Raw genomic sequence first — 57516 nt, 5'->3', positions numbered from 1 at the left:
CGGACCGCCCCGAGAGGTCGATTTCATGGCACGCGTCACCATCGAAGACTGCCTTCCCAACGTCCCCAGCCGCTTCGCGCTCACCATCCTGGCCGCCAAGCGCACCCGCCAGCTGATGGCCGGGGCCCGGGAGCTGGTCGATGCGAAGAACAAGCCGCCGGTCCTCTCCCTGCGGGAGATCGCCGCGGCGAAGGTGAGCTTCGAGAAGAACCCCGAGGCCTCCGGCCGCACCGGGATCCTCTAGGCTCAGCCCGCGCCGAGCGCCTCGATCGCCTCGAACGCCACCGCCGCGGTGAGCGGCAGCCGGTGCGAGACGACCCCCGAGATCATCGTCCTCGTCGGATTCACCTCGACGGTGGGCCGGCCAGCCCGCGCCGCCTGCATCACCGGCCCGGCGATGTAGGGGAAGACGGCGCTGGTCCCGACCGAGAGGATCAGATCGAAGCCCCGGGCCAGCTCGGTCTGGAGGGCATCGACCGCGTCGAGGGGGAGCATCTCCTCGAAGAGGACGACATCGGGCCGGAGGACCGCGCCGCAGGCCTCGCAGTGGGGGAAGGGGGAGAGGTGGGCGTAATCCTCCACCCGCTCCCGCCAGTCGCAGGCGGTGCAGCGCAGCGCGCGCAGATCGCCGTGGATGGCGATCACCCGGCTCGAGCCCGCGGCGTGGTGGAGGCCGTCGACGTTCTGGGTGAGGATCACGACCTCGTGGGTCGCCTCGAGGCGGGCCAGGTACTCGTGGCCGAAGGCGGGCCGCGCGCCGCGGCAGGCCTGCTCGATCTCGTGGATGTAGCGCCAGGTCAGCTCGGGATCGCGGCGGAAGGTCGGCCCGGAGAGGGCGACCTCGATGGGGATCCCGTGATCGGTGTTCTTCGAGTCGTAGATGCCGCCCACCCCCCGGTAGGTCGGCAGGCCCGCGTCGGCGGAGAGGCCGGCGCCGGTGATGAAGAGCAGGCGGCGGCTCTCGTCGAGGAGGCGGCGCACCTCGGCGACGCGCAGGGCGGTCTCGGTGTCGAGGCTCATCGGGGCAAGGTGGCAGCCCGGGGTGCCCGCGCGCAAGCCACCCGCAGCCAGGCTCGCCGGGCCCATGGCCCGTGGGGGGAACCCCCCCGGCAGCCCTCGGGGCCTCCCTCCTCCCGAGAGCTGTGCGGATCGAAAAGAAGCTGCTACAAGGGGTGTCCTGTCTCCACCGGATGCAAGGGGAGACACGGCCCGGCATGTTGCAGGGTCTGAAGTCGGTCGGCCGACCCGGAAGTTGCCGGGGCTCCGTCCTGACTTCGAGGTGCAGGAAATCCGGCACCAGGAAAGATGACTCGATGAAGAAAGTGTATGTGGGCAACCTGCCCTTCTCGGCGACCGAAGACCAAGTCCGTGACCTCTTCTCCGCGCACTGCACGGTGCAGTCGGTCGCGCTGATCACCGATCGGGAGACCGGTCGGCCTCGCGGCTTCGGCTTCGTGGAGATGGACGACGACGGCCTCGAGGAGGCCATCGCGGCCCTCGACGGCCACGAGATGGACGGCCGGGACCTCCGCGTGAACGAGGCTCAGAACAAGCCCCGTCCCGGCCGGCTCTAGTCGTTTCGGTCCCACCGGGATCCCCGCGAGCCCCGCCCTCCTCACTGGAAGGCGGGGCTCTCTCGTTCTGGCTTCCGGCGGTCCCCTCAGTCCTCCGAGGGCAGAGGCGCGCCCGGCTCGGTGATGGGCTCGGGGGTCTCTTCCTCGGCCGCGTCCGCGGGATCTCCCGGGCGCTTGGCCGCCGCCGTCAGCTTCTGGCGCCGCTCTCGCTTGTCGGCGGCCTTCTGCATCTTCTTCAGCTCACGTTGACGCTTGGCGAAGGTGTGTTTGTTCTTGGCCACGAGCAGCTCCAGTTGGGTGGGTTCTACGGGGTGAGAGGCGAGAGCATCGCGCGCGACCGGGAGAGCCTCCCGTGCGAAGTCCCGCAACGTCTTCGGACCTCGTGGGTGCCTCGACCCGTCGTCGAGGCCACCGTTCGACGCAGGTGGTCAGACATCGGCCCCTTCGTCAACCGGCGGAGACGCTGGCTCTCCCCGCCTGGGGGTCAACGCCCACCGAACTCGCGCACCTGCTTCAGGAGGAAGCGCCCGTCGGCGTAGAGCTTGAGCTCGAGATCGAGCGCGGTGGGCTTCTCGTCGTCGTAGATCACGTTCGGGCAGCCCTCGGAGGCCGGATAGTAGGCGGGATCCGCCAGGCAATAGGCGACCTCCACCCGCTTCACGATCTCCAGCAGGACCAGCATCTCGTTCTTGCTCATCACGGTCCGGCGCAGCTCGGGGCCTCCGGGGTCGGGCCGGGCGAAGCGGACCACCGAGAAGGTGGCCTCCTCGTAGGGCAGCAGGCCGACGGCGATCGACTCGGCGTGGGTCCCCGGTTCGGGGTTCGTCACCAGGCTGTTCCCCCGCTGGCTGGAGAGGGTGTAGCCGAAGACGCCGCTCGCGTTGATCGGCCGGGTGATGACCACCACGTTCGCCACGATGTCGCCCAGCTGCCGGTAGCGAGGGACGATGGCGAGCCCCATCCCCGCGGTGGCATGATCCACCCGGGCGTAGCTGCGCTCCTCGACCGCCCGCCTGTTCCAGAGGCTGGCGTAGACGCCCTTGATCACGCACTCCAGGGTGCGCGGCCGGATGCTCACCTCGCGGGTGCGCGGGTCGACGACCCGCCGGCAGGGACCGGGCGTGGCCGAGAGGCTCGCCCGGAAGCTGTCGTAGAGGCCGGCCCCGTCGAAGCCCGGGAGATCCTCGGCGTTGGCCGAGGAGCGGACCTTCAGGTCGCGGGTCCCCTCCGGGAAGACGGAGATCGCCATGTCCCGGATCTCCTGCACCACGCCGGGAGGGAAGCGCCCCCCCATGAAGAGCGCCTGGAGCTTCGCGATGGCCTCTCGCCGCTCGCGAGGGGAGCTGGTGCCGGCCTTCTCCCGGGCGATGAAGGTGGCGAGCGCCGAGGCGAGGTCGGGGTTCGCGGCCACGAAGTCGTGGTAGGTCACCACCGGCACCCCGACGCCGCGGGGGGTCGGCTCGTAGCCGAGCATCTCCGCGAGCCCGAAGAGCCCGATCTCGCCCACCACCGACCCGTGCCGGAGGAAGCCGAGCTTAGCGGCCTTGCCGCCCCACTTGCCCGTCGCCTTCAGGCAGGCCGACGCCTCTTCGCCGCACATCGAGTCGAAGGAGGCCAGGCCCGCCTCGCGATCGAGCTGCAGGGGCTGCCAGGGGAGCGAGCTGCGCTCAGCGCGCCGGGCCCGGACCTCCGCCAGGGTGGAGGGCTCCAGGGTGTAGCCCCCGGCCTCCACCCGGAGGTGGACCGGCCGGTCCGCGAGCGAGGCGAGGCGCGGGTGCCGGGGGCCGGCGGAGCGCAGGACCATGTTCGGGGTCCCCCGCTCCTTGGCCTTGAGGTTGATGTGCGAGCCGTTGTCCTGCACCGCGCGGGTGATCGTCGCCGCGACGACCGAGAGGTCGAGGGGCAGCTCGTCGAAGACCGGGATGTCCTCGGCGGTGAGGTCCTCGAGGTCCTCCGGGAAGACCCGCAGGATTCCCCAGGCCTCTCCCGGGTTCATCGGCAGGTACTCGACCGCGCCGAGGACCTGGTCGAGGGCCAGCACCTTCACTCCCTTCGCCTCGAGCTGCGCCCCCACGGTCTCGGTCGTCTGGTGCAGGCCGGTCGACACGAAGACGACACGCGCGTCCGGCAGGGAGAGGTGCTCGGCGGTCTGGAGCACCGCCCGGCCGAGCTCGGCCTCCGAGATCGGATCCTGGGGAGTGAACTGGATGGCGTAGGTGGGCGTGTCCTCACCGACGAGCCGGTACTCCTGCACCGTGCCCGCGACGAAGGTCTTCTCTTCCGCGCGGTAGGTGACGTCGTCGAAGTCGAGGCGGGGCATCGAGATGCCCAGCACCTCCACCGCGAAGAAGTAGTGCAGGGTGGGCGCCCTCCGGTTGAGGACCGCGCCCTCGAAGCGCCCGTTGATGAAGTGCACGGTGCGCGCCTCCGGATCCCGGGCGTCGATGAGGAACTTCACCGATCGGCCGAGCACCACCCCGGAGGGCCCCTCGGTCGCCATGGCCTCGAAGTCTCGGGTGGAGGTGATCCGGGGGACGTCGAGGCCGAGGGAGGGCCGCTCCTCCGGTGGCGCCGCGCCGGTCCTCGCCTCCGCGATCGGCGCGGGCTCCCGGCGCGCGGCCGAGGGCTCCCCTCGCTCGAGCCACACCGCGGCGAGGACCAGGGCGACCGCGGCCAGCGAGGTCAGGGCCCCGAGCCCGAAGGCGACGCTCTTCCTCACGCGCGCGAGCGGCGCAGGTGGGCGCGCTTCTGGGCACCCCCGAGGCGGTAGAGGCGGCGCACCTCCCGCAGCAGGCCCTCGGGGCTGCCCTCGGCGAGGAAGCGGGCCTCGAGGAGGCGGCAGTAGCCCCGGGCCAGATCGTTGGCGGTGCGGTAGCGATCCGACTCTCCCTCGCTCAGGGACTCGCGGAAGCGCACCCGCTCGAAGAGCCGCTCGCGCAGGGCCGCCGAGGCCCCCTTCTGGCCTCGACGCCAGAGGTGGAGGAGCGAGGCCACGAACTTGTCGATCTCGGCCTGGATCTCCAGCTCCAGCAGGCTCACCTCCTCGTCGCGCAGGGCCCGCCAGGCCAGGTAGACGAAGTGGCTGACCCCCTCCAGCACCGTCGTGAAGTCCGGCAGGCCCTCGGTGATCATCGAGGGCAGCGGATCGTCGGGATCGTGGAGCGCGAGCCGCGCGAGGAGGGCGGGCTCCAGGTAGAGCCCCAGGGAGAGCTCCTCCCCCTCCTGGGAGATGAGCAGCGCCTCGCTGGCCCCTCCCCCGCCGCCGGGCCGCGGGCCCGCCGGCAGGAGGAAGTCGCTCACCCGCAGGGGAAGCTGCAGGCCGTAGATGGCCTCCAGCTCCCGCTGCATCCGCTCGAGGGCGACGATCACGCGAGGCCCGACTCGCCGGCCCCCGCCGGGAGGATGCCCGCCGCGGCCAGGCGCCGGGCCAGGCGCTCGCTGCCGGTCGCCCGCCAGCGCTCGTAGAGCCGCACCAGGTCGTCGGGGGCGGTGGTGCGGGCCCGCTCGCTGACCTCCATCAGGCAGTCGACCACCCGGGCGAAGGTGCGGGCCAGCTCGGCGAAGATCTCCCGCAGGGCGGCGGTGGCCCGGTGGGCCCCGGCCAGGTCGGCGGCCCCGTCGTAGGCCCGCTCGCCCATGGCGATGTAGTAGTCGACATCGACCAGGCGCCGGGCCAGCCGGTCGGAGAAGAAGCCGCTCACCACCAGAGAGGTGTCGCCGAGCTTCTTGAGGCTGCTCACCCGCATCCTCCCCTCCGCCTCCAGCGCGCGCTGAAGGAGGAAGGCCAGGGGCACCTCGTCGTGGCGGCCGTTCGACTGCAGCTCGTAGAGGTGCTCGGTCCGGACGAAGTCCCCCAGGAGGTTGACCAGGTAGAACTCCGTATCGGGGGTGAGCGTCAGCCGCTGGTGCTTCAGGACGGTGCTCATCTCGTCCCGGAAGAAGGCCCGGACATCTGCTGCTGCCAGGATCTCGTGGGTAGGCACGCTCTACCTCCTTGTTTGGCCTATCCGGCCCCGTCCCCACGGGGCCCAGGTCGATCCTAGCGGGAAGAAGTCAATGATTCCAAATAGTTGGACTCCTACACCCACCTACATCGGGGAGATTGTTCCGTCCGGGGCCCCGGAACCCCCTTTCACCCGGGCGGGCGGCCTCCGGCGAGCGGCTCTTGTAAGTAATTGTTTTTACTTATGAAGAAAGTTGGAGAGCGGCGCCTTGACGTGCTCGACAGGGGCCTTATAGATCCCCCCGACCTGGCACTCGGGGCCTGGGAGTGCCAAGCCGGCACCGCGAGGCCCCACAACCTCCAAAGGAGAAGAACCATGAAGATCCGTCCCCTGCACGACCGCGTGGTGCTCAAGCGCATCGAGGGCGAGGAGAAGACCAAGTCCGGCATCATCATCCCCGACTCCGCCAAGGAGAAGCCCCTCGAGGGCGAGATCGTCGCGGCGGGCAACGGCAAGATCCTCGAGGACGGCACCGTCCGCAACCTCGACGTGAAGGTCGGCGACCGGGTGCTCTTCAGCAAGTACGCCGGCACCGAGATCAAGCTCGACGGCGAGGAGCTGCTCATGATGCGCGAGGACGACATCCTCGGGATCATCGAGAAGTAGCGCGCGCCTCATCGAAAACAACGTTTCAACCGACTCAATAGATAGGAGCCAATCATGGCCAAGGAAATCATCTTCGACACGAAGGCCCGCGAGCTCATCCTCAACGGCGTGAACACCCTCGCCAACGCGGTGAAGGTCACCCTCGGGCCCCGCGGCCGCAACGTCGTCATCGACAAGAGCTTCGGCCCGCCGGTCATCACCAAGGACGGCGTCACCGTCGCCAAGGAGATCGAGCTGAAGAACCGGTTCGAGAACATGGGCGCCCAGATGGTGAAGGAGGTCGCCTCCAAGACCTCGGACGTCGCCGGCGACGGCACCACCACCGCCACCGTCCTCTCCCAGGCGATCTTCCGCGAGGGCTCCAAGCTCGTCGCCGCCGGCCACGACCCCATGAGCATCAGGCGGGGCATCGACAAGGCCGTCGAGATCGCCACCGGTCAGCTCGCCAAGCTCTCCAAGGACACCAAGGACAAGAAGGAGATCGCTCAGGTCGGCACCATCTCCGCCAACGGCGACTCCACCATCGGCGAGATCATCGCCGAGGCGATGGAGAAGGTCGGCAAGGAGGGCGTGATCACGGTCGAGGAGGCCAAGAGCCTCGAGACCACCCTGGACGTCGTCGAGGGCATGCAGTTCGACCGCGGCTACCTCTCCCCCTACTTCGTGACCGACGCCGAGCGCATGGAGGTCGCCCTCGAGGATCCCTTCATCCTCATCCACGAGAAGAAGATCTCCTCGATGAAGGACCTCCTCCCGGCCCTCGAGCTGGTGGCCCGCGCTGGCCGTCCGCTCCTCATCATCGCCGAGGACATCGAGGGTGAGGCCCTCGCCACCCTCGTCGTGAACAAGCTGCGTGGCACGCTGAACGCCGCCGCCGTGAAGGCCCCGGGCTTCGGCGACCGCCGCAAGGCCATGCTGCAGGACATCGCGATCCTCACCGGCGGCAAGATGATCGCCGAGGATCTGGGCATCAAGCTCGACTCCATCACCCTCGACGACCTCGGCACCGCCAAGCGCGTCACCATCGACAAGGACAACACCACCATCGTCGATGGCGCCGGCGCCGGCGAGGACATCGAGGGTCGGGTCAAGCAGATCCGCGCCCAGATCGAGGAGACCTCCTCCGACTACGACCGCGAGAAGCTGCAGGAGCGCCTCGCCAAGCTGGTCGGCGGCGTGGCCGTCATCAACGTCGGCGCCGCCACCGAGGTCGAGATGAAGGAGAAGAAGGCCCGCGTCGAGGACGCCCTCAACGCGACCCGCGCTGCCGTCGAGGAGGGCATCGTCCCTGGCGGTGGTGTGGCCCTCATCCGCTGCCTCGACGCGATCGAGAGCATGAAGGTCTCCGAGGAGGAGGCCTGGGGCGTGAAGATCATCCTTCGCGCGCTCGAGGAGCCGCTGCGCCAGATCGCCGCCAACGCGGGCCTCGAGGGCTCCATCGTGGTGAACAACGTGCGCGAGCACAAGGACGCCTACGGCTACAACGCCGCCACCGCGACCTACGAGGACCTGGTCGAGGCCGGCGTCATCGACCCCACCAAGGTGACCCGCTCTGCCCTGCAGAACGCCGCCTCGGTGGCCTCCCTCATGCTGACCACCGAGGCCATGATCGCCGAGCTCCCCGAGGAGAAGAGCGGCGGCGCCCCCGACATGGGCGGCATGGGCGGCATGGGTGGCATGGGCGGCATGGGCATGATGTAGGCCCGCCTCCCGGTCCCTGACCGACCTGGGCCCACGGCTCGCCTCGCGCGGCCGTGGGCCCTTGCTTTTCTGCTCGTTCGCGCCAAGGTACCCCCGTGAGCCAGGTCACCATCTACACCACCCCGATCTGCCCCTACTGCGTCATGGCCAAGCGGCTCCTCCAGAAGAAGTCGATCGACTTCGAGGAGATCGACCTCTCGCGCAACCCCGCGCTGCGCGCCGAGCTCTCGGCCAGGACCGGCATGCGCACCGTGCCGATGATCTTCATCGGCGAGGAGTGCATCGGCGGCAGCGACGATCTCCACGCCCTGGATCGCGAGGGAGAGCTCGATCGCAAGCTCGCCGCCCTCGCCGACTGAGTTGCGAGCCGCTGGCCGGGCGGGTAGACCCGCTCGCATGCTGCGCTCGCTCCTCGGCCTCGCCCTGCTCACCGGCCTGCTCGCGGCCTGCCCGGGCACCCAGGTGCGCTGGAAGGCCGCCGAGCCGCTCGAGACCCTCGAGCCGAAGGTGGTGGTGATCTACCCCTTCCGCTTCCGCTGGGCCGAGCCCGAGTGGCGCACGCACCAGAAGAGCCGGGACCTGGTCTCGGCCGCCCTCGCCGAGGGCCGCTTCCTGGTGGTGGGCCCCGAGGAGCTGACCGTCTACCGGCCCGACGATCCCAACGTCCTGGCCGGCTCCACCCTCCTGCCCCGGCTGATGGAGCTGGGGCTGACCCCGGGCGAGGCCGTCGTCCTGCGCGCCTGGGCCGAGGAGCGGCGGGAGAAGAACACCCGCCTCATCTTCGACCAGGCGGGGCGCCCGGTGGCCCGGCAGCAGGGGGAGAAGCGGGTGGTCATCGCCCACCTGCAGCTGGTCGAGGTGGAGAAGGGCCGGATCCTGCTGGAGGGCCACCGCAGCATCCCCTTCGACCCCCTGGCCATCCAGCCCGACTACGACCCCCTCCACCCCCTCACCCTCGCCCTGCGGCAGATGGCCACCGAGGCCCTCGAGCGCCTGGAGGGGAAGGGTCACCCCTCCCCCGGCACGAAGCTGGTCCTCCAGCACAACCCGGCGGCGGCGGCCCCGAGCGGCGGCGCCGATCCCCTCCAGACCGAGCTGCTCCAGCTGGGCTTCTTCGCCTACTTCCAGCCCGACTGGGGCCCCTCGGATCTCAAGGCCCTCGAGCGCGCCGGGCGGGGTGCCCGGGTGGCCGCCCTGGACGGCCCCGCCACCGAGGCCGGGCTGATGGTGGGGGACATCATCACCGCCTGCAACGACATGACCGTCACCGGCCCCGAGACCGTGCTTCGCCACCTCGCCCGGGCCGAGACCGGCGTGCGCCTGGAGGTGCGGCGCAACCTGCGCACCGTCCAGCTCGTCCTCCCCCGCAGAGCGGACGATTGACCCCGCCCCTCCCCTCTGGGAGACAGAGAGACGCGATGACCGGTCTTCAGCACGATCCACACCACCGCCGCCGGGGGCTCGCCCTCGGGCTCCTCCTCCTCCTCGGCCTGGGCGCCTGCATCATCCGCCCGGAGTCCACCGAGGCCGCCCGCCGGGACTTCGACCGCGCCGCCCTCGGGGACGTCATCCTCCGGGCGGTCCCCCCGGGCGCGAACCCCAGCCAGCCCAGCTTCGACGACGGCGTGAAGCTCGCCGGCTGGCGCACCGAGCCCGAGCGGCCCCGGGCCGGCGACCGGGTCACCGTGGAGTTCTACTGGGAGGTCCTCGAGGAGCCGCAGGACGACTGGCGGGTCTTCGTCCACCTCGAGCCCATCGCCGTCGAGGGCGGCCGGATCAACGGCGACCACGACCCCGCCGGCGGCCGCTATCCCACGCGGGTCTGGCGGACCGGTGAGGTCGTCGCCGACCGGTGGGCCTTCACCATCCCCGGCTACCTGCAGACCTCGGGCATCGAGATCTGGACCGGGATGTACCAGGGCGGCACCCGCCAGGGCCTCGTCCCCCGCTCGGGCGTCCGCAACGACGGCCAGAACCGGGCGATGATCGGCGTCATCCCCCTGGCCGCCGAGTAGTAGAGCTAGCCGGGCTCGACGCCACTCGCTAGGATGGCCTCTGGCCTTCGTGAGAGGCAGGTGGATGGACGCGGGCCGATCCCTCGGGGTCGGCTCGAGGAAAGTCCGGACTCCATAGGGCACGTTGCTGGTTAACGGCCAGGCGGGGCGACCCGACGGAAAGTGCCACAGAAAAGATACCGCCCTCGACCCTCGGGTCAGGGTAAGGGTGAAATGGTGAGGTAAGAGCTCACCGCGCGCCCGGTGACGGGCGTGGCAGGGTAAACCCCAGCGGGAGCAAGAGCGAATAGGAAGCGGCGGATCCCTCACCGGATCCAGGAGGCGGCCCGCCTCCCGCTTCGGGTGGCTCGCCAGAGGGCGTCGGTAACGGCGCTCCCAGACGAATGTCCATCACTCATCCCCTCGGGGGTGGGAACGAAATCCGGCTTACAGCCTGCCTCTCACGCAAGGCCTCTTCGAACTGTCAGCCCCGAGCTCGGCCCTGCTCGCCTCCGGCAGCTCTTCCTAGAGGCCGGTGCGCTCGAGGGTGCCGTCGAGCTCCTCGTCGACGGCGCGGTTGGCCATCTGGTCGGCGGCCTTGTTCTGCTCGCGCTTGACGTGCACCGCCTCGAAGGCGGCGAAGGTGCGCGCCAGGCGCATCACGTCGGCGTGGTAGGGCTTGAGGTGGGCGGCCTTCACCCGGTAGACGCCCTTGATCTGCTTGATGAGCAGCTCGGAGTCGCTGACCAGCCGCACCTCGGTGGCGCCCAGCTCCTGGGCGGCCCGCAGGCCGAGGAGGATCGCCTCGTACTCGGCGACGTTGTTGGTCTGGTGGCCGAGGTAGCGGCCGACCCGGCCGAGGACCCGGCCGTCGGCCGACTGGAGCACGGCGCCAGCGCCCGCCGGCCCGGGGTTCCCCCGGGCGGCGCCATCCGTGCAGACCTGCACCCGGCTCAAGTCTGAGCCTCGTCGCCCAGGCCTGCGGCCTCCTCCTCCGGGGCCACGTAGAGGATCCGCATGCAGCTCGGGCACTGGGAGATACCGCCCCGGCCGGAGACGAGCTCCTGGTAGAGCTGCGGACGCAGGCGCATCCGGCAGGCCCCGCAGCTGCCGCCCTCGAGGGCGGCGGCCATCGCCTGCCCGCCCCGGCGGGTGCGGATGCGGTCGTACTGGGAGAGGACCCGCTTCTCGACCGCCTCGGTGGCGGCCTTGCGGCGCTCGCTCAAGACGGCCTTGTCGCCCTCGATGCCGGCGATCTTGCCCTCGAGCTCCTTGCGCTCGCCGGCGTAGCCGTTCTCCTTGTCGAGGATGGTCCGCTCGATCCGCTCGATCTCGTTCTTCAGGGCCTCACCCTGCTCGAGGAGGTTGAGCACCTCCTCTTCCTGGTTGCGGATGCCCTTCTTGCCGATGTCGATCTCACGGGAGAGCGCGGCGTACTCGCGGGGCGTCTTGATGTCGGTGAGGCGCGCCTCCCACTTCTTGATCTGATCCTTCTGCATCTGGATCTGCGCCTCGATGTTCTTGCGCTCGACCTCCAGTGCATCCAGCTCGGTCTGCTTGGCGTCGCTCTCGGCCCGATCGGCAGCCAGCTCGGTGTCGATCTCGGCGAGCCGCTCCGGGTAGGCCTTGGCGGCCTCCATCAGCTCGTGGATCTGGGTATCGATCTCTTGCAGGGCCAGAAGCTTCCTCAACCGCTCGTCCAAGTGTCTTCTCCAGGTGTGGGCTCTTAAATGAAAACGCCCGGGGTTCCCGGGCGTCGCTTACTGCTCATCTATCTTCTTCTTCTGCTGCTCGACTCGGAGGGCACCGGGCTTGTGCCCGCACGCTCCGGGAAAGACCCCCTCCCCGGCTCGGCTCCTCTCGACACGAATACAAAACAGCATAGAAGCGGCTGTATAGGCCCCTGGCGCGAGAGGATCAACCCCCTGATCGGCGCGAGCCCTCAGGGGGTTCGGACCCACCTCTCACCACCCGATCAGGGCTGTTCCCCGCCTCCCGGCGGCTCCATGAAGGACTTCAGGCGCTTGCTGCGGCTGGGGTGCCGGAGCTTGCGCAGGGCCTTGGCCTCGATCTGCCGGATCCGCTCCCGGGTGACCTCGAAGTCCTGGCCGACCTCCTCGAGGGTGTGATCGCTCTTCTCGCCGATGCCGAAGCGCATCCGCAGGACCTTCTCCTCGCGGGGGGTCAGGGTGGCGAGCACCTTCCGGGTCTGCTCGGCCAGGTTCATGTTGATGACCGCGTCCTGCGGAGAGGTGACGGCCTTGTCCTCGATGAAGTCCCCGAGGCTGCTGTCCTCCTCCTCGCCGATGGGCGTCTCGAGGGAGATCGGCTCCTTGGCGATCTTCAGGACCTTGCGGACCTTCTCCAGGGGCATCTCCATCTTGGCCGCGATCTCCTCCGGGGTGGGCTCGCGGCCCAGCTCCTGGACGAGGTAGCGGCTGGTACGGATCAGCTTGTTGATCGTCTCGATCATGTGCACCGGGATGCGGATGGTGCGCGCCTGATCGGCGATGGCCCGGGTGATCGCCTGGCGGATCCACCAGGTGGCGTAGGTCGAGAACTTGTAGCCCCGCTGGTACTCGAACTTGTCCACCGCCTTCATCAGGCCGATGTTCCCCTCCTGGATCAGGTCGAGGAACTGCAGGCCGCGGTTGGTGTACTTCTTCGCGATGGAGACCACGAGGCGCAGGTTGGCCTCGATGAGTTCGCCCTTGGCCAGCTCGGTCCGCTTCTCGCCGGCCACGATGTCGTGGAAGGTCTGGCGGAGCTCGTCGATGCCGGTGCCGGCCTCCTCCTCCACCGCCTTGATCTTGCGGTTGGCGGCCTTGAGGGCTCGCTCGACCTCGGCGGCCTCCTCGACCCGCAGGCCGAGCTTCTTCAGGATGCGCTTCTCGGCGACCGGCGAGGTCTTCGCCTCGCGCAGGAGGGCGCGGATCTCCCGGGCGGGCATCCGCACCTTCCGCTCGACGTCACGCACGGCGAAGTTGCACTCGTCGACGCGGCGGATGAGCAGCTTCAGGCGCTCGATGATGGCGTCGATCTGCCGCTTGGAGAGGCGCAGCTCGGCGAGGACCTCGCCCATCTGCTGACGGCGCCGGTCGATGGCGGCCTCGAGCTCTCTGCGCTTGCGGGCCGAGACTCCGCGGCGGGCGGTCAGCTGCAGCGTGGCCTTCTCGTTCTCGCGGTAGAGGCGCTTGATGCGGTCGATGGCCTTCACCACCGCGTCGACGTTCCGGGAGCCGGCCTCGTCGCCCTCCGGGGCGTCGCGGACGACGTCCTTGAGGCGGGCCTTGCCGTGCTTCAGGCGCTCGCCCAGCTCGATGATCTCGCGGATGGCCGTGGTCGAGCGGAGGACGACCTCGAGGACCTCCTTCTCACCCGCCTCGATCCGCTTCGCGATCTCGACCTCGCCCTCGCGGGTGAGGAGGGAGACCGAGCCCATCTTCCGCAGATACATGCGGACCGGGTCGGTGCTCTTGCCGTAGGCGTCCTCGGTGCCCGAGGCCGGCTTCACCAGGCGGTGCGGCGCCTTGCCCTTGTCGTCGCTCGCGCCCTCGTCGGCGGCATCCCGGGTCGAGGACGCCTTGTCAGCGGACTCGACCACCTCGATCCCCGCCTCACCGAAGACCATCATCACGTCGTCGAGCTGCGCCGGCTCGCTGATCTCGACCGGCAGCCCCTTGTTGATCTCGCCGTAGGTCAGGTAGCCCTGCTCCTGACCCTGCTCGACCAGCGCCTGCACCCCCTCGTTCTCGCGCAGGTCGGGATCGGCCATGACGGACTTGGGCTTGCGGGTCTTCTTGGTCGCGGCCTTCTTCGCGGCCCTGGCGTGCTTGGTCGCGGCCTTCTTGACCGCGGCCTTCGTCGCGCCGGTCACGGTCTTGGACCGCTTCGTCTCGGCCTTCTCGGTCTCGGCCTTCTTCGTCACGGTCTGCTTCGCCGTGCTCTTCTTCGCCACCGACTTCTTCGCCGCCTTCTTCGTCGTGGACTTCTTGGCCGTCGACTTGCTGGCAGTCTTCTTGGCGGTGCTGGCAGCCTTGCGCGTCACCGTCTTCTTGCGGACGGTGCTCTTTCGCGCGCTGGTCTTCTTGCTGCTGCGAGTCATGTGTTCTCCTGGGCTATTCGTTGCCGGCCTGGAGCTGCCGGCGCTGGTCCTTGAGCGAAGAGAGACGCCGGGCCCGGGCGATGGGATCCTCGTCCGGGTGGGTCTCGCGGCGCAGCTGGGCTTCGCGCCGGTCGAGGGCGTCGAGGCGCAGGCGCCTGAGGGTGTGCTGGAACCACCGCTGGGCCTCCTCGTCGCTCTTCTCACTGGCGCTCGAGGCGTTCTCGGTGAGGTGGCGGCGCAGGGAGGCCACCAGGCGCTCGTCCCGCAGGTGGGCGAGGAGGCTGGCGGCGTCGGTGGGCAGGCCCTCCTCCACGGCGTCGAGGGCCGCGGAGACGAGGGCCCGGGTCTCGGGGTGGGCGAAGTCGTCGAGGTGTCCGGCCAGGGCCTTGGCCAGGAGCGGGCGCTCGAGGATCTGGAGGCAGAGCGCCTGCTCGTTCGCCGGGGCCAGCGGGAGCGCGCCGTGCGCCTCGGCCGGGTGAGGGGGCTCGTCCCGGTCGGGGAAGCGGCCGGGAGGCGGCTGGGGCCGCCTCTCACCGGAGGAGGGGCGCGGCGACGAGGGGCGGCCCAGGCCGAGGTGCCCGCGCAGCTCGCCCTCGTCGAAGCCGAGGCGATCGGCCACCCGCCCGAGGTAGAGCGAGCGGGCCAGGGGATCGGAGATGCGCTGGAGGAGCGGCCGGATCTCCTTCGCCGCCCGCACCCGCTCCTCGACGGTGGCGCCGACGGCGCCGAGCACCCGATCGATGAGGAACTCGGTGATGGGCGGCGCGTCGGCGCAGAGGCTCTCGAAGGCCTCGGCGCCCTCGCGGCAGACGTAGGCGTCGGGGTCGTCTCCCGCGGGCAGGCGCACCACCCGGGTGAGCAGCCCCTCGGTCTGGGCGACCACGTCGTGGGCCCGCACCACCGCCTGCTCGCCGGCGGCGTCGCCGTCGAAGACCAGGTGGAGGTCGGCGCCCAGGCGCTGGATCGTGCGGCCGTGCTGGGGGGTCAGGGCGGTGCCACAGGAGGCCACCGCCCGCTCGACGCCCTCCTGGTGCAGGGCGATGACGTCGAAGTAGCCCTCGACCAGCACCGCGGCGCCCGCGCGCCGGATCGCGCCGCGGGCCAGGTCCATACCGAAGAGCACCTCGCTCTTGTGGTAGACCGGCGACTCGGCGGAGTTCAGGTACTTCGCCGGGTGATCGCCCTCGACCACCCGCGCACCGAAGGCCACGGTCTTCCCGTCGGTCGTGCGGATCGGGACCATCAGGCGGCCCTGGAAGCGCTCGTAGTCGCCGTGGCGGCCCGTGACGCGCAGGCCGGCCTTGCGCTGATCTTCCTCGCTCACACCTGCAGCCGACAGCCGCGCGCAGAGATCGTTCCGCATCGGCGCGTAGCCCAGCCCGAAGGTGCGGGCGGTCTCCTCGAGGATGCCGCGCTCGCGCAGGTGGGCCCGCCCGGGCTCACCCGCCTCGGTCTTCCACAACCAGTGGGCGAAGGCCTCGGCTGCCTTGCGGTTCGCCTCGGTGAGGCGCCTGGCCTCCTCCCGCTGCGCCCGCGCCCGCGCGTCCTCGGCGCTGGAGGTGAAGGGGATCTCCACCCCCACCTCCTCCGCCAGCTGACGCACCGCCGCCGGGAAGGAGAGACCGTCGATGTCCATCAAGAAGCGGAAGACGTCACCTCCGGCACCACAGCCGAAGCAGTGGAAGATCTGCTTGTCGGGAACCACGTGGAAGGACGGAGTCTTCTCCTGATGGAAGGGACACAGCCCCTTGAAGCTGCGCCCCGCCTTCTTCAGGGAGACTGTTCGCCCCACCACTTGCGCGATGTCCGCCCGAGAGCGGACCTCGGCAATCTTGTCGTCCGGGATTCCTGACACGACTCTAGAGAATCCAGACCGCCTGTTCGAGGGAGGGCGCCAAGACAGAAGCGCCCTCCATGTGGGTGGGTCCCCGTCGCCGGGGGGACCCTTTTGCTACGACTTTCGCGCACACTCCGACCGTCGCTACCCGAGACGATCGTGAGTGCGGGTGCTGCTAGCGCCGGCGGATCTTCTTGCCGGTGCGCTTGCGAGCCGCGATGGCCTTCTTCTTCTTCTTGACGCTGGGCTTCTCGTAGTGCTCGCGCTTGCGAATCTCGGAGAGAATGCCGGCCTTCTCACAACTCTTCTTGAAGCGCCGCATCGCGCCCTCGAAGGACTCGCCTTCCTTGAGGCGTACGCTGGTCATTGACTATCACCTGCCTCTCATCTCGAAACTCGCTCGGGGACCCGATCATCGGATCCTTCGGCCCCCGGGCGGCTGTGGCGACGAAACCTAGAACCCGCCACCTTATGGGGTCAGGCGCCCCTGTCAAGGCGTTTCGAAGGCTTTCATGCCGGCACCGGGCCGGTGCTCGAGGTGGATCCGGGCCTCGGGGCTCCCCGCCAGGTTCGCCTCGAGGCGGACCAGGACCACCTCCTGGACGTAGGGGAGCCTGACGGTCTCCCCCGGGTGCAGATGTTGCAGCGAGTCCCCGGGGTCCCGGGAGAGGGACATCAGGTTCCCCCCGGCGTAGCCCAGCACGATGTAGGCGGGCCCACCCTCCGGAGCCCGGTAGGAGACCTCGTAGATGGCCTCTCCGTCCAGATTCGAGAGCTGGGGCAGGCCCCGCCCCCCCAGGCTGATGCAGTGGGCCCGGCCGTCCACCCGGACGGCCTGGCTCCTCCCCGGGCTCTGGATCCGGATGCGCAGGTGATCGGCGTTGTTGTGGCAGGAGTCGCCGTCCAGCACCCCCAGGCCCAGGCGGGCGGTCCCGGGCGGGAGCCGCACCTTCTGGTCGGGGCGGACCAGCCCGCTGCCGAGGTGACCCCCCGCGCCGTCCCGGGCCAGCCAGAAGCCGACGTCCTGCTGCCGGCCGATCACCACCAACACGTCGCCGCTCACCGTCAGGAAGTGGCGGCGCCGCGGATCCACGTCCACCCAGTTCAGGGTCCAGCTGCCGGCGTCGACCGCCGGCCGGGCGAGGTCGAGAGTGAGGTCGAGGTGTCCCCCCTCCCGCTCCTCCACCCGCATCTGGGGCAGGGGCTCCGGTGGCGGCTCCACCTCCGGGGGAGGCCTGGGCTTCACCTGGACCTGCAGCTGGGGCCGCAGGGTGAGGGCCAGCACCGAGGTGCCCGGCTCCGCCAGCTGCTCGAGGGGCTGGTAGGAGGGCAGCTCCAGGCGGATCCGGCGGGGCGTGGCGCGGTCGAGGTCCTGCAGGAATGCGTCGGTGGCCAGGCCGGTGTCGATCCCGTCCACCAGGATCCTCGCGCCGGGCGGCCGGCTGCGGACCTCCATGTTCCAGGGCGGGGTGTCGGGGACCGCCGCCCACCAGAAGGCCCCCACCAGGACGGCCAGGGGCACGAGGGCCAGGAGGGCGACCTCGACCACCCGCCCGGCGGTCCAGGGGCGGCCCCCGCCCGCGGCGAGGCGGGGCGCCCGGCGGTGGAGGGTCAGCTCGTAGTCGGGCGGCAGGGCGACCTCCCGGCCCGATCCGGAGAGCTCGTCGGCGAAGCCGAAGCGCATCAGCTCGCCCAGCTCCCGCTCGCTGGCCAGCTCCCCCGCCGCGCGCGCCCAGGAGAGGAGGGCCTCCGCCAGCTCGGCGGCGGAGGCGGGCCGGTCCTCGGGGCGCGGCTCCATCGCCCAGCTCACCAGATCCGCCAGGGCCGGATCGATCCCCGGCGCCACCTCGGCGAGCTGGGGAATGCGGCCCAGGAGGAGGGCCGCCCGCGCGGCCTCGGCGGTCCCGACGTAGGGGGGCCGCCCGGCCAGCAGCTCGAAGAGGAGCGCGCCGGCCGAGTAGAGGTCCGAGCGCAGGTCCACCTCGTCCCCCCGCGCCTGCTCCGGTGGGAGGTAGGGCAGCTTGCCCTGCACTCCGCCGGGGCCCTCGCGCCCGGCCTGCGCCAGCGCCCGGGCGATGCCGAAGTCGACCAGCTTCACCTGCCCCTCGAAGGCGACCAGCACGTTCTGGGGCGAGACGTCGCGGTGGACGATCCCCAGCGGCTCCCCGCTCTCGTGGGTGCGGGTGTGGGCGTGCTCGAGGGCCTCGAGGACGTCGGTGACGATCTTGAGGGCGTGCGCGAGGGGCATCGCTCGACCGGCCTGGCCGAGGCGGCGCAGCAGCTCCGAGACCGAGCGACCGTCCACCAGCTCCATCGCCAGGTAGACCTCGCCCTCCTCGTGCCCGAAGTCGAAGACCTGCGCGATCTTGCCGTGGTGGAGCACGAAGGAGACCCGCGCCTCCCGCACGAAGAGCTTCACGAAGCGGCGATCGCTGGTGTAGGCGGGCAGAATCCGCTTCACGCAGACCGGCTGTACCACCCCCGCCGCCCGGTGGGCCCGGGCCTCGAAGACCTCGGCCATGCCCCCGACCCCGAGGCGGCGGACGATCTCGTAGGGACCGATGGTGGCCGGAAGGTCGCTCACGCCCGCGCTCCCCGCTGCCGGGTCCACGCCAGCAGCAGCAGCCCGAGGAGGGTGAGCGCGCCCGGCCCCGGCTCGACCATCTGGGTGCACTTGCAGGTCTTCGGAGGGGGAGAGGGCGCACCGGCGTCGCTGTCCCCGTCCTCGGGCCAGTTGCCGGCGTCGCCGATCCCTCCGGCGCCGTCCTGCACGATCACCGCGCCGACCCCGGTCCCCCGGGCGCCCTGATCGTCCTCGGCGGAGAACTCGAGCCACCAGCGCCCGCTCTGATCGGCGTCGGGCACCCAGGTGAAGAGCCCCGAGGGAGCGTCGAGGGTGGCGCCGTCGGGCAGGGGCTCGACCGCATAGCGCACCGGATCGCCGTCGGGATCGATGCTGCGGATCTGCAGGACCACGAGGGTGTCCTGCACGACCTGGAGCTCCCCCACCGGCAGGACCACCGGCGGGTGGTTGCCCGGGCCCGGGTCGCTGCCCTGGTAGAGGGTCGCGCTGCCGTCCGAGCCGTCCGCCGCCACCCGGCCCGCGGGATCGCTCACCCGCACCCGCAGGGTCTCGCTGCTGGCGTCGGGCAGGGTCCAGTCGTGGCTGCCGTCGTTGGCGACGCCGGTGGCCAGGGGCTGCCAGGTCCTCCCGTCGTCGAGGCTGTAGTGGAGATCGACCGTGGCCGCGCTGCCCACCGTGCTCCAGGTGAGGGGGGTGGTGCTCCCCGCCGCGAGGCGCTCGCCTCCATCGGGGGCGGTGACGAGGAAGGCCTCTCCTTTCACCAGGGTGAAGGTGTCGGTGATCTCCCCGTCGTGGCGCAGGTTGCGCAGGGTGAGGTGGTTGCCCTCGACGTCGAGGAGGCACGAGCCCAGCTCGGTCTCGGCGAAGTACATGAGGGGGTGCATCCCGTCCTGGCTGATGCTCGCCCCGCCGTGTCCGGCCACCACGTAGACCGCGCCGTCGCGGGCCAGCGAGGCGGGCCCCTTCACGTAGGCGCCCTCCCCGCCGAGCTTCCCGTCGCGGCCGTCGAGGATCTTCCCGTCGGCCGTCGTGGGGGTCTCGTAGGCGCCGGCGACCAGGTAGGAGCGCTCGTAGATGTGGGAGTGGCCGGCCAGCACCAGATCGACGCCCGCCTCCTCCAGGATCGGCAGGGCGTTCTCCCGCATCTCGATCAGCTGGCTCTCGGTGTCCGAGTCGTGGCTGCCCTTCGAGTAGGGAGGGTGGTGCCAGTAGGCGACGATCCAGGTGCGGGAGGTGGCCGCGAGATCCTCCCGCAGCCAGGTCAGCATCGCCCCGTCCACCGCCCGGGAGGAGTGGTGCGAGTCGAGGACCACGAAGTGCACGTTGGCGTGGTCGAAGCTGTAGTAGGCCTCGGTGCCCGTGGGCAGGCCACCGGCCTCCGCGGCCCGGGGCAGGACGTAGGCGTCGAAGTAGGGCCCGGACTCGCTGGCCGAGTCGGAGCTGTTGCCCTCGTGGTTGCCGAGGGTCGGCCAGGTCACCGTGTTGCGGAGGGTGAGGAAGTAGGGCTCGAAGAAGCGGGTCTGGAACTCGACCTCCTTGCCGTCGGTGTAGGCCATGTCTCCGAGGTGCAGGAAGAGCTCCGGGGGATCGCGGCCGGCGACCTTGTACATGCCGTTGCGCGCCGCGGCCTGGCGGCCGTCGCCGGTGCCCGAGTCGCCGACGATCCACGCCCGGAAGCGGGTGACCGAGCCCGCCTCGGGTGAGGTCTCGAAGAAGAAGGTGGGATCGTCGGTGTCGGTCGAGAGCCCGGCGCCGTCCCCCACCGAGTAGTAGTAGCGGGTCGCCGGTGCGAGGCCGGTGAGGCGGACCTCGTGCTGGGTGGCGGCCTCGTCGACCCGCACCGTGCCCTCCTGCGAGCCGGGGGAGGGTCCGAAGTGGACCACCCCCGCCGTGGGCTCGTCGGTGCGCCACACCACCGTCATCTCGGTGGGCGCACCCCGCTGGAGATAGGGACCCCGGACGATCCTCTGCGCCGCCGCCGGCAGCGGCGCCCCCAGCGCGATCACCCCGGCAAGGATCGCGAGTCGCATCTGCGCGAGTCTCGCAGGTCTCCGTCGAGGCGCAAGAGCGGACCCTCTCCTTGAGATCAAGCTGCACAAGCAATAGTTAGTGTAGCAATCATCATGCGCACTCGTGAGGATCGGAAGCGATGAGCGGCTGGGACCTGGCCATCGTGGCCGGCTACGGCCTCGTCCTCGTCGGCGTGGGGCTCTACTTCCTGCGGCGGCAGACCGATACCGACGCCTACTTCGTGGGGAACCGGCGGATGGGCGCCGGCCACCTCGGCCTCTCCATCGTCGCCACCGACGTGGGTGGGGGCTTCTCCATCGGGCTGGGAGGCCTGGGCTTCACGATGGGCCTCTCGGGCTCCTGGCTCCTCTTCACCGGCCTGGTGGGCGCCTGGATCGCGGCGGTGCTGATCATCCCCCGGGTGAAGCCCCTGGGCGAGGAGCTGGGGTGGACCACCTTCCCCGACTACCTCGAGCACCGCTTCGACGGCCGCACCCGCACCCTGGCGGCGGTGGTCTCGGCGGTGGGCTACGCCGCCTTCGTCGGGGCCCAGATCCTCGCCGGCGCCAAGCTCTCCTCGGTGGCCTTCCAGATCGACCTGACCACCGCGGTGCTGGTGATGGCGGCGATCGTCATCCTCTACACCACCCTCGGCGGGCTCGAGGCGGTGGTCTACACCGACACCCTCCAGTGGGCGGTGCTCTTCGGCGGCCTGCTCTTCTTCGGGCTTCCTTTCGGCTTCGAAGCGGTGGGCGGCCTCGAGGGGCTCCGCGCCGGGCTGCCCGAGGGCCACCTCTCGCTCTCGAACGTCGACGGGCAGACCCTGCTGGTCTGGGCGGTGACCATCATCCCCATCTGGTTCGTGGGCAACACCCTCTACCAGCGCATCTACGCCAGCCGGGACGTGAAGACCGCCCGGCGCGCCTTCTACCTGGCCGGGCTCTTCGAGTGGCCGCTCATCGCCTTCCTCGGGGTCACCCTCGGCGTCTTCGCCCGGATCCTCTTCCCCGAGGTCGAGCCGGAGCTGGGCCTGCCGATGCTCATCCGCGAGGTCCTGCCGGTCGGCGTCGTGGGCATCCTGATGGCCGCGTACTTCTCGGCCATCATGTCCACGGCCGACAGCTGCCTGCTGGCCTCGGTGGGCAACCTGGTGGGCGACCTCATCGAGCCTCACCTCGGTGAGCGCGCCAGCGAGGCGCGCCTCCTGAAGCTCTCGCGCGCCCTGACCCTGCTGGTCGGCGCCCTCTCGGTCGGCGTCGCGCTGGCCCTCCCCGGCGTGCTCGACGCGGTGCTCCTCGCCTACGCCTTCATGGTCTCGGGCCTCTTCGTCCCCACCCTGGCCGGGCTGCTCTGGCCTCGGACCGGCGCCCGGGCCGCCTTCTGGAGCATGCTGGTCGGCGGCGGCGTGGCCGTCACCCTGAACCTCGTCCCGGCCTGGGCGCCCGGCCCCGATCCGGTGATCCCGGCGATCCTCGCCTCGGCGGCGGTGCTGATCGTCCTCACCCTGCTCTCGCCCCGCGAGGCGCGCGCCTGATCGCTAGCTCGCGGCCAGGCCCGCCTGCACCCCGCGCAGGAAGGTCGTCGCGAGCTTGCCCAGATCCGCGGCGTGGTAGCCGCCCTCCTGCACCACCACCGTGGGCAGGCCGAGGCGGCCGAAGCGCTCGCCCAGCGCCTGGTAGTCACCGCGCTCGAGCTGGAAGTGCCCCACCGGATCCTTCTTGTAGGTGTCGAAGCCCGCGGCGAGCACCAGGGCGTCCGGCGCGAAGTGCTGCACGGCTGGCAGGACGTGGTCGTCGATCACCCGCAGGTAGGCCTCGCCGTCGAGACCCATCGGCAGGGGGATGTTCAGGTTGAAGCCCAGGCCCGGCCCGGCGCCGGTCTCGGAGGCGTAGCCGGCGAAGTAGGGGAAGACCTCGCGGGGATCACCGTGAACGGAGAGCGTGAAGACGCCGGCCGTGCGGTAGAAGATGTTCTGGGTGCCGTTGCCGTGGTGGAAGTCGATGTCCACCACCGCCACCCTCCCCTTGCGCTTGAGCAGGCGGGCCGCCACCGCCGCGTTGGCGAAGTAGCAGTAGCCGCCGAAGGAGGCGCGGGTGGCGTGGTGTCCGGGAGGGCGCGAGAGGGCGTAGGTCAGGCGGTGGCGGCCGCCGCTCACCTCGGCGGCCGCGTCCCGGGCGCAGGCGGCGCTCCAGGCCGCCGCCTCCCAGGTGTTCCTCGCCAGGGGCGTACCCGAGTCGAAGCAGAAGGCCCCGGCCTGGTGGAGGTTGGTGGGATCGCCGGTGCCGTCGCGGTGGCGGGGGAAGACCATCGGCGAGAAGGTCTCGCCCTCGGCCAGCTCCTTGGCCGCCGTGTTGTAGAGGGTCAACAGGCTGTAGTTGTGCAGGGCCCGCAGGGCGCCGAGGGGAACCTCGCGGGGCACGCGCCGCTCGAAGTCTTCCGGGGCGGCCCGCACCGCTGCGAGGATCGACTCGGCCCGCGCCGTGGTCTCCGGGTGATCGATCTTCTCGCCGAAGGCCCACTCGTAGCGCGGCTTGAACGCGAGCTGGGCGTCGTGGAAGTAGACGGGGATCGGGGCTGGCACGGCTCGAACCTAGCGCCCTAGAGGCTCCGGCTCCACACGTTCATGTCCTCGAGCCCCTCACCGATCCGGCACGAGCGGGTCATCCGGCCGCGGTACTCGAAGTCGAGGCGCTGGAAGGCCAGGTTCACCCCGGCGATGCGCGCCCGGGCCAGGGTGAAGGCGGTCGGGTAGTCCAGGTCCCGCAGGTCGCCCATCAGATCCTCGAGGATGGCCTGCAGGTAGCCCCGCCCGCGCGCCTCCGGCAGGGTGGCGCAGTCGGTGAGCTCGGCGGTGCGCGCCTCGCGGATCAGATCGGCGCTGGCGCAGGCCACGACCTCGCCCTGATCGCGGACCACCCGGAAGGGGGTGCCCTCCTCGATGGCCCCGGCGATGTACTCCGGGTTGCCGCTCGGTGTCGGGTACTGCTCGAAGGTCTCGGCGATCAGCTCGGCGATCTCCGGCGCGTCCGCGGGGGTCGCGCGGTGGGTCTCCACCGGCAGGTGGGTCCGGCCGGGGCGAGGCCCGCGCTCGATCAGGGCGTCGACCCGCGCCACCTCCAGGGGGTGCCCGCCATCGCTGCGCTCACCGTCGAGGGCGTAGGCCAGCACCGCGCAGTCGTCCTCGCCGCGGTAGAAGCCGGGCATCACCGCTTCGGTCTCGTAGCCCACCGCCTCGAGGCCCTCGGAGACCTCCTCGCTGGCCAGGACGACGATCCTTCCCCGGCGCTGCTCCTCGGCCTCGGCCACCAGCGCCAGCCCGAGGGCCTCCCCGTTGTGGGCGCGCGGGTGATCGCAGCGCAGCCGGTCCGAGTAGAGGTCCACCCGGGCGGTCACCGGCGCCTCCTCCGGGAGGGGGATCTTCACCGGGAAGCCCCGGGGACGCGGATCCTCGGGTGAGAGAGCATGGACGGGCACCACGGTCGTACTGCAGGAATACATGTTGCCAATATAATTGTCACAGCAACCTTTGTCCCTCAAGTCTTTGTGGGGCACGACCTGCTGGGTCGGCCCGGGGGCCCGTGCTATGGCTGACCCCTCCCCTCGACCCACGGAGCCCCCATGCCGAGCGAGGCCGACATCGCCCACGAGGTCCTCCGGGCCATCCGCCAGATCGTCCGCCGGATCTCCGAGCACTCCAAGCTCCTCTCCCGGGATGTGGGGCTGACGGTGCCTCAACTGATGTGCCTCAAGGCCATCGGAGAGCTGGAGGAGCGCGGGGAGGAGATCACGGTGGCCCAGGTGGGCAACCAGGTGCACCTCTCCCCGGCGACCACCTCCCGGATCCTCGACCGGCTGGTCCGCTCCGAGCTGATCACCCGCACGCGGCAGGAGAAGGACCGCCGCAAGGTCTGCCTGGCGCTGACGGCCGCGGGCGCCGAGCGCTACCAGACCCTGCCCATCCCTCTGCAGGAGAGCTTCGTCGAGCGCCTGCTCGCCCTCGAGCCCGAGGAGCGGCTCGAGCTGCTGGATGCGCTGCGCCGGATCTCGGGGCTGATGGACGCCACCGAGCTCGACGCCGCGCCGCTGCTGACGCCGGGGTCGGACGTCCGCGCCTGAAGCCGCCGCCCGCCCGCGATCAGTGGGCCGCCTTCTTGCCCTTGGGCACGGCGTTCCAGATCCGGGTCAGCAGGTAGAGACCGAGCAGCCCGAAGGGGAAGAGGAACACGGGCCAGTAGCTCCAATCCCAGGAGGTGATGATCCCGAGGGAGAAGGACTGCAGCCCGGTCCCGAGGTAGACGAAGCCGTCGATGGCGCCGACCGCGGTGGCCGCGCCCCGCTTCCCGCCGAAGTCCATGGTGGCGGTGCCCGAGAGCAGGCCGTGGGTGCCGATGACCGCCAGGCTCATCAGGAAGACGATCACCCCGAGCCAGGTGGGGGAGAGAGGCAGGACCGGCCCCGCCGGGAGCTTGCGCTTGTCACCCGCCCGCATCTTGGGCTTGGGATCCTTCAGCTCCAACGTGAGGGTCTCACCCCCGCGCTGCACCACGACCGGGATGACGCCGGTGCTGACCTTCAGGTCGTCGGCGGTGAGCTTGGGCTTGGTCGAGCACCAGCACTTCTCGGTGTCCCACTTCGCGTCGCCCTCGCAGGCGGCCGGGAGGCAGGCCACTTCTCTCGAGATGTCGGTCCAGTCCTCGGTCGCCTGGCCGTTCACCTCGGTGATCACGTCGCCGGGCTGCAGCTGGGTCTTCCCCTCCTTGGCCCAGGACACCTCGTTGGTCGTGGAGCCGAGGCTGAAGAACATGCCGACGGAGGCCACGCAGAGCAGGCCGTAGAGCAGGGCCGCCACCGGCGCCCGCCGGCTCTGGAAGACGATGTCGCTCACCCAGCCCGCCACGTTGCCGCCGATGACGCCGGCGACCATCAGGAGGCCACCCCAGCCGCCCTGCATGAAGGGCACCAGGAAGAGGACGCCGCCCAGGGACCAGAAGACCGCCGAGGGCTTGCCCTTCTGCTTGCGGATGCCGCCGATGATCATGAGGACCGCGGCCACCCCGAAGAAGGGCAGGATCGTGTAGAGCTCACCCCAGTTTCCGTAGACCAGCCAGTGGTCGCTCGGCAGGACCCAGACCTCCTTGGCGTAGATCGGGAACCAGTGCATCACGCCGTTGCGCAGCACGCCGGTGCAGAACTCGATGAACGCCACGGTGAGGATGATCGGGTGGGTGAAGATCCGCCTGAGGATCGCCCAGGTGCTGATCGGGCTGCCGTCGTCGCCCGAGTCGTCGTCACCGGTCTCGATGTCCTCGTGGCCCGCCTGACCCGGGCGATCCTTGAGGAGGATGAGCTCGATCACGAACATCGCCCAGAGGGCGATCGTGGGAGCGAAGAAGACCCACCAGGTCTGCGCCGAGCCGGCGGTCCGGGTCAGATCCACGATCCAGCCGTTGACCGTGAACGCGAGGAAGATGCCCGAGGAGATCATCGTGCCGAAGATCCCCGAGAAGCCTCCTCGCTCCTTCACGTGGAACCAGGAGGCGTTCACCTTCACGATCGCGACCGCCCCGAAGGACTGGAAGTACATGTTCGCCGCGTAGAGGAAGGAGAAGAGCACCCGGATGCTGATGTCGCTCGTCGGGTTCCCCGCGAGGGTCCAGATCGCGTAGCCCATGATCAGGTTCATGAGCCCCGAGCCGAGGGCCGCGACCAGCATGGCCTTCTTGCCCCCGAAGCGGTCGGTGAGCGGACCGTTCAGGAGGAAGGCGAAGCCGTAGGTGACCGTTCCGACACCGAAGATGATGCCGAAGTCCTCCTTCGTCATCAGGCTGCCGAGCTCGGTCTTGGCGACGGTCAGGTTGTACCGCCCCATGTAGAGGAAGGCGTAGGTGAGCCCGAGGGGGAACCAGTTCAGGAAGCGCCGGATACGGTAGGCGTTGGTGTGGACCACGGTTCCGGTCGCGAAGGGGTCTCTCAGAGCGGTCATCTCGATCGTCTCCTGGGTACACGAAGGGGCACCGGATCGACCGATCCCGCGCCTGGCGGCGCGCATACTCGCATCGAGCCCCGGGGCCATCAAGGCGGCCGGGGCGCTCGCGCGTGACGACCTGGGCCGGCGACCCTAGGGGGCCGGCGTGACGACGATCTCGGACATCATCCCGAGCTCGGCGTGCTCGAGGATGTGGCAGTGGGCCATCCACCGTCCCGGGTTGTCCATGAAGGCCGTGATGCGCACGTCGCTCATCCCCGGCACCAGCACCGTGTCCTTCAGGCCGGGCTGGGCGGTCCCCGCGATCGCGAAGAACTGACCGTGGAGGTGGAAGGGGTGCTCGGGCCCCAGGGTGTTGCGCAGGAGCAGCTCGACCGTCTCGCCCTCGGCGAAGGTGAAGAGGGGCTCCATCCCGTGGGAGACGCCGTTGATCCGCCACTCGAGGCCGTTCGCGCCCTGCACGGCGTCGAAGACCAGCTCCTCGCTGCGATCGACGCTCCGCTCGGGGAGGGCGTCCTTCGGCGCCCAGACGATCTCGGTCGGGGCGCGAGCGGTGTCCACCACGTCGACGACCAGGTTGGGCAGCGCCAGCTCGACGGTGTTGCCCTGGGCATCGGAGGAGAGGACATGGTTGTAGAGCCTCACCTCGCCCACGGCGTCGTAGTGCACCTCGAGGTCGTAGCGCTGCCCCACCGCCACCGTGATCCGGCTGCTGCGGTAGGGGGTCGGCAGGCGACCGCCGTCGGTGCCCACCACCCAGAAGTCGGCGCCCTCGACCGAGAGGCTCATGGTGCGGGCGTTCGCGGTGTTCACGATCCGCCAGCGCTCGGCCTGGCCCACCACGGCCTCGCCGGTGGCGAGCTCGGAGAAGCGGCCGTTGGTGAGCAGCACGTTGCCCCAGCGCCCGTGCATCCCCTCCATGTGGCTGCCGAAGAAGCTGGCCAGGGTGCCATCGGCGTTCAGCAGCAGGTCGTCGACCACGATCACCCGCTCCAGATCGAAGTGGGGATCGGCCGGGTCGTGGACGACCAGCGCGCCCTGCAGGCCCCGCTCCACCGCCACGTTCGAGCGCACGTGCGGGTGGTACCAGAAGGTGCCCGCCTCCGGGACGACGAAGCGGTACTCGAAGGAGTCGCCGGGCTCCACCGGGGACTGGATGCGCGGCGAGCCGTCCATCTGGTCGGAGATCCGCAGGCCGTGCCAGTGGATCGTCTGGGGCTCCCGGAGGCCGTTGACGAAGTGGACCACCACCTCGTCGCCCACCTTCGCCTCGATGCGGGGGCCCGGGTAGAGGCCGTTGTAGGTGAGCATCGGCAGCACCGTGCCGCCGCCCAGATCGATCTCCTTCTCCTCCGAGGTCAGCCAGACCTCGACCACGTCCGGATCGGGATCGACGTCCTTTGCCACCTCCCCGCCCCAGACGACCGGCGCGAGCACCTCCGGCGTGTCGCCCCCGGGGAGCTCCGGGGTGGGCTCGGCCCCGCAGGCGGTGCTCCCGAGGAGCAGCGCGGCGGCGATCGAAGGAATCAGGACGGAGGGACGGCGGACGGACATCGGCTTCATGTGACTCTCCCCAACGGGCGCCCGAGGACCGGAGCGGTCCCTGGCGGCCAGGCCCAAGGATGGACCCCCGCGGGCGCCCCGCAACCGACCGTCAAGACACCTGACCGGGTCAGGGGGCCGGGTTGATGAGGATCTCGGCCATCATCCCCAGCTCGGCGTGCTCGAGGTTGTGGCAGTGGGCCATCCAGCGGCCCGGGTTGTCGAGGTAGGCCGTGATCAACACATCGCTCCAGGCCGTGACGAGCACGGTGTCCTTCAGGCCCGGGTTGGCCGTGCCGGCGATCTCGAAGAACTGCCCGTGGAGGTGGAAGGGGTGCTCGTGATCCGACTCGTTACGCAGACGCAGGGAGACGGTGTCCCCCTCCTCGAAGGTGTAGATCGGCCGCATGGGGTTGGTGCGCCCGTTGATCCGCCACTCCAGGCCGTCGTCCCCCTGCACCAGGTCGAAGATCATCTCCTCCCAGCGATCGATGGCGCGCTCGGGGAAGTCCGCCATCGGCGCCCAGACGATCTCGGTGGGGGCCCGGCGGGTGTCGAGGACGGAGACCGAGAAGCTCTCCTCCACCACCATGACGTGGTTGCCCTGCATGTCGTGGTTCGTCATGCGGTTGACGAGGGTCACTCGCCCCGGGGTCTCGTAGTGGACCTGCAGGTCGTAGCGCTGCCCCGTGGTGAGGGTGAGCCGGCTGGTGCGGTAGGGCTCCGGGAGGCGCCCCCCGTCGGTGCCCACCACCCAGAAGGAGGCCCCCGCCACGGTGAGGACCATGGTCCGGGCGTTGGCGCTGTTCACGAGGCGCCAGCGCTCCACCTGGCCCACCTCGGCCTCGGCCGTGACGGTCCCCCCGAGCTGGCCGTTGGTCAGCATCACGTTGCCCTGGCGGCCGTGGCGCTGCTCCATCGGCGTCGCCAGGAAGGGGGGAGGGTTCCCGTCCATCCCCAGGAGCAGGTCGTCGAGCACGAGCACCCGCTCGAGATCGAAGTGGGGATCGGCCGGGTCGTGGACCACCAGCGCGCCCTGGAGGCCGCGCTCGACGCCCACGTTCGAGCGGACGTGGGGGTGGTACCAGTAGGTGCCCGCGTCCGGGACGACGAAGCGGTACTCGAAGGAGCCGCCGGGCTCGACCGGATCCTGGATCCGGGGCGAGCCGTCCATCTGGTCGGAGATCCGCAGGCCGTGCCAGTGGATCGTCTGCGGCGTGTCGAGGTCGTTGAAGAAGTGCACGACGACCTCGTCACCGACCTTCGCCTCGATCCGCGGGCCCGGGAAGAGCCCGTTGTAGGTGAACATCGGCAGGACCTTGCCGCCGCCCAGATCGAGGGCGCGCTCCTCGGCCCGCAGCGACACCTCCACCACGTCGGGGTCGGGATCGAGATCCTCGGCGGCCACCCCGCCCCACATCAGGGGCGGGAGGGCGAGGACCGGCTCCTCGACGGGCGGCATGGCGGCCGGCCCGCAGGCGAGGCTGGCCGAGGCCAGGAAGACACAGATCGACGAGCGCGTCAGAGACGCGGGACGGACGTGGAAGGACCCCAATTCTTCTTCTCCCCGGCTGGTTCGGCCCCCCCGAGACCCCCGTGGTCGCGCCCTAGCTTGGTGCCCGCCCGGAATTCTGCAACTCGGGGCTCGTCAGGGGCCCCCCGAGTCACTAAACATATGTACCGTAGTTGCTCCTGCCGGCCGCGGGCCTTGGCTAGGGGCTGCAGCGGATCCTAAGAGGAGCGAGCGAGAGCGAGATCATGGAGCCCGATACCATCGTCATCCGGGGCGCCCGGGAGCACAACCTGAAGGGCATCGACGTCACCCTGCCCAAGAAGCAGCTGGTGGTCCTCACCGGTGTCTCGGGCTCGGGCAAGTCCTCGCTGGCCTTCGACACCCTCTACGCCGAGGGACAGCGCCGCTACGTGGAGAGCCTCTCCTCCTATGCCCGGCAGTTCCTGGGGCAGATGGAGAAGCCCCACTTCGAGACCATCAAGGGTCTCTCGCCGACCATCGCCATCGAGCAGAAGGCGGCCTCCAACAACCCCCGCTCCACCGTCGGGACCATCACCGAGATCCACGACTACCTGCGGGTGCTCTTCGCCAGCATCGGCGTGCAGTACTGCCACCAGTGCGGGCAGCGGGTCGGCAAGCAGGGCGCCCAGCAGATCGTCGAGGAGATCGAGGCCATGGAGGCCGGGCAGCGCGCCTACCTCCTGGCCCCCATCGCCGTCGCCCGGAAGGGCGAGCACCGCGAGCTGCTGGCCGACGTGAAGAACCAGGGCTTCGCCCGGGTGCGCGTCGACGGCGCGCTCCACCGCCTCGACGAGGAGATCACCCTCGAGAAGAAGAAGAAGCACACCATCGAGATCGTGGTCGATCGCCTGGTCATCGGCAGCAGCCAGAAGGCCCGCCTCACCGACTCGGTCGAGACGGCCCTGAAGGCGGGCGGCGGAACGATCAGCGTGGCCACCGTCGACGACGCGGGAGCCTTCGTGGCCGAGGGCGAGCGGGTCTTCTCCGCCCACCTCGCCTGCACCACCTGCGGCATCTCCTTCCCGGAGCTGCGCCCCCACACCTTCTCCTTCAACTCGCCCCTGGGCTTCTGCGAGTCCTGCAACGGCCTGGGCACGCGCAACGAGATGGATCCCGACCTCATCGTCCCGGACCCCACCCGCTCCATCCGCGAGGGCGCGGTCGAGCCCTGGGCCTCGGCGATGGTGCGCGAGGAGGGCTGGACCTTCGACTTCATCACCGCCCTCACCGACGCCTACGAGATCGACCTCGACCGGCCCTGGGAGAAGCTCGCCGCGGGCAAGCGCGAGCTGATCCTCCACGGCACCTACGGCGAGCAGGTCGCGGTGAAGAGCCGCCACCGGCGCCGGCGGGTGCGCTTCGAGGGCGTGGTGAACCGCCTGATGCGGCGCTTCAAGGAGACCACCTCCGACGGGATGCGGAAGTACTACCTCAAGTACTTCTCCACCAAGCCCTGCCACGACTGCGAGGGCGGGCGCCTGCGCCCCGAGAGCCAGGCGGTGCGGGTCGGCGGCCGCTCGATCATCGAGATCTCCTCGATGACCATCCGCGACGCCAAGCACTTCTTCGAGACCATCGAGCTGACCGAGACCGAGACCGTCATCGCCAGCGAGCTCCTCAAGGAGATCGGCGGCCGCCTGCGCTTCCTCCACGACGTGGGCCTCGGCTACCTCACCCTCGATCGCGCCGGCCCCTCCCTCTCCGGCGGCGAGGCCCAGCGGATCCGCCTGGCCAGCCAGCTGGGCTCGGAGCTGACCGGCGTCATCTACGTCCTCGACGAGCCCTCGATCGGCCTCCACGCCCGGGACAACGGCCGCCTGCTGCGCACCCTCGAGCGCCTGCGGGACATCGGCAACTCCGTGCTGGTGGTCGAGCACGACCAGGAGACCATGGAGGCCGCCGACTACCTCGTGGACTTCGGCCCCGGCGCCGGTCGCCTCGGCGGCGAGGTCGTGGCCGCGGGCACCCCCGAGGAGGTGAAGGCCCATCCTCGCTCCCTCACCGGCGCCTTCCTGACGGGCAGGGAGAGCATCGAGATCCCCGAGGAGCGGCGCGCGATCGGACCGGAGAGCATCCAGATCCTCGGCGCCACCGAGCACAACCTCAAGGACGTCGACGTCACCATCCCCCTGGGCGGGCTGGTCGCCGTCACCGGCGTCTCGGGCGCGGGGAAGTCCACCCTCGTCACCCAGATCCTCATCCCCCAGCTGATGCGCACCCTCCACGCCTCCCGGGTGGTGGTGGGCAAGCACAAGGCGGTCGCCGGCCTCGAACACCTCGACAAGGTCATCCACATCGACCAGAAGCCCATCGGCCGGACGCCTCGCTCCAACCCGGCGACCTACACCAAGGTCTTCGACGCCATCCGCAAGGTCTTCGCCACGACCCCCGAGGCGAGGGCCTACGGCTACCAGCCCGGCCGCTTCTCCTTCAACGTGAAGGGCGGGCGCTGCGACGCCTGCAGCGGCGACGGGGTGCGGATGGTCGAGATGCACTTCCTCGCCGACGTCTACGTCCCCTGCGAGGTCTGCAACGGGCTGCGCTTCAACGAGGCCACCCTGCGGGTCCGCTACAAGGGGAAGAACATCGCCGAGGTCCTCGAGATGTCGGTGAACGAGGCCCTCGAGCACTTCGCGGCCCACAAGGAGATCGTGAAGATCCTGCGCACCCTCGAGGACGTGGGCCTCGGCTACATCCACCTCGGCCAGCCCTCCCCCACCCTCTCCGGCGGCGAGGCCCAGCGGGTGAAGCTCTCTCGCGAGCTGGCGCGGGCCTCCACCGGCCGGACCCTCTACGTCCTCGACGAGCCCACCACCGGCCTGCACTTCGCCGACATCCAGAAGCTGCTCGGCGTCCTCGACCGCCTGGTCGACGCGGGCAACACCGTGCTGGTGATCGAGCACAACCTCGACGTCATCAAGTGCGCGGACTGGATCATCGACCTGGGCCCCGAGGGCGGCGACGAGGGCGGCGAGATCGTCGCCGTCGGCACCCCCGAGGAGGTCGCCGGCTTCGCGCAGAGCCACACCGGCGAGGCGCTGCGGGCGCTCTTGCCCGGGGCGAAGCGCAGCCCCCGCAAGAAGGCAGCCCGGAGGGCCCGCCGTTGAGCCTGCGGCGGGGGCTCGGGCTCTACCTCCTCGCCGTCGTCGTCCTCTGCGAGCTCGCCACCCTCCTCCTCCTCCTCGGGCTCCCCCTCCCGGTGACGCCGGGGGTGGTGGGGATCCTCCTCGCCGGCCCGGGCCTCGCCCTGGCCCTGCTCTGGCGTCGCCTCGGCCACCCCCTCGAGGGCGGCCCCGGCGGCGGCTGGGCCCTGGCCGGGGTGATCAACGTGCTGTGCTGGGGCTCGTCCTACTTCGTGCTCGGGGCGCTCATCCCCGAGAGCCGCCACCACACCCTGCCCGACCCCGTCCTCTCCTGGCTGCCGGTGACCCCCGCCTTCTCGGTGATCTACGTCGCGGTCCACCCCTTCAACGCCCTGCCCTGGTTCCTCCACCCCAGCGCGGCTGCGCTGAAGCGGCTGGCGCTGGCCATGGGCCTGATGCTCGGAGTGAGCGTGGCCGTCTGGCTCGCCTGGCCGGTGGCGACGATCCGCGTCCTGCCCCCGGAAGGGGCGGGCGACCTGGGCAGCTGGGTGCTCGGCCAGGTCTACGCCACCGACCCGGCGGCCAACTGCCTACCCTCGGCCCACTGCGCGCTGGCCACCTGCGGCGCCCTCTCCCTGCGCGGCACCCACCGGGGGCTGGGGCTCTGGGCCGGGATCACCTGCGCGATCATCTGCCTCTCCACCCTCTTCACCCACCAGCACTACCTCCTCGACGTGCTCTCCGGCGTGGGCCTGGGCATCGGCGCCTGGTGGGCCGCCGGCCGCCTCCCGGCCCGCTGATCAGTCGTCCGCCGAGCTCGCGAAGCTCAGGGGGTACCTCACCTTGCCGAGCCCCTTCGCGGTGGCCGGGAAGAGCCAGCGCCCCATCGCCTCCCGGACGCAGCGGTCGAGCTCCGGGACCCCGATCTCGTCCTCGGCGATGGTCACGTCCCGGGTCCGCCCGGAGGGGGCGACGCCCCACTCCACGGTCAGCTTGCCCTCCGCGTCCGGGTGGTCCGCCAGGATCTTCTCGTAGCAGTTCCGCACCTCGCCGAGGCGCTCCCGGATGATCCGGACCATGGTCTCGGACGAGGGCTCCGGCACCTTGCGGACCAGCAGGTCGAGGAGGGCCTCGTCGACCGACGCCACCAGCGCATCCAGATCGTCGGCATCCCGGTAGACCCGGGAGACGACCCCCTCGGCGCCATCGACCCGCTCGAGGTTGAGCATCAGCTTCGAGCCCAGGGCCCCGACCGCGCCGCGGATGACGTGCGCACCCTCCCCGGCCGCCTCCGTCGAGGGCACGACGCGCACCTCCGCGTTCGGCAATTCGGCCAGCCGGCCCTGGAGGTGCATCCCCATGGCGCGCGCCAGCGAGGCCTCGGTCCCGACGGGCTCCAGCGGGATCAGGCCGATCCGCATCGTACCCGCGCGGTCGGCCAGGACCTGGCGCAGCTCCTCGCGAGGCGAAGGGGCTGGCGCCGCCGTGGTCCCAGGCTCCCGGCCCAGGATCGTCAGGAGGACGCCCACCGCGACCACCGCGAGCGCGGCGGCCACCCCCCAGGCTCTCGAGCGCGGGCCGGACCTCGGCGCCGCCGGCGACGGAGCGGAGAGGCCCGGCTCGATCCGGACCCGATAGAGCTCGACCGGGTGCTGGATGTTCTTCAGGGTCCGCTGCCCCATCGACTCCAGGACGAACTCGGGGTGGGCCGCCACCATGTCCCGGACCGTCTGCGAGACGCAGAGCCCGCCCGGATCGGCGAGGGGCTCGAGGCGGGAGGCGATGTTCACTCCGTCGCCGAAGGCGTCCCCGTCGCGCAAGCTGACGTCGCCGACGTGGAGCCCCATGCGCACCAGGATCCGGCGCTCCTCGGGGAGCTCGCGGTTGCGCTCGGCCAGCGCCCGTTGCCCCTCCACCGCGGCCCGCACCCCGTCCCGGGCGCTCTCGAAGATCGCCAGGATGGCGTCCCCGATGAACTTGATGATCTCGCCACCGTGGCGCTCGATCACGGGCACGAGGATGGCGTTGTGCTCCTCGAGGAGGGAGAGCGCCAGGGGCTCGTCCCGGCCCATCAGGGCCGAGTAGCCCTTGATGTCCGTGAACAGGATCGCTCGGGTCTTGTGGCCGGCTACCGTCAGGCGAGCCTAGCCCAGAACCGAGTTGGTTTCCCGGCGGGCGGGGCCGCCTACTTCCAGCGCGCTTCCTGCCAGACGCCGAGGCCGGCGGCCTGCACCGGCGCCTGGGCGCGGCGGTAGGCGCGGCCCCGGGGGTGGGGGTACTTCCAGCCGTAGTCGGCGCAGAAGCCCTCCTCGATCATCACCTGGCCGAAGTCCCGGCCGTCGGGGAGGCGGACGTAGCGCAAGGGGCGGCCGAAGCGGCCGGCGCCGCACTTGCCCTCACACTCGAGGGTCACCTGCTGGTGCTTGAGGAGGGCAGCGGCCCGCTTCGCGGCCTTCATCCCCCAGGGGATCTGCCAGGCGCAGCCGGTCTTGTCGGCCTTGCACTTGCGGTTGCGCTTCGACTCCGGGCAGTCGATGCCGAGCACCCGGATGGTCAGCTTCTCGCCACCCGCGCGGACCTTGATCGTGTCTCCGTCGAGGACCTTGTCCACGTAGGCCAGCTCCAGGCTGGTGCCGTGGCTGGCGGCGCGGGGCGTGGCGCGCAGCTCCGGGCGGGCAGGCGCGGGCGGCGCCGCCTCACCCTCGCCGTGGCAGTGCCGCTCCCCGGCCGAGAGGCCGTACTGCTCGCACTTGGTCCGGCAGGTGTGGCAGCCCTCGGCGTCGCGCCCGCCGGGGTGCGCGAGCGCCAGGCCCGCGATGGCGTTCGAGAGGGCGAGCACCAGGGTAGCCCGCCGCCTCGCGGAGGTGGGACCGAGGCGTGGCTGCGGTTGGACACCGATCATCGAGCCCCTTTCTATCACTCCCGCCTCAGAGGAAGTCGGGGTGTGACGCCGAAGGCAGATCGGCGCCCCCCGATGCGCTATCATTCGTTGCTCGAGTCCGGGCGATCAGGGGAGAGACCCCTCGCTCGCCTCGATTCGAGGCCCACTCCCCGGGAATCCGAGGGGACTCTTCGCGTGCGCTCCAGAGAAGACGAAACCGAGCTGACCCACTCCCGAGAGATCCTCGGCGCCGTCGATGCGCTGGTGCTGGTGACCGACGAGGCCCTGACACTGCACTACGCCAACCAGGCCGCCCGCGAGCTCCTGGGAGACGAGGTGGCGCGGATCTTCTCCGACGCGCCCTGGGAGGAGGTTCCCCGGAGGCTCTCCGCGAGCACCGCGGGTGACACCCTCGCGCTGGAGACGACTCTGATCGACGTCGGCGGAGCCCGGCACCAGGTGGCCTGGAGCATCCGGGAGCCCTCTCTGCCGGGGCAAGCGCGGCGCTTCGTCTGCACCGGGCTGGACGTGACCGAGCTGCGCGAGAGCGAGGAGCGCTACCGCTGGCTCTCCTCGTCGACCATCGAGGGGATCACCATTCACGAGCGCGGGGTGATCCAGGACGTCAACGCCCGCTGCTCGGAGATGTGGGGCTACACGATCGAGGAGATGATCGGGCGCTCGGTGCTGGACTTCGCGACCGAGGCCTCCCGGCCGATCATCCTCGATCGCATCAAAGCCGGCCTGGAGGGCCCCTATGAGGTGGTCGGGCAGCGCAAGGATGGCAGCACCTTCCCCCTCGAGATCGTCACCCGGCACACCCAGTACCGGGGGAAGCTCGCGCGGGTCGCCGGTCTGCGCGACATCAGCGAGCGCAAGCGGATCGAGCACGAGCACGCGCAGCTCGAGGCGCGGATCCGTCAGGCGCAGCGGATGGAGGCCGTGGGCATCCTGGCCGGGGGCGTGGCCCACGACTTCAACAACCTGCTCTCGGTGATCATGGGGCTCTCCGACGTGCTGGCCCTCTCACCGGAGGCGAGCCCCCAGATGCGCGAGGATCTCGGGCGCATCCAGGAGGCCGCCAACCTGGGCTCCCGCCTGACCCGTGAGCTGCTCCTCTTCGCGCGCCCCGAGCCCGCGGCCGACGAGGGCGTGGACGTGGCCGCCTGCCTGCACAAGGTCGCGGGACTGATCCGCCAGCAGGCGCGGCGAGAGCTCACCCTGGAGATCAGCCTCCCCGACGAGGTCTGGGCGGCCTCGGGCCGCACCACCCACGTCGAGCAGGTCCTGCTCAACATCTGCATCAACGCTCGCGACGCGATGCCGGAGGGCGGCTCGCTGCTCCTCGAGGCAGGCAACGTCCAGCTCCAGACCTCGCGCGCGGTCTCGAGCGGCACCCTCCCCGCCGGCGACTACGTCTGCCTCTCGGTGACCGACTCCGGTGAGGGTATGGACGAGGACACCCTGGCGAAGCTCTTCGAGCCCTTCTACTCCACGCGGCGCGCAGAGGGCCGCTCCGGGCTGGGCCTGGCGGTCGTCTTCGGGCTGGTCACGGGCTGCGGGGGCGGCGTCCAGGTCGAGTCCCGCCCCGGGGAGGGCACCCGCTTCGACGTCTACCTGCCGCGCAGCCGCCGGAGGGGGTCGGAGAGCGCGCCGTCCGAGCCCGAGGTCGGCCAGGCGCGGGGCAGGACCATCGCCGTCGTCGAGGATCAACCCGACGTGTTGGGCGTCATCGTCCGGGTGCTCGAGATGGCCGGGCACCGGGTCCTGGCTGCGTCCAGCGGCCTCGAGGCCGAGGCGCTCTTCTCGGCGCGCGGCGACGAGGTCGAGCTGCTCGTCTGCGACGTCATCATGCCGGGGCTCTCGGGCCCGGAGCTGATCCGCCGCCTCGCGACGACCTACCCCGACCTCCCGGTGCTCTACATCTCCGGCTACTCCGACCAGGCCCTGGATCTCCACGACCTCACGGGCGCCGACCTCCTCGCCAAGCCCTTCCGGCCGGTGGACCTCCTGGCGAAGGTCGAGACCCTCCTCGCCTGAAGGGCGATTTCGTCGAAGACCGTGGCCCTCCACCAATCCGGGAGCTACCCTGCGACCACGATGAGCGATTCGGACAGGCTGGTGAAGCTCCTCTCGGCGCAGTCCACCCGCGTCCGCACGGCGGCGGCCGTGGTGGTGGCCGAGCTGGGCATCAAGACCGACCCCGCCCGGGCGGCCCTCCTGGAGATGGCGCTGGGGGGCGACCCGGCCCAGCAGCTCCCCGCCCTCGAGGCCCTGGCGGTGGTCGGCACCAAGAAGACCGCCGAGTCGATCCTGCCCCTGCTCGAGGGCGGCCCCCGGGAGGTGCGCAAGGCCGCCGTGCACGCCCTGGAGGGCATCGGCAAGAGCATCGTCCCCCTGATCAAGGCCCGCCTCGAGGCCGCCGGGCCCGAGGAGCGCCGCCTGCTCTCGGAGGTGCTCGGCAGCCTCGGGGGCAAGGACGCCTTCTCGACCCTCCTCGACTCCTTCCTCGACGAGGACGAGGAGGAGACCCGCCGCGCCGCGGTGGCGGCCCGGCAGACCCTGCGGGAGCTGAAGGAGGAAGATCGCAAGACGACCCTGGGGCAGGCCAAGCGCTTCCTCACCTCCAAGCGGGCCAAGGAGAGCGCCGCCGCCCGGGCCGCGGCGGTGAAGCTCATCGGCTACCTCGAGGAGCCGACGACCGTCCCCCTCCTCCTCGAGCACGCGGTGGCCAAGGCCGAGGCGATCGAGGTGCGCCAGGAGGCGCTCCTGGCTCTGCGCTTCGCCCTGGCCAAGTCCCGGAACGCGAAGGACCAGAGCAAGCTGGCCCTCGAGCTCCTGAGCGTGATCGAGACCGCGCCCCCCGAGGTGGGCCGCATGGCCCGGGACACCCTGGCCTTCGTCCCCCTCCCCTCCGGCGCGCGGGCCCGCCTCATTCGCCTGATGGAGCACAGCGACGAGTCCATCGGCCTCTTCGCCCTGGAGGCCCTGGCCGGCGCCGAGACGACGCCGGTGAGCGAGGGCCTGGTGTCGGTCCTCCTCAACACCGGCGGCAAGCGGGCCGAGCGCGCCGCCGAGCTGCTCGGCCAGCGCTCCGGAGCCGCCGCGGCCCTGGGCAAGGCCCTCTTCGAGGCGAAGGACGAGGCCACCCTCGAGCGGCTGGTGACCGCCCTGCTCCCCCACGCCGGGAAGCTCGAGGCCCGCCTGACCACCCGGATCTCGAAGAAGGCCGTGGAGACCCTCGAGGAGGACGCGAAGGCCGCGGCCCCCTGGCTGACCGTCGCCTTCGCCGCCGACCCCTCGGCCCTGGCCAAGCAGCTTCGCGCCGGGGCGGCCGCGCACAAGAAGGCCCGTCGCCTCAAGCCAGCGACGGTGCTCCTGGAGGCCCTCTGCCGGACCCCGGCCTGCACCACCGACGACCGCTACCTCCTGGCCAGCCTGCAGCTGCGCCAGAGCGCCCGGGACCCTCGCTCCTCGGCCCGCGCCCGGGACGCCTGCCTGCAGACCATCGAGAGGCTGGCCGCCGACGGCTTCGACATCGAGAAGGCCCTGCGCGCCGATCGCAGCCTCGACCTCGAGATGCTCTACTACGTCGGCTTCCACCTCCTCGGCGAGGAGGACCCCATCGGCGCCGGCCTCCTCGAGACCGTCGTGCAGAAGGCCGGGCGCAAGAAGATCGGCCGCTCGGCCAAGAAGCTCCTGGCGAAGGCCGCCGAGCTCTAGCCAGACCTCAGCTCCGCAGCGCGATCAGGGTGCGGAGGGTGGCCACCAGGCGGGCCAGGGTCACCGGCTTGTCGAGGTAGATGTCGGCGCCGGCCTTCAGCGCCTCGATCTTCGCCTCCTCGCCGCCGGCGCTCACGGCCAGCACCGGGATGGCGCGGAGGTTCGGCTCGGCCCGCATCTGCCGGATCAGGGCCGGCCCGGAGAGCACCGGCAGGATCTGGTCGACGATCGCCAGGTGCACCGGGGCGGCCCGCAGGATCTCCAGGGCCTCCGCGCCGTCACCCGCGGTGGTGACCACGACCTCCTCCTTCTCGCTGCGCTCCTTCGAGAACTTCCGGATCGCATGGGTGAAGAGCCCGATGACCACCTGGTTGTCCTCGACCAGGAGCAGCTGGAGGGGACCGCCGGTCATCGGCCGGGGCCGCTCCAGGCGCTCGGTGAGGGCCGCGAAGATCTCGGCGGTGATGGGGTTGGAGAGATCCAGCTCGATCCCCATCCCCGACTGCTCGCCGCTGCCGATGTCGTCCTCCAGCCGGCGCCAGCGCACGACGCCCGAGAGGGTGAGCGGCTCGAGGAAGCCAGGCATCGAGATGGTCAGCGAGAGGGTGCTCCCCACCTCCAGCGGCTGGATGCTGCGGACGAAGAGGCCCCCGCTCCCGAGGTTCGTCAGGTAGTCGTCCGCGAGCGTGCCCGGATCGTCGTACTCGACCCGGAGCAAGACCTCGGTGCGTACCCCTCGACGTTGTTCCCTGGGATCCGACATACGGCACCCCGATCCTTATCAGCTTCTCGACCCCGGCGGATCACCTCATGGTGAGTCCCCGGGATCCCGCGCGTCGTGAGCGGTGCGCAGGAGCGCGCCGCTCTCCCGGAGCAGGGCCGGGGCCAGCTCCCCGAAGTAGTCTGCCACCGTGTCGAAGCGCTCGATGATCGCCTCCCGGCTGCCCTCCCTGACGAGCGTGAGCAGACCGTCCAGGGTCTCCCGGTAGGCCTCCAGCAGCGCCGGCAGGCCCGAGGCCGAGAGGATGATGTCGGCGTAGAGGTCGGGGCTCTGGGCGAAGAGGCGGCCGACCATGGCCAGCTCGAGGCGGTAGATCGGCGAGGAGAGGCGCTGGAGCTCGTCGAGGTCGGCCTGCTGGCGGGCGAGGAAGGCCCCGTAGATCAGGGTGGTGAAGTGGCGCATGGCCTGGATCAGCTCCATGGCCCGGTCGTGCCCCTCGGGGGCCTCCTTGCGTAGCACCGCCCCCCAGAGCGCGAGCTGGTCCAGGAGCCAGCGGCAGGCGCCGGGCTCCCGACCCTCGCAGACCACGACGACCTGCTTGGCCAGGCTGCGCACGTCCGGTCCGAACATCGGGTGCAGGCCGACCACCGGGCCGGCGTGCGCCGCGAGCATCGCCGAGAGGGGCGCCCGCTTCACCGAGGTGAGGTCCGCCAGGACGCAGTCCGGGGGAAGGGGGGGCAGCCGCTCGATGACCTCGAGGGTCCGGTCGATGGGGACCGCCACCAGCACCAGCCCGGCCCCCGCGACCCGCCCGGCGGCCTCCGGCCAGTCCTCGACCTCCAGGATCCGAACGGGGTAGCCCGAGCGCTCGAAGAAGGAGGCGAAGAGCCGGCCGAGCTGCCCGGCGCCGCCGACGATCACCACCGGCCGCCCGGCGTCCCCGGTGGCCGAGAAGCTCCCCTCCTGGCTGGCGTAGGAGTCCCGCATCACCCGGCGCAGGAGGTCCTCGATCAGCTCGGGCGCCAGCCCGGCCTCGGCAGCCTGCTCCCGCCGCCGGGCCAGCAGGGCGGCCTCGCGCTCCGGGGCGTAGAGGGGGAGACCCTCGGCCTCCTTGACCTGCCCCACCCGCGCCGTGAGCCGGGCCCGCTCGACGAGCAGCTGGATCAGCTGCGCGTCGATCGCGTCGATCTGCCCCCGCAGCTCGGAGAGGCTGTCGGCCAACTAGATCTTCAGCCGCGCCGAGAGGGTGAAGGTGGCGGTGTTCATCGAGAGGCCACCGGGGGTGCGCCACTGATCGTCGACGATGTCCAGGCCGAACTGCACCGCGTTCTGCATGATGCCCACCGCGACCCCGATGTCGAACACCAGGCGGTACTCGGGGTTGCTGTAGGCCTTGTGGAAGGTCACGCCGCCGTGCAGCTGAGCCCAGTCGGTGAGGATCATCACGTCCTGCAGCCGGATCTGCCCGCCGGTGTAGGGGTTCCAGTTGTAGTCATCGGCGTTGGGCTGGACCATCGTCGAGTAGCGCCCGAAGACGATCTGCAGGGGCACGCCGAGGTAGGTGAGGATGTGCTTCCCGTCGGCCAGGGTCACGTCGCCGGTGAAGGTCGGCAGGGTGCTGGCCTGCAGGCGGACGATGGTCCCCGTGGGATAGCCGGTGCAGCCGCTCTGGCAGACGCCGTCGAACTCGCTGATCAGCTCGGCCCGGGCCACCGCGATCTGGAACATGGGCGCGCCCATGCCCAGGTAGGCCTCCGAGCCGAGCTTGTAGGGCATCATCGGGTACTCGGTGATGCCGGTGTAGAGATCGACCTTGGCCTTGAAGGTCAGGCCGTACCACCACCGCCACGACTTCTTCACGTTGCCGCCGAAGTAGAGCAGCAGCGGATCATCGTAGTGCTCTCGCCCCGTCACGGGCTCCGGGTAGTGGGCGCCCCCGGTCTCGGCGGCCATGCCGGTGCCGACGGTGGCGTGCCACTTCACGTCCTCGACCCACTCCGGGCGCTCCATCTGAGCGCGAGCAGGCGAGGAGACGAGGAGGAGCGCCAGCAGCGCGAGAGCAGCGAAGATCCCCTGGAGCAGCTTCATCGTGTCCCTTTCCCTCGCCGCCCGACCGGGCCTCCTCGGGCGGCATCCAGCCATCGTAGTGGGAGGCCTGGAAGCCAGGCAACTTCGGGGTTCTGCACCTTCGACGAGGTGCGCCTTGACACCGCCCCAATCGGCGCCTACCGAGCGGTGATGAGCGCACACAAATCCTCCAAGATCCGCCCCCGAGAAGCCCTCACCTACCACTCCCGGGGACGCCCGGGGAAAATCGAGGTCGTCCCCACCAAGCCCGTCGCCACGGCCCGGGACCTCTCCCTGGCCTACTCTCCGGGGGTAGCCGAGCCCTGCCTGGAGATCGCCAAAGACCCCTCGAAGGTCTTCGACTACACCGCGCGCGGCAACCTGGTCGCCGTCATCTCCAACGGCACCGCCGTCCTCGGCCTCGGGGACATCGGCCCCGAGGCGGGCAAGCCGGTGATGGAGGGCAAGGGTGTCCTCTTCAAGCGCTTCGCCGACATCGACGTCTTCGACATCGAGGTCGCCGAGACGGACGTGGACGCCTTCTGCAAGGTGGTGAAGGCCCTCGAGCCCACCTTCGGCGGCATCAACCTCGAGGACATCAAGGCCCCCGAGTGCTTCGAGATCGAGGCGCGCCTGCGTGAGGAGATGGACATCCCCGTCTTCCACGACGACCAGCACGGCACCGCCATCATCTCCGGCGCGGCCCTGCTCAACGCCCTCGAGATCGCCGGCAAGAAGATCGAGGAGGTCACGGTGACGGTGAGCGGCGCCGGCGCCTCGGCCCTGGCCTGCGCCCACTTCTACGTCTCCCTCGGGGTGAAGAAGGAGAACATCCTCCTCTGCGACTCGAAGGGCGTGGTGAGCAAGGAGCGCGCCGAGGGCATGAACCCCTACAAGGCGGCCTTCGCCCGGGAGACCGACAAGAAGACCCTCGCCGAGGCGATGGAGGGCGTCGACGTCTTCCTGGGCTGCTCGGTGGCAGGCCTGGTCACCGTCGACATGGTGAAGTCGATGGCGGACCGCCCCCTGGTCTTCGCCCTGGCCAACCCCGACCCGGAGATCCCCTACCCCGACGCCGTCGCCGCCCGCGACGACCTCATCATGGGCACCGGCCGCTCGGACTACCCCAACCAGATCAACAATGTCCTGGGCTTCCCCTTCATCTTCCGCGGTGCCCTCGATGCCCGGGCGACCACGATCACCGAGGGGATGAAGCGCGCCGCCGCCCAGGCCCTGGCGGACCTCGCCCGGCAGGAGGTCCCCGAGTCGGTGACCCGCGCCTACGGTGACCAGCCCTTCCGCTTCGGTCCCGAGTACATCATCCCCAAGCCCTTCGATCCCCGGGTGCTCCTCTGGGTCGCCCCCGCGGTGGCGAAGGCGGCGATGGAGGACGGGGTCGCTCGGCGCGAGCTGGACATCGACGCCTACCGCGAGGCGCTCCACGCCCGGGTCTCCCGCCCCCACGCGGTGATGCAGGCGGTCTTCAACAAGGCCCGCCAGAAGAAGGTGCGCATCGCCTTCCCCGAGGGCGACTCCCCCAAGATCCTCCAGGCCGCCGACATCCTCCTCGCGGAGGGCATCTGCCAGCCGGTCCTGATCGGCTCGCCGGAGAAGATCCGGCAGTTGGCGGAGTCGTCGGGGCTCGGGCTCGAGGGGATCGAGATCGTCGATCCGGACGTCGGAGACACCAAGAAGCGCTACGCCGACCGCTACCACGCGATGCGCGCCCGCCGCGGCGTCCTGCGCAAGGACGTCGAGCACCTGATCCAGAGCCGCAACCTCTTCGCGGCGATGATGCTGGAGGAGGACGCCGTCGACGGGGTCGTCGACGGCCTGAACCGGCACTACGGGGTGAGCATCAAGCCCTACCTCGAGGTGATCAAGGTCAAGCCCGAGGTCCACCACGCCAGCGGCTGCTACATCATGGTCTTCAAGGACAGCATCCGCTTCATCGCCGACGCCACGGTGAACCCGGATCCCGACGCCCGGACCCTCGCCGACATCGCGGTGCGCACGGCTGCCCTGGCGCGCTACTTCGACGTCGAGCCCCGGATCGCCATGCTCTCCTTCGCCAACTTCGGGCGCAGCGACCTCGCCTCGCCCAGGAAGGTGCGAGAGGCGACGGAGATCCTCCACGCGCGGCACCCCGACCTGAACGTGGACGGCGAGATCCAGGTCGACGCTGCCCTGCTGCCCGAGCTGCGCGCGGAGGCCTTCCCCTTCTCGAAGCTCGAGGGCTCGGCCAACGTCCTGGTCTTCCCCAACCTCGACGCCGCCAACATGGCCTACAAGCTGCTCTGGCGACTGGGCGGCGCCGACGCCATCGGCCCGATCCTCACCGGCATGCGCAAGCCGGTGAACATCCTGCAGATGGACTCCGATGTCGACGACATCGTCAACCTCGCGGCCATCACCGCGGTCCGGGCCATCAGCGGCTCCCTGAGCGGCTAGCTCGAGAGCCCGGGAAATCCGATCGGCTCTGGCGTGCCGGCGAGACGGCTCAAGGGATCAGCCCGGCCGCCTCGCCCGCCGCCAGACGATCGAAGGCCCGCAGGGCGGCGCCCACCCAGGCCCGGTGCTCGCCGCTGCGGAGGGCGTCGTCCTTCGAGGGCGGCTGCTTGAGGAGGAAGCGCCCGGTGGAGAGGAGGTGGTCCCCCCCCGCCTGCTGGCCGACCAGGAGCAGGGTGTAGACGCTGTCCCCGGCCGAGACGCGCAGGCCCAGGCCCGCGTCCTCCAGCCAGCAGTCCTCGATGGAGAGATCCCCCACGGGCTCGGTGGCGGCGGCGCAGGCCTGCCGCAAGAGCTCGAGGCCCCTCGGGTGGGTCGCTCGCCCGAAGCCCTCGACCTGCTCCTTCCCCTCCTCGGCGCCGGCGCCGGTCTCCAGGGACTGGAGGTCGCCGAGCTGATCGGGAGCCACGAAGGGTGGCTGATAGATCGTCTCGGTCTGCCCCACCGCCTGGCGCAGGGCGAGGCCCCGGCCCAGCTCCCGCCAGACCTCGGCCACCCGGTCCTCGGGCGCCGCGCCGGCCTCCCAGAGCGCGTGGGTCGCGGTGAGGCAGGCCAGCAGCCGATCCCCGGCGAGGATCTGGATCTGCGCCGGCTCCTGGCGGAGCCGATCGCCTCGCTGGAGCAACGCGAGCAGCTCCGGGTCGGAGGATCGAAGGGTCCCGGGATCGTAGTGGAGCAGCCCCGCCTCTCGCCGGCGGACCCGGAAGGAGCTCAGCGAGCCGCTCACCTCCAGCCCCAGGAGGTGCGCCTCCCCGGGGTCGGACGCCAGGCCCAGGGCCTCCAGCCAGCCCGCGAGGATCCGGTCGGCGGCCGCGCAGTCCGGCGAGCAGCGGGCGAAGTCGAGCGCGGGGACGAGCGGGAGCAGGGTCTCCGGCAGCGCCCCCGCGTGCTCGAGGCGCGCCCCCCAGGCCCGCCACGCCGGGCCGCCCGGGAGATCCTCGCTGGCCTCGGCGCGGGCCGCGGCCTCGGCGCAGCAGGCCGGCAGCCCCTGCAGGCGAGCCCGCCCGAGGGCGTCGGCGCCTCGCCAGGCCTCGAGATCCCGGCTGTCCGCGGCGAGCAGGAGCGCCCCGCGCTCCTCGTCGAGCGCGTACCCGTAGCCGGCGTCCACCAGCAAGGCCCGCGCCGGGTCGAAGTCGTCGCGCGGCTCGAGGCCCTGAAGGGCGATGATCGCCGGGCCCGCCTTGCCGAGCTTCGAGAGGCGCTCGAGCAAGCCGGGCAGCGTGAAGAGCGCGTGGCCGAGGCGGAAGCGCTGGAGGGGCGCTGGCGCGGCCCGAGCTGCGAGCCGCTCCGCGAGGCGCGCGGTGGCCCTCCGCAGGAGCAGCGGCAGCTCGAGGACCTCCTCGGCGGCCGTCGCCTCCTCCACCAGCGCCAGCAGGAAGGGCAGGAGGAGTCGATCGTCGGTGACCTTGCCCCGCCCCGCCAGGGGCGCGAGGGCCGCGGCGATCTCGCCGGTGACGGGATCGTCGCCGGCCTCCTCCAGCAGATCGAAGCGAAGGACGATCTGGGTCAGCGGCTCGAGGCGAGGATCGGCGTACCTCCAGGGGTGCTCCTCGCTGAAGAGCTTGCGCCGGTTCATCACCAGCACCGGGTCGCTCACCTCGTCGACCAGCAGCCCCTCCTGCTCGGCCAGCAGCTTCAGGGGCAACCCCTCGTGCAGGCGGAGCCGCGACTGGAAGATGTTGCCCGACTCCTTGCGGCTGATGCCCAGGCTCATCATCAGGCCGACGTTCAGGTGCAGGCTGTCGAGGGAGGTCCAGGGCGTGAAGAGGAGGAAGGAGAGGCCGGTGTACCAGAAGCGGTCCGGGTAGCGGTGCGAGAGCCGGCGCAGGGCCACGAAGGCGTGGACGCTGTCGAGGGAGGTCGCGCCCTTGTTGTAGAGCTCCAGCTCCCGGTCCGAGAAGCTCTCGATGCCGCTGGCGTAGATGCCGAAGCAGAGGGGCGAGTCCGGGTGAGCAGCGAAGTGCTCCTCCATCCTCTCCTCGAAGGCCCGCATCCGGTTGGTCCGGACGGCGAAGAGGACCTGCAGCTCGTCGTCGAGGCCCACGCGGCCGAGGGCCTCGAGGCAGGCCTCCTGGACGCCCTTGCCCGGGAGGCGCTCGAAGAGCACGGCGTTGGGCAGCCGGCCGACGGCCCGGCGGTCCTCGGCCAGCGTCTCCACCTGCTGCTCGATCCACGCCCGAAGGTTGCGCACCCGCAGCTCCGACTCCTTGGGGTTCCCGAGGGGGTCCCGGCTGCTCGTGCAGAAGGTGCAGCCGAGGTTGTCACCGAAGCTCGAGAGATCGAGCTGCGCCAGGCGAGGGTTGATCGCGAGCTGGAGGTGGTGTCCGCAGCCCTCGGTGGTGAGGAGGTAGACGTTGTCGATGCGCCGCTGCTCGGCGGCCGCGTTGCCGGGCTCGAAGCCGTAGAAGGGGCGCAGCCCCGGCGCCACCTGCATCCGGATGCGGGTCTCGTGGAAGAGGCCGCCCTGGTGATCGTCGCTCAGGCAGAGCAGCTGCACCCCGGGCGCGGCCGCCCGCAGGGCCTCGAGCTGCGGCCGATGGAGCGCGTCGGTGATGACCACCAGCGCAGGCGCGTGCTCCCGGGAAAGGGCGAGCAGCCGGGCGAGCTCCTCCTCGGTGAGGGTGATCTCGTCCCGGTCGTTCTCCATCAGGTTGAGGGTGGAGACGCCGAAGCGGATCCACCGGGTCGGGACGCCCCGGGAGCGGAAGTAGCCGCTCACCAGGGGGAACCTGGCGTTGATCCGGCCCGGGAACTGGTCCGCGTTGACGAACTCCACGAAGAGGACCGGCCGCTCGTGGGTGAGCAGCCCCTCCATCGTCATCGCGCTGTCCGTCGCCTCCGGGTTCACAGCCCACCATTCTAGTCCACCGTCCGGGATTGCCGAACGGTGGACCGGGAGGCCTCCAGAGGGACCTCGGCTAGAGGCCGAGCTTCTTGAAGAAGTCGTTCCCCTTGTTGTCGACCAGGATGAAGGCCGGGAAGTCGACGACCTCGATCTTCCAGACGGCCTCCATGCCGAGCTCGGGGTAGTCGATGCACTCGACCTTCTTGATGTTCTCCTCGGCGAGGACCGCGGCCGGGCCGCCGATCGAGCCGAGGTAGAAGCCGCCGTGCTTCTGGCAGGCCTCGGTGACCTGCGCCGAGCGGTTGCCCTTGGCGATCATCACCATCGAGCCGCCCTTCGACTGCAGCAGGTCGACATAGGAGTCCATGCGGTTGGCGGTGGTCGGCCCGAAGGAGCCCGAGGCCTTGCCCTTCGGCGTCTTGGCGGGGCCGGCGTAGTAGATCGGGTGGTTCTTCAGGTAGTCGGGCAGCGGCTTGCCCTCGTCGAGGAGCGCCTTGAACTTCGCGTGGGCGATGTCGCGGCCCACGACGATGGTCCCCGAGAGGAGCAGGGCGTCACCGACCTTGAGCTTGTCGAGCTCGGCCAGGATCTCGCTCATCGGCCGGTCGAGATCGATGGGGGTGCCGTGGCCGTGCTTGCCCCGGTACTCCTCGGGGATCAGGCGGGCCGGGTTGGTGTCGAGCTGCTCGATGAAGAGGCCGTCCCGGGTGATCTTGGCCTTCACGTTGCGGTCGGCCGAGCAGGAGACCGCCATCCCCACCGGGCAGGAGGCGCCGTGGCGCGGCAGGCGGATGACTCGCACGTCGTGGGCGAAGTACTTCCCGCCGAACTGCGCGCCGATGCCCAGCCCATAGGCGGCCTTCAGCAGGCGCTGCTCGAGCTCGATGTCCCGGAAGGCCCGGCCGTGCTCGTTGCCGGTCGTCGGCAGGCCGTCGAGCTCCTTCGTGCTCGCGAGCTTCACGGCCTTGAGGTTGGCGTCGGCCGAGTTACCGCCGATGACGAAGGCGATGTGGTAGGGCGGGCAGGCGGCGGTGCCCAGGTACTTCATCTGCTCGACCAGGAAGGCCTCGAGCGACTCCGGGTTCAGGAGCGCCTTGGTCTTCTGGTAGAGCATGCTCTTGTTGGCCGAGCCGCCGCCCTTGGCCATGAAGAGGAACTTGTAGGCGTCCCCCTCGGTGGCCGCGATGTCGATCTGGGCCGGGAGGTTCGTGCCGGTGTTCTTCTCCGTGTACATGTCCAGCGCCACGGTCTGGCTGTAGCGCAGGTTCTCCTCGGTGTAGGTCTTGAAGACCCCCTTCGAGAGGAACTCCTCGTCCTTCACGCCGGTCCAGATCTGCTGTCCCTTCTTGGCGATGATCGTGGCGGTGCCGGTGTCCTGGCAGATGGGCAGCTCGAAGTTGGCGGCGATCTCGGCGTTGCGCAGGAACGCGATGGCCACGCCCTTGTCGTTGCTCGACGCCTCGGGATCGCTCAGGATCTTCGCCACCGACTCGTTGTGGGCGGGGCGCAGCTGGAACGAGACGTCGCGCATCGCGGTGTTGGCGAGCACGGTCAGCGCCTCGGGGTCGACCTTCACGATCTCCTGGCCGTCGAAGTCGACGACCGAGACGTACTTCTCCGAGCCCTCGAGCTTGCGATACTCGGTCTCGTCCTTGGCCAGCGGGAAGGGGTCCTGGTAGTGGAACTCGGGCATGTCTCTCTCCTTGGAGTGCGGCCGGTTGAGGCCCCCGTTTACAGGGCCCGCAGTCTACGGCGAAAGGTAGTCACGGGCGATGGTCGTGGCGGCGAGGGTGCCCGCCGAAGAGAACGATGAGCCAGCTTCCCCCCAGGACGGATGTGATCGTGATCGGCGCGGGCGCCTCGGGCCTGATGTGCGCCCTCACCGCCGGCTACCGGGGCCGCTCGGTCCTGCTCCTGGAGCACACCACGAAGGTGGGGAGGAAGCTGCTGATCTCGGGGGGCGGGCGCTGCAACTTCACCCACCTCCACTCGACGCCGGAGCACTTCCTCTCCGAGAACCCCCACTTCTGCCGCTCGGCCCTCTCCCGCTTCGGTCCCCGGGACTTCCTGGAGATGGTGGAGCGCCACGGCATCGCCCACCACGAGAAGGCGCCCGGGCAGCTCTTCTGCGACGGCTCCGCCCGCGAGATCCTGGAGATGCTCCTCACCGAGGCCGGCTGGGCCGGGGTCCGGATCGAGACCGGGGTCACCATCGGCGCGGTCGCGGCGCGCAGCCCCGGTTTCCGGGTGGAGACCTCCCGGGGCGCCGTGGAGGCCGAGGCGGTGGTGGTGGCCACCGGGGGGCTCTCGATCCCGAAGGCCGGCGCGACCGGCTTCGCCTACGACCTGGCGCAGAGCTTCGGCCTGCGCCTGGTCGAGCGGCGCGCGGCCCTCGTGCCCTTCACCCTGCCCCCCGAGCTGCTCGAGCCCCTGCAGGAGCTCTCGGGGGTCTCCCAGCCGGCGAGGATCCGCTGCGCCGGCCGGAGCTTCGAGGAGAGCCTCCTCTTCACCCACCGGGGCCTCTCCGGACCGGCGGTGCTGCAGATCAGCTCCTTCTGGACCCCGGGCAGCGAGGTGGAGATCGACCTGCTCCCCGGGGCGGACCTCGCGGCCGACCTGAGGCGCCTGCGCGACGAGCACCCCCGCTGGAGCCTCGAGCGCTGCCTCGGAGAGGGGATGAGCAAGCGCCTGGCGCGGGCCCTCTGTGCCCACTGGAGCCTCACGGGTGAGGTGGGTCAACAGAGCAACGCCCGGCTGGAGGCGGTCGCGGCCGCCTTCCAGCGCTGGAGGCTCCTGCCGGCGGGCACCGAGGGCTACCGCAGCGCCGAGGTCACCCGGGGCGGCATCGACACCGACGAGCTCTCCCAGAGGACCTTCGAGGCGAAGAAGGTCCCGGGCCTCCACCTCATCGGCGAGTGCGTCGACGTGACCGGGCAGCTGGGCGGCCACAACCTGCAGTGGGCCTGGTCGAGCGGGCACTGCTGCGGGCAGGCCTGCTGAAGAGCGCCCTCGGGTCGAGTTTCCGCTTGCGCGGCCCGCGGCGCGGACGGATCCTCTGCGCCGATGTCCATCGAGATCCGCGAGATGACCCTGGAGGACTTGCCCGAGGTCTACGACCTCGGCGAGCGCGTGTTCACCGCCGAGGCCTGGCCGAGCCTGCACCGGACCTGGGACGAGTTCGATCTGGCCCTGGCCTTCGCCTCGGACTCCGAGAGCTGCCTGGTCGCCGAGAACGAGAAGGGCCGCATCGTGGGCTTCGTGCTGGGCACCCTCCTCGAGAAGCGGGGAGGCCCCTGGGCCTACGGCTGGCTCACCTGGATCGCCGTCCGGCCGCGCAGCCGCAAGGAGCGAGTGGGCCGCCGCCTCCTCGACGCGCTCACCGAGATCTTCATCGAGCAGGGCGCCCGGATGATGCTCGTCGACACCGATCCCGACAACGTCACGGCGGTGCGCTTCTTCGAGGACGCCGGCTTCGGCAACCCCCAGGCCCACGTCTACCTCTCCCGGAACCTCAAGACCCACCCCTCCTACGCCCGCCGGCGCGCGGAGAAGGAGCAGAAAGGGGCCCGGAGGGGCAGGAAGCCCCCTCGATGAACGAACCCTGGAGAGCGGTCGATCCGGGGAGGGTCGAGCACCTCCTGGAGGCCGCCCTGCGGGTGGAGGGCCCCAGCGGCGCCGAGGGGCCCACGGTCGATCTCTTCGAGGCGGCGCTGCGGAGCATCGGCGCGCCGGTGCGGCGCCAGCCGGTGACCCCCGGCCGCTCCAACCTGCTGGTGCGGCTCGGCGCCCGCCCTGCCCGCATCGCCCTGGTGGGTCACCTCGACACCATCGATCCCGAGGAGCCCCGCGAGGTGCGGCGCGAGGGCGATCTGCTCTGGGGCCTCGGCGCGGCCGACATGCGCTCGGGCTGCGTGGCGATGGTCGAGGCGCTGCGCTGCCTCCTGGCCGCCGGCCTGCCGGGCGAGGATCAGGGCGGCGTGCTGCTCGCCCTCCTCGTCGGCGAGGAGGAGAGCGGGGACGGCGCCGAGGCCCTCCTGCGGGCCGGGGAGCTCGACGCCCCCCTCACCGTGATCGGAGAGCCGACCAGCCTCCTGCCCTGCCCCGGCCACTACGGCTTCCTGGAGCTGACCCTGGTGGGTCAGGGCACCCGGGCCCACGCCGCGGTCCCCGAGGAGGGCGCCAACGCCATCCACGCCACGGTGGACTGGGTGCGGGAGATCCTCCGGCTCACCTCCACCATCGAGGGCGCCGGGGTGAACGTCCGGCGCATCTCCGGTGGCGGCGAGCTCTTCGTGGTGGCCGACGGCTGCGAGGCCGTGCTCGACCTCCACCTGCCGCCGGGGATCGACGACGGCCCGCTGCGCGCCCGGATCGAGGAGGCCCGGCGCAGGGTCCTCGCCGATCACCCGGGCTGCTCGCTCGAGGAGTCCGAGGTCTTCTGGGCCGGCGGCTGGCCCACCAGCGAAGGAGACGCCCGCCTCGAGGTCCTGCGCCAGGCCCTCGCCGCGCTCGGGCGGCCCCCGGAGCTCGGGGCGTTCCGCTCCCACTCCGATGGCCCGGTCCTCTTCGAGGCCGGCACCCTCCCGGTCATCTGCGGCCCCGGAGCCCTGGAGGTCGCCCACCGCCCCGACGAGCACGTCTCGCTCTCCGAGACCGTCGAGGCCGCGCGGCTCTACGCGGCTCTGCTCGCCGGCTGAGCGGCGGAGGGGCTAGGGGAGCTCCGGGTCCCCGCCGGGGTCCGGCCCGAGGACCACCGCGACCAGGCGGCGCTCGTGTCCCTCGTGCTCGCGGAGCAGGCGGCCGAGCTGCATCGTGAGCTCGCCGATCTGCGCCGGGTTCGCCTCCAGCTCGGCCTCCAGGGAGAGGCGGATCCTCTCCATCAACTCGACGAGGGTCCGGTGCTCGGCCAGGGTGCCCGCCGCCGCCTCCCGCTGCGGGGCCGCCAGCGCGGCGACCGCGTCGTAGAGGCCGCCGGGGCGCTCCTCGTGGTCGAAGTGGTGACCCAGCCAGCGCTCCAGGGAGGCGAGCGCGTCCAGCGCGCCCTCCCGATCGAGGGCCGCCTCCAGGGCCCGGAAGAGCTGGAGCATCCGCAAGTGCTCCTCCTCCAGGCGCTCCCACTCGTGACGCAGCAGGGCCAGGACGATCTCTTGATCCCGCAGGGGGGGCTCGCTCATTCCTCGATTCACTTTCCGGGGGCGTGGGCGGAAGATAGGCCGGGAGCGAGGGCCGCGCCCGGCGAAGGCGCCAGGTCCGGGACGGGGTAGACTGCCGAGGGACACGATGGACTTCGACCGGGAGCAGATGCGGCGCTGGATCCTCCAGCAGATCGGGCTCGGGCCCCGCCGGGCCGGCAGCCCCGCGGGACGCACCAACGAGGACCTGCTGATGGCCACCCTCGGCAGCCTCGGCCTGGAGCGGGTCCGGCGGGAGCCGATCCCGGTCGTCCACTCCAAGGCGGAGCGCTGGGGCCTGGAGGTGGGCGCCAACGACGAGAAGCTCTCCCTGAAGGGCTTCCCCATCCCCTTCACCGCCTTCACCCCCGACACCGGCGTCAGCGGTCGGCTGGTCTTCGCCGACCGGCACAAGCTCTTCCAGCGGGGCGACTGGCGAGGCGCCATCGTGGTGGCCGAGATCGGCTTCCCCGAGCTCGACGTGGCGATGCTCCTGAAGATCGCCTCGGGCGTCCACGACCCGGACGACAGCTTGGCCGAGGTGAAGCACCCCGCCACCTGGGTGCGGCTGGGCTGGCACCTCTACCACCTGGCTGCCCGCAAGGGCGCCGCCGGCTTCGTGGGCGTGCTGGTCGACCAGCCGGGGGGCAGCGCCGAGATGTACGCCCCCTACGGCTTCCGGGAGGCGGACATCCTCGACAAGCCGCTGCCCGGCCTCTGGATCGGGCGGGCGGAGGGCGCCGCGCTCATCGAGGCCGCCCGCGCCGGCGCCGCGGCGAAGCTCACCCTCACCGGCAAGCGGGAGGAGGCCCTCACCCACAACCTGGTGGCCGAGGTCCCGGGGCAGAGCGGGGAGACCATCGTCCTCTCCTGTCACCACGACGCCCCCTTCGTCTCCCCGGTGGAGGACGCCAGCGGCGTGGCGGTGGTGCTGGCGCTGGCCGGGCACTTCGCGAAGTCTCGCGATCTGAAGCGCCGGCTGGTGATCCTGCTCTCGGCCGGGCACTTCTACGGCTCGATCGGCACCCGGACCTTCATCGAGAAGCACCGCGAGGACCTCCTGCCGGACGTGGTGCTGGAGATCAGCATCGAGCACATCGCCCGGGAGGCGATCGAGAACAAGCGGGGCACCCTGGTGGACAGCGGCAAGCCGGAGGCCACCGGGGTCTTCGTGCCCTTCAACCGGGCGGTCACCGACGCGGTGATGCAGGCCATGGCGTCCCGGGAGCTCTCCCGGGTCGTGGCGCTGCCCGCCGAGGGACCGCTGGGCGACTACCCGCCCACCGACGGCGGTGACTGGTGGGAGGCGGGGGTGCCGGTGATCAACTGCATCAGCAACCCCGTCTACCTGTTGACCAACGACGACAACATCCGCTGGGTCGACGAGGAGCGCCTGACCCGGATGGCCGCGGCCTTCGCCGACATCCTCCGCAAGGTCGACGCGATGCCCCGGGAGGAGATCGCGAAGGTCGACTCGAAGACCCGCCGGCTCTTCATGAAGGCCCTGAAGGTCTTCAGCCGGGCGAAGACGACGGCCTTCGGGCTCAAGCCGGTCTACTGACCCTTCCGAGCTCACCGACGCGTCGAGGGTGACCGGATCCCTCCGGCTACCCTCGAGGATGCCCGGTGTCGGGCGTGGGCTACTCGTGGATCACCCGGCCGGAGCCGGAAGTGCCAACCTGCACCGTGGCGCCGCCGCGCACGCGCAGGTCGCCGGAGCCGGTGAGGTTGCCGCTGACGGACTCGGAGGCGCTCACCTCGACGGTGCCCGAGCCGGTGGCCTGGACCCGCGCCGTCCGGCAGGGCAGCGCGAAGGTCTCGGTTGCGCCCGAGCCCGAGCTGTCCACCCGGAGCTCGTCGGTGCTGCCCTCGATGCGGACGCCACCGGAGCCCGAGTGGAAGATCACGACCTCGGGAGCGATCAGCTCGCCGATGAAGACCTCCCCGGAGCCGCTGGAGGAGACCTCGATCCGGTCGCCCTCGACGCCACAGATCTCCAGGTCGCCGCTGCCGGTCGAGGCGGCCCGCCGGAAGTCGGGGTGGGCACCGCAGACCGAGACGTTCCCGGAGCCCATGGAGGTGACCGAGGAGAGGCGGGGGGTGGCGACCTCGAGGGTGCAGCCCGAGTGGCGGCCGACCGTGAAGCCCGGCTCCATCTGGATGACGAAGGTGTCACCCTCGACGAAGGTCTCGAGGTGCCCGAGCAGGTTGCTGTCGCAGCGGACGCGGGCCTCGCCGCCGGGCCCCTTCTCGAGGCTCACCTCCAGGAAGGAGCGGTTCTCCAGGGCGGTGAAGGTCGGCAGGGGACGGAGCTCCTCGATCGGGTGACCGTCGCCGTTGAGGACGACGCAGCCAGAGGTGAGCAGAGCGGTCAGGGTGAGCAGGGTGGTGAGCAGGCGCATGGCGACCTCCAGGGGGTTGGTGTTCACCCCCTGGAACACCGCGGCGCCCCGGAGGTGTCACCCGAGCTCCGTTTTCCCCTCTCCCCTCGGCCGAGGCGCGGAGCCGGGGAGGGGGTGGCCGGGGATCTCGCTGGTGAGGGTCCGCCGGTAGCCCCAGTTGAGCGCCAGGGACGTCAGGGGGCTCACCCCCGAGCGACGGCAGCGGCGCAGGATCTCCCGGCGGGAGAAGAAGCGCCGACGGAACCACCGGTACCCCTCCCAGAGCTGGGCGGGGTCCATCCTCCGGGGCCGGAAGGTGACCGCCGTCTTCCCGTTGAAGTAGCTCCAGTCGTGCGTGAGCAGGCGCCCCTCGCTCTCGAGCTCCTCGAAGAGCGGGCTCCCGGGGAAGGGCGTGAGGATGCTCACCGTCGCCCCATCGATCCCGATCCGGCGGGCCTCATCCAGCGTCCTCTCGAAGATGCCAGGATCGTCCCCGTCGAAACCGAACACGATCCCGGCCTGCGCGAGGAGGCCGTGACGGTGGATGCGTCCGACGATGTCACCATAGTCGACGACCCGGTTGAAGCCCTTGCCCACGCCCTTCAGGCTGCCGGTCGAGATGGACTCGAGCCCGAGGAAGAGGCAGCTGCAGCCGGCCCGGGCCGCCGCCGCCAGCAGTTGGTCGTCCTGCGCGCTAGCCGGAGTGACCATCGCTGCCCAGCGGCGCCCGAGCCCCTCGAGCGCCTGGAAGAGACGCTGCGCATAGGTGCGATTCATGAAGAGCTGGTCGTCCCAGAAGGCGAAGAAGGGCGAGCGGAACCCGCGCACCTCCTCGACGACCTCGGCGACCGGACGGAAGCGCAGGGCGTCGTGGTAGATCTGGCGCAGGTTGCAGTACCGGCACCGGTGGGGGCACCCCCTCGTCGCGATGATCGTGCAACCGAGGAGGGGGCGCCGGCGGATCAGGTCCCTCCGGGCGATGGGGAGACCCTCGAGCGAGGGAGCCTCTTCCGAGCGGTAGATCCGGGCGAGCCGACCCCGCTCTGCGTCGCGGAGGAGCTCGGGCCAGGTATGCTCGGCCTCACCGACCACGATGGCGTCGGCGTGCTCGGCCGCCTCGTCGGGGAGCAGCGACACGTGCGGCCCACCGAGGACCACCGTGCTGCCGCGTGACCGGAGCTCCGCCGAGAGCTGGTAGACGTGCCGGGCGTTGGGCGTGTTGCAGGTGATCGCCACGAGATCCCACCGGCCCTCGAGATCGACGGTGTCGTTGTATTCGTCGACGAGGGTCACCTGGTGGCCGGGCCCCACGAAGCCCGCCAGGTAGGGCATGGTCAGCTGAGCGAAGTTGTTGAGCTGGCCTCGCCTGAAGGCCTTCACGAACCGGTTCTCAGGCGTCACCAACAAGATTCGCACCGAGGTCTCCCCCCTGGAGAAGAGCGACGCCCCTCTCCGCTTCGGAGGCACCCTCTCCCCTCCGGAAGTGCCCGGGGGAGAAGGACCGTCGGAGGGTGTCGATCCTAGGGACAGCTCGCGTCGCGGGTCCGGAAGCGCGAGATCAGCTGGTGGCCGAGCTCGGTGCCGTCCTCGGCGGCGAGGGCCGAGGCGAGGACGATGGCGTACTCGGTGTCGGGATCGAGGGTGAAGCCGGTGAGCTGGGCGCAGGCGGCGTCCCCCGAGGCCAGCGCCACGGTGGCGCTGACGGCGCCCGCGGGTGCGCCGGCGGCGTCCACGGTCTGGAGGCTCACGTTCGAGCCGGCCGAGGCCGGGTCGAGGGCCTGGGAGAGGCAGACCGAGAGGGTCAGCCCCGGCCAGTCGGGATCGATGCAGGTGGCGCCGTCGTGGGGCGACCAGTTCACCACCGCCAGGGGGTCGACGACGTTGATGGTCGGCGACCCGCAGCCCACTACCCACAACACCCCCGAGAGGACCGCTGCCTTCTTGAGCATGGGCTCATGCTACCGCTCGCGGCGCCGCGCTGCCAGGCCTGGAAGCCGGATCAGCCCAGGCGGTGGACGGTCAGGCGCGTGATCCGGGGCCCCGCCTCGTCCTCCCAGGACTTCGGGTGGAGCCCGGCGGCGATGCAGCCGCCCCGCAGCACCTCCACCGGCGAGTGACCGGGGGGGGAGAGGTAGACCGCCCGGCGGTGGCCGCCCACGACGTGCACGCCCTCCCCCGGCAGCAGGGGCGCGGCCTCGCTCACCTGCTCGCCCTCGCGCACGAGGTAGAGCTCGATCGCGTCGATCGCGCCCTCGCGCCCGGCCGCGCCGAAGCGGGCGTCGGCCTCGAGGGCCAGGCGGCCGGCCTCGGCCACGGTCGCCCGGAGCTCCGCGCCCCCCTGCAGGCGGCCGGCGAAGCCCAGGGGCTCGCCGCCCTCGTCCCGCAGCCGCACCAGCGCACCCCACCCCTCGCCTTCCGGGAGGGGGCCGGCCTCGAGCAGGGCCATCAGCCGATCGTTCAGGGCGCTCATGGCCGAGGCAGCTCCCCCCGCTCGCGCCAGGCGAGGTAGTCGTCGAGGATCTGCCGATGGTCGAAGCAGAGCTGGGCGGGCAGCGCCTCGGCCGGGAAGAGCGCGAGGGAGGCCGCGTCGTCGTCGGCCACCGGCTCGCCCTCGGCCCGGCCGACGTAGACCGCGCTGACGGTGTGGAGGCGGGGGTCG

At 70.8% G+C, this 57516-nt stretch carries 48 protein-coding genes and 1 other RNA gene (1 of these 49 running past the window's edge); 19 read left to right on the top strand and 30 right to left on the bottom strand.

The genetic code is table 11. From position 1 onward, the window contains the following. Positions 1-25: 25 nt before the first annotated feature. Positions 26-244, top strand: coding sequence for a DNA-directed RNA polymerase subunit omega (rpoZ, locus tag P1V51_16725; GenBank protein MDF1564689.1), 219 nt, complete (start codon positions 26-28; stop codon positions 242-244). A gap of 2 nt (positions 245-246) precedes the next feature. On the opposite strand, the gene P1V51_16720 is transcribed toward rpoZ, so the two are convergent. Next, a complete protein-coding gene (locus tag P1V51_16720; protein MDF1564688.1) occupies positions 247-1020 on the bottom strand; it encodes an NAD-dependent protein deacylase in 774 nt (257 codons plus the stop codon). Positions 1021-1313: 293 nt separating this feature from the next. Between P1V51_16720 and P1V51_16715 the strand changes: the two genes are divergently transcribed. Continuing rightward, positions 1314-1574: an RNA-binding protein gene (locus tag P1V51_16715; protein MDF1564687.1), complete on the top strand. Its 261-nt coding sequence runs from the start codon at positions 1314-1316 to the stop codon at positions 1572-1574. A gap of 86 nt (positions 1575-1660) precedes the next feature. On the opposite strand, the gene P1V51_16710 is transcribed toward P1V51_16715, so the two are convergent. The 4 genes from P1V51_16710 to P1V51_16695 all read right to left on the bottom strand — a co-directional run bounded on the left by P1V51_16710 (position 1661) and on the right by P1V51_16695 (position 5557). Then, complete coding sequence (locus P1V51_16710) at positions 1661-1855, bottom strand: hypothetical protein (GenBank protein ID MDF1564686.1); 195 nt, start codon at positions 1853-1855, stop codon at positions 1661-1663. A 203-nt stretch (positions 1856-2058) separates the two neighbouring features. Next, on the bottom strand, positions 2059-4293 hold the full coding sequence (locus P1V51_16705; protein ID MDF1564685.1) for a PEP/pyruvate-binding domain-containing protein: 2235 nt from the start codon (positions 4291-4293) through the stop codon (positions 2059-2061). Next, the gene (locus tag P1V51_16700) at positions 4290-4943 is read right to left on the bottom strand and encodes a hypothetical protein (GenBank protein MDF1564684.1); all 654 of its coding nucleotides are present in this window, start codon (positions 4941-4943) and stop codon (positions 4290-4292) included. Before P1V51_16700 ends, P1V51_16705 begins: the two co-directional genes overlap by 4 nt. Next, positions 4940-5557, bottom strand: coding sequence for a hypothetical protein (locus P1V51_16695; GenBank protein MDF1564683.1), 618 nt, complete (start codon positions 5555-5557; stop codon positions 4940-4942). The genes P1V51_16700 and P1V51_16695 overlap by 4 nt, the downstream gene beginning before the upstream one ends. Before the next feature lie 336 nt (positions 5558-5893). On the opposite strand from P1V51_16695, the gene groES reads away from it, so the two are divergent. The 6 genes from groES to rnpB all read left to right on the top strand — a co-directional run bounded on the left by groES (position 5894) and on the right by rnpB (position 10345). After that, entirely contained in the window at positions 5894-6184 is a 291-nt protein-coding gene (gene groES / locus P1V51_16690) for a co-chaperone GroES (GenBank protein ID MDF1564682.1), read from the top strand. A 54-nt stretch (positions 6185-6238) separates the two neighbouring features. Continuing rightward, complete coding sequence (gene groL / locus P1V51_16685) at positions 6239-7885, top strand: chaperonin GroEL (protein MDF1564681.1); 1647 nt, start codon at positions 6239-6241, stop codon at positions 7883-7885. A 95-nt stretch (positions 7886-7980) separates the two neighbouring features. Next, positions 7981-8244, top strand: a complete 264-nt coding sequence (gene grxC / locus P1V51_16680; GenBank protein MDF1564680.1) for a glutaredoxin 3 — start codon at positions 7981-7983, stop codon at positions 8242-8244. A 37-nt stretch (positions 8245-8281) separates the two neighbouring features. Continuing rightward, positions 8282-9268, top strand: a complete 987-nt coding sequence (locus P1V51_16675) for a PDZ domain-containing protein (GenBank protein MDF1564679.1) — start codon at positions 8282-8284, stop codon at positions 9266-9268. A gap of 35 nt (positions 9269-9303) precedes the next feature. Beyond that, positions 9304-9900, top strand: a complete 597-nt coding sequence (locus P1V51_16670) for a hypothetical protein (protein MDF1564678.1) — start codon at positions 9304-9306, stop codon at positions 9898-9900. 52 nt (positions 9901-9952) lie between these two features. Beyond that, an RNA gene (rnpB, locus tag P1V51_16665) (RNase P RNA component class A) lies at positions 9953-10345 on the top strand. A 59-nt stretch (positions 10346-10404) separates the two neighbouring features. Here the strand turns inward: rnpB and P1V51_16660 are convergent. From P1V51_16660 to P1V51_16630, 7 genes are all read right to left on the bottom strand, one after another. After that, positions 10405-10827, bottom strand: coding sequence for a ribonuclease HI family protein (locus P1V51_16660; GenBank protein MDF1564677.1), 423 nt, complete (start codon positions 10825-10827; stop codon positions 10405-10407). A gap of 5 nt (positions 10828-10832) precedes the next feature. After that, positions 10833-11570, bottom strand: coding sequence for a C4-type zinc ribbon domain-containing protein (locus P1V51_16655; protein MDF1564676.1), 738 nt, complete (start codon positions 11568-11570; stop codon positions 10833-10835). Positions 11571-11854: 284 nt separating this feature from the next. Further along, positions 11855-13984: an RNA polymerase sigma factor RpoD gene (gene rpoD, locus P1V51_16650; GenBank protein MDF1564675.1), complete on the bottom strand. Its 2130-nt coding sequence runs from the start codon at positions 13982-13984 to the stop codon at positions 11855-11857. Between the two features lie 13 nt (positions 13985-13997). After that, positions 13998-15839 carry a DNA primase gene (gene dnaG / locus P1V51_16645; protein ID MDF1564674.1) on the bottom strand — a complete coding sequence of 614 codons (1842 nt, stop codon included), beginning with the start codon at positions 15837-15839 and terminating at the stop codon, positions 13998-14000. 157 nt (positions 15840-15996) lie between these two features. Then, on the bottom strand, positions 15997-16188 hold the full coding sequence (gene rpsU, locus P1V51_16640) for a 30S ribosomal protein S21 (protein MDF1564673.1): 192 nt from the start codon (positions 16186-16188) through the stop codon (positions 15997-15999). Between the two features lie 123 nt (positions 16189-16311). Then, the gene (locus tag P1V51_16635; GenBank protein MDF1564672.1) at positions 16312-18405 is read right to left on the bottom strand and encodes a serine/threonine protein kinase; all 2094 of its coding nucleotides are present in this window, start codon (positions 18403-18405) and stop codon (positions 16312-16314) included. Next, the gene (locus P1V51_16630) at positions 18402-20435 is read right to left on the bottom strand and encodes a metallophosphoesterase (GenBank protein ID MDF1564671.1); all 2034 of its coding nucleotides are present in this window, start codon (positions 20433-20435) and stop codon (positions 18402-18404) included. Before P1V51_16630 ends, P1V51_16635 begins: the two co-directional genes overlap by 4 nt. Positions 20436-20554: 119 nt before the next feature. Between P1V51_16630 and P1V51_16625 the strand changes: the two genes are divergently transcribed. Beyond that, positions 20555-21949: a sodium:solute symporter family protein gene (locus P1V51_16625; protein MDF1564670.1), complete on the top strand. Its 1395-nt coding sequence runs from the start codon at positions 20555-20557 to the stop codon at positions 21947-21949. A gap of 3 nt (positions 21950-21952) precedes the next feature. On the opposite strand, the gene P1V51_16620 is transcribed toward P1V51_16625, so the two are convergent. Beyond that, complete coding sequence (locus P1V51_16620; protein MDF1564669.1) at positions 21953-22996, bottom strand: histone deacetylase family protein; 1044 nt, start codon at positions 22994-22996, stop codon at positions 21953-21955. A 17-nt stretch (positions 22997-23013) separates the two neighbouring features. Continuing rightward, complete coding sequence (locus tag P1V51_16615) at positions 23014-23913, bottom strand: GNAT family N-acetyltransferase (protein MDF1564668.1); 900 nt, start codon at positions 23911-23913, stop codon at positions 23014-23016. A gap of 120 nt (positions 23914-24033) precedes the next feature. Between P1V51_16615 and P1V51_16610 the strand changes: the two genes are divergently transcribed. Then, complete coding sequence (locus P1V51_16610; protein ID MDF1564667.1) at positions 24034-24531, top strand: MarR family transcriptional regulator; 498 nt, start codon at positions 24034-24036, stop codon at positions 24529-24531. A gap of 19 nt (positions 24532-24550) precedes the next feature. Here the strand turns inward: P1V51_16610 and P1V51_16605 are convergent, their stop codons facing one another. From P1V51_16605 to P1V51_16595, 3 genes are all read right to left on the bottom strand, one after another. Further along, positions 24551-26398, bottom strand: a complete 1848-nt coding sequence (locus tag P1V51_16605; protein ID MDF1564666.1) for an MFS transporter — start codon at positions 26396-26398, stop codon at positions 24551-24553. Between the two features lie 135 nt (positions 26399-26533). Continuing rightward, entirely contained in the window at positions 26534-27964 is a 1431-nt protein-coding gene (locus tag P1V51_16600) for a multicopper oxidase family protein (protein ID MDF1564665.1), read from the bottom strand. Positions 27965-28073: 109 nt separating this feature from the next. Beyond that, a complete protein-coding gene (locus P1V51_16595; protein MDF1564664.1) occupies positions 28074-29498 on the bottom strand; it encodes a multicopper oxidase family protein in 1425 nt (474 codons plus the stop codon). Between the two features lie 200 nt (positions 29499-29698). Here P1V51_16595 and uvrA point away from each other — a divergent pair, with 200 nt between their 5' ends. After that, the gene (gene uvrA / locus P1V51_16590; protein MDF1564663.1) at positions 29699-32584 is read left to right on the top strand and encodes an excinuclease ABC subunit UvrA; all 2886 of its coding nucleotides are present in this window, start codon (positions 29699-29701) and stop codon (positions 32582-32584) included. After that, the gene (locus tag P1V51_16585) at positions 32581-33360 is read left to right on the top strand and encodes a phosphatase PAP2 family protein (protein MDF1564662.1); all 780 of its coding nucleotides are present in this window, start codon (positions 32581-32583) and stop codon (positions 33358-33360) included. Before uvrA ends, P1V51_16585 begins: the two co-directional genes overlap by 4 nt. Here P1V51_16585 and P1V51_16580 read toward each other — a convergent pair whose 3' ends face one another. Together P1V51_16580 and P1V51_16575 are read right to left on the bottom strand one after the other, a co-directional pair. Continuing rightward, complete coding sequence (locus P1V51_16580) at positions 33361-34665, bottom strand: AgmX/PglI C-terminal domain-containing protein (GenBank protein MDF1564661.1); 1305 nt, start codon at positions 34663-34665, stop codon at positions 33361-33363. It lies immediately after the preceding gene. A gap of 80 nt (positions 34666-34745) precedes the next feature. Next, positions 34746-35399, bottom strand: a complete 654-nt coding sequence (locus P1V51_16575) for a thermonuclease family protein (GenBank protein MDF1564660.1) — start codon at positions 35397-35399, stop codon at positions 34746-34748. A 237-nt stretch (positions 35400-35636) separates the two neighbouring features. Between P1V51_16575 and P1V51_16570 the strand changes: the two genes are divergently transcribed. Both P1V51_16570 and P1V51_16565 read left to right on the top strand, forming a co-directional pair. Beyond that, positions 35637-37481, top strand: a complete 1845-nt coding sequence (locus tag P1V51_16570; GenBank protein MDF1564659.1) for a PAS domain S-box protein — start codon at positions 35637-35639, stop codon at positions 37479-37481. A gap of 60 nt (positions 37482-37541) precedes the next feature. Then, positions 37542-39164: a HEAT repeat domain-containing protein gene (locus P1V51_16565; protein MDF1564658.1), complete on the top strand. Its 1623-nt coding sequence runs from the start codon at positions 37542-37544 to the stop codon at positions 39162-39164. A gap of 7 nt (positions 39165-39171) precedes the next feature. On the opposite strand, the gene P1V51_16560 is transcribed toward P1V51_16565, so the two are convergent. From P1V51_16560 to P1V51_16550, 3 genes are read right to left on the bottom strand one after another with little or no spacing between them, the layout of a single operon-like run. Then, positions 39172-39927 carry a response regulator gene (locus P1V51_16560; GenBank protein ID MDF1564657.1) on the bottom strand — a complete coding sequence of 252 codons (756 nt, stop codon included), beginning with the start codon at positions 39925-39927 and terminating at the stop codon, positions 39172-39174. A 45-nt stretch (positions 39928-39972) separates the two neighbouring features. Next, the gene (gene tyrA / locus P1V51_16555) at positions 39973-41106 is read right to left on the bottom strand and encodes a bifunctional chorismate mutase/prephenate dehydrogenase (GenBank protein MDF1564656.1); all 1134 of its coding nucleotides are present in this window, start codon (positions 41104-41106) and stop codon (positions 39973-39975) included. Further along, positions 41107-41973 (bottom strand): hypothetical protein, encoded by an 867-nt coding sequence (locus P1V51_16550; protein MDF1564655.1) that lies wholly within the window; start codon positions 41971-41973, stop codon positions 41107-41109. 150 nt (positions 41974-42123) lie between these two features. Here P1V51_16550 and P1V51_16545 point away from each other — a divergent pair, with 150 nt between their 5' ends. After that, positions 42124-44403, top strand: coding sequence for an NADP-dependent malic enzyme (locus P1V51_16545; GenBank protein MDF1564654.1), 2280 nt, complete (start codon positions 42124-42126; stop codon positions 44401-44403). Positions 44404-44452: 49 nt separating this feature from the next. Here P1V51_16545 and P1V51_16540 read toward each other — a convergent pair whose 3' ends face one another. Beyond that, on the bottom strand, positions 44453-47308 hold the full coding sequence (locus P1V51_16540) for a hypothetical protein (protein MDF1564653.1): 2856 nt from the start codon (positions 47306-47308) through the stop codon (positions 44453-44455). A gap of 70 nt (positions 47309-47378) precedes the next feature. Next, a complete protein-coding gene (locus P1V51_16535; protein MDF1564652.1) occupies positions 47379-48998 on the bottom strand; it encodes a fumarate hydratase in 1620 nt (539 codons plus the stop codon). A 116-nt stretch (positions 48999-49114) separates the two neighbouring features. On the opposite strand from P1V51_16535, the gene P1V51_16530 reads away from it, so the two are divergent. The 3 genes from P1V51_16530 (at position 49115) to P1V51_16520 (ending at position 52002) form a co-directional block, all read left to right on the top strand. Continuing rightward, positions 49115-50305 carry an NAD(P)/FAD-dependent oxidoreductase gene (locus P1V51_16530; protein ID MDF1564651.1) on the top strand — a complete coding sequence of 397 codons (1191 nt, stop codon included), beginning with the start codon at positions 49115-49117 and terminating at the stop codon, positions 50303-50305. Positions 50306-50368: 63 nt separating this feature from the next. Beyond that, positions 50369-50899 (top strand): GNAT family N-acetyltransferase, encoded by a 531-nt coding sequence (locus tag P1V51_16525; protein MDF1564650.1) that lies wholly within the window; start codon positions 50369-50371, stop codon positions 50897-50899. Further along, on the top strand, positions 50896-52002 hold the full coding sequence (locus P1V51_16520) for a M20/M25/M40 family metallo-hydrolase (GenBank protein ID MDF1564649.1): 1107 nt from the start codon (positions 50896-50898) through the stop codon (positions 52000-52002). Before P1V51_16525 ends, P1V51_16520 begins: the two co-directional genes overlap by 4 nt. Positions 52003-52014: 12 nt before the next feature. On the opposite strand, the gene P1V51_16515 is transcribed toward P1V51_16520, so the two are convergent. Further along, positions 52015-52479, bottom strand: coding sequence for a hypothetical protein (locus P1V51_16515; protein MDF1564648.1), 465 nt, complete (start codon positions 52477-52479; stop codon positions 52015-52017). A gap of 106 nt (positions 52480-52585) precedes the next feature. On the opposite strand from P1V51_16515, the gene P1V51_16510 reads away from it, so the two are divergent. After that, entirely contained in the window at positions 52586-54037 is a 1452-nt protein-coding gene (locus tag P1V51_16510) for a M28 family peptidase (protein ID MDF1564647.1), read from the top strand. Positions 54038-54116: 79 nt separating this feature from the next. Here P1V51_16510 and P1V51_16505 read toward each other — a convergent pair whose 3' ends face one another. From P1V51_16505 to P1V51_16485, 5 genes are all read right to left on the bottom strand, one after another. Beyond that, positions 54117-54905 (bottom strand): DUF2807 domain-containing protein, encoded by a 789-nt coding sequence (locus P1V51_16505; protein ID MDF1564646.1) that lies wholly within the window; start codon positions 54903-54905, stop codon positions 54117-54119. 30 nt (positions 54906-54935) lie between these two features. After that, positions 54936-56237 carry a radical SAM protein gene (locus tag P1V51_16500; protein ID MDF1564645.1) on the bottom strand — a complete coding sequence of 434 codons (1302 nt, stop codon included), beginning with the start codon at positions 56235-56237 and terminating at the stop codon, positions 54936-54938. Positions 56238-56377: 140 nt separating this feature from the next. Then, positions 56378-56806 (bottom strand): hypothetical protein, encoded by a 429-nt coding sequence (locus P1V51_16495; GenBank protein MDF1564644.1) that lies wholly within the window; start codon positions 56804-56806, stop codon positions 56378-56380. A gap of 50 nt (positions 56807-56856) precedes the next feature. Continuing rightward, positions 56857-57327 carry a hypothetical protein gene (locus P1V51_16490; GenBank protein MDF1564643.1) on the bottom strand — a complete coding sequence of 157 codons (471 nt, stop codon included), beginning with the start codon at positions 57325-57327 and terminating at the stop codon, positions 56857-56859. Continuing rightward, positions 57324-57516, bottom strand: the 3' portion of a protein-coding gene (locus P1V51_16485; protein MDF1564642.1) for an NUDIX hydrolase. It continues 236 nt past the right edge of the window; 193 of the gene's 429 nt are visible here — the last part of the coding sequence; its start codon lies beyond the right edge, outside the window — the gene reads right to left on this strand; it ends in the stop codon at positions 57324-57326. Before P1V51_16485 ends, P1V51_16490 begins: the two co-directional genes overlap by 4 nt.

It is taken from the genome of Deltaproteobacteria bacterium (assembly GCA_029210625.1).
Classification (GTDB): Bacteria; Myxococcota; Myxococcia; order SLRQ01; family SLRQ01; genus JARGFU01.
This window is presented reverse-complemented; position numbering and strand designations above follow the sequence as displayed.

Coding starts and splice junctions, on each gene's coding strand:
- rpoZ (MDF1564689.1), top strand. CDS start 26: ATGGCACGCGTCACCATCGAAGACTGCCTTCCCAACGTCCCCAGCCGC.
- P1V51_16720 (MDF1564688.1), bottom strand. CDS start 1,020: ATGAGCCTCGACACCGAGACCGCCCTGCGCGTCGCCGAGGTGCGCCGC.
- P1V51_16715 (MDF1564687.1), top strand. CDS start 1,314: ATGAAGAAAGTGTATGTGGGCAACCTGCCCTTCTCGGCGACCGAAGAC.
- groES (MDF1564682.1), top strand. CDS start 5,894: ATGAAGATCCGTCCCCTGCACGACCGCGTGGTGCTCAAGCGCATCGAG.
- groL (MDF1564681.1), top strand. CDS start 6,239: ATGGCCAAGGAAATCATCTTCGACACGAAGGCCCGCGAGCTCATCCTC.
- P1V51_16675 (MDF1564679.1), top strand. CDS start 8,282: ATGCTGCGCTCGCTCCTCGGCCTCGCCCTGCTCACCGGCCTGCTCGCG.
- P1V51_16670 (MDF1564678.1), top strand. CDS start 9,304: ATGACCGGTCTTCAGCACGATCCACACCACCGCCGCCGGGGGCTCGCC.
- rpoD (MDF1564675.1), bottom strand. CDS start 13,984: ATGACTCGCAGCAGCAAGAAGACCAGCGCGCGAAAGAGCACCGTCCGC.
- rpsU (MDF1564673.1), bottom strand. CDS start 16,188: ATGACCAGCGTACGCCTCAAGGAAGGCGAGTCCTTCGAGGGCGCGATG.
- P1V51_16630 (MDF1564671.1), bottom strand. CDS start 20,435: ATGCGACTCGCGATCCTTGCCGGGGTGATCGCGCTGGGGGCGCCGCTG.
- P1V51_16625 (MDF1564670.1), top strand. CDS start 20,555: ATGAGCGGCTGGGACCTGGCCATCGTGGCCGGCTACGGCCTCGTCCTC.
- P1V51_16615 (MDF1564668.1), bottom strand. CDS start 23,913: ATGTATTCCTGCAGTACGACCGTGGTGCCCGTCCATGCTCTCTCACCC.
- P1V51_16610 (MDF1564667.1), top strand. CDS start 24,034: ATGCCGAGCGAGGCCGACATCGCCCACGAGGTCCTCCGGGCCATCCGC.
- P1V51_16605 (MDF1564666.1), bottom strand. CDS start 26,398: ATGACCGCTCTGAGAGACCCCTTCGCGACCGGAACCGTGGTCCACACC.
- P1V51_16600 (MDF1564665.1), bottom strand. CDS start 27,964: ATGAAGCCGATGTCCGTCCGCCGTCCCTCCGTCCTGATTCCTTCGATC.
- P1V51_16565 (MDF1564658.1), top strand. CDS start 37,542: ATGAGCGATTCGGACAGGCTGGTGAAGCTCCTCTCGGCGCAGTCCACC.
- P1V51_16560 (MDF1564657.1), bottom strand. CDS start 39,927: ATGTCGGATCCCAGGGAACAACGTCGAGGGGTACGCACCGAGGTCTTG.
- P1V51_16550 (MDF1564655.1), bottom strand. CDS start 41,973: ATGAAGCTGCTCCAGGGGATCTTCGCTGCTCTCGCGCTGCTGGCGCTC.
- P1V51_16545 (MDF1564654.1), top strand. CDS start 42,124: ATGAGCGCACACAAATCCTCCAAGATCCGCCCCCGAGAAGCCCTCACC.
- P1V51_16535 (MDF1564652.1), bottom strand. CDS start 48,998: ATGCCCGAGTTCCACTACCAGGACCCCTTCCCGCTGGCCAAGGACGAG.
- P1V51_16530 (MDF1564651.1), top strand. CDS start 49,115: ATGAGCCAGCTTCCCCCCAGGACGGATGTGATCGTGATCGGCGCGGGC.
- P1V51_16525 (MDF1564650.1), top strand. CDS start 50,369: ATGTCCATCGAGATCCGCGAGATGACCCTGGAGGACTTGCCCGAGGTC.
- P1V51_16520 (MDF1564649.1), top strand. CDS start 50,896: ATGAACGAACCCTGGAGAGCGGTCGATCCGGGGAGGGTCGAGCACCTC.
- P1V51_16515 (MDF1564648.1), bottom strand. CDS start 52,479: ATGAGCGAGCCCCCCCTGCGGGATCAAGAGATCGTCCTGGCCCTGCTG.
- P1V51_16510 (MDF1564647.1), top strand. CDS start 52,586: ATGGACTTCGACCGGGAGCAGATGCGGCGCTGGATCCTCCAGCAGATC.
- P1V51_16495 (MDF1564644.1), bottom strand. CDS start 56,806: ATGCTCAAGAAGGCAGCGGTCCTCTCGGGGGTGTTGTGGGTAGTGGGC.
- P1V51_16490 (MDF1564643.1), bottom strand. CDS start 57,327: ATGAGCGCCCTGAACGATCGGCTGATGGCCCTGCTCGAGGCCGGCCCC.